The 57671-nt window shown below is 67.2% G+C and carries 47 protein-coding genes (1 of these 47 running past the window's edge); 19 read left to right on the top strand and 28 right to left on the bottom strand.

Annotation, left to right across the window (positions count from 1 at the left end; genetic code table 11):
* On the top strand, positions 1 to 135 hold the 3' portion of the coding sequence (locus BLU17_RS22470; RefSeq protein WP_092001489.1) for an HP1242/YdcH family protein. The gene continues 84 nt to the left of window position 1, outside the view; 135 of the gene's 219 nt are visible here — the last part of the coding sequence; its start codon lies beyond the left edge, outside the window; its stop codon occupies positions 133 to 135.
* A 198-nt stretch (positions 136 to 333) separates the two neighbouring features.
* Positions 334 to 1419, top strand: coding sequence for a polyphosphate kinase 2 (gene ppk2, locus BLU17_RS22465; protein WP_092001486.1), 1086 nt, complete (start codon positions 334 to 336; stop codon positions 1417 to 1419).
* Between the two features lie 33 nt (positions 1420 to 1452).
* Here ppk2 and BLU17_RS22460 read toward each other — a convergent pair whose 3' ends face one another.
* The gene (locus tag BLU17_RS22460; RefSeq protein ID WP_092001483.1) at positions 1453 to 1836 is read right to left on the bottom strand and encodes a tautomerase family protein; all 384 of its coding nucleotides are present in this window, start codon (positions 1834 to 1836) and stop codon (positions 1453 to 1455) included.
* Between the two features lie 95 nt (positions 1837 to 1931).
* On the opposite strand from BLU17_RS22460, the gene BLU17_RS22455 reads away from it, so the two are divergent.
* The 3 genes from BLU17_RS22455 to BLU17_RS22445 all read left to right on the top strand — a co-directional run bounded on the left by BLU17_RS22455 (position 1932) and on the right by BLU17_RS22445 (position 4073).
* Positions 1932 to 2783 carry a LysR family transcriptional regulator gene (locus tag BLU17_RS22455; protein WP_092001480.1) on the top strand — a complete coding sequence of 284 codons (852 nt, stop codon included), beginning with the start codon at positions 1932 to 1934 and terminating at the stop codon, positions 2781 to 2783.
* A gap of 163 nt (positions 2784 to 2946) precedes the next feature.
* Positions 2947 to 3375: an MbcA/ParS/Xre antitoxin family protein gene (locus BLU17_RS22450; RefSeq protein ID WP_176929170.1), complete on the top strand. Its 429-nt coding sequence runs from the start codon at positions 2947 to 2949 to the stop codon at positions 3373 to 3375.
* A complete protein-coding gene (locus BLU17_RS22445; RefSeq protein WP_092001474.1) occupies positions 3372 to 4073 on the top strand; it encodes an RES family NAD+ phosphorylase in 702 nt (233 codons plus the stop codon). Before BLU17_RS22450 ends, BLU17_RS22445 begins: the two co-directional genes overlap by 4 nt.
* 28 nt (positions 4074 to 4101) lie before the next feature.
* Here BLU17_RS22445 and BLU17_RS22440 read toward each other — a convergent pair whose 3' ends face one another.
* The 3 genes from BLU17_RS22440 to BLU17_RS22430 all read right to left on the bottom strand — a co-directional run bounded on the left by BLU17_RS22440 (position 4102) and on the right by BLU17_RS22430 (position 6734).
* Entirely contained in the window at positions 4102 to 4842 is a 741-nt protein-coding gene (locus BLU17_RS22440; protein ID WP_092001472.1) for a metallophosphoesterase, read from the bottom strand.
* A 165-nt stretch (positions 4843 to 5007) separates the two neighbouring features.
* Positions 5008 to 6366, bottom strand: a complete 1359-nt coding sequence (locus BLU17_RS22435; protein WP_092001469.1) for a c-type cytochrome — start codon at positions 6364 to 6366, stop codon at positions 5008 to 5010.
* Positions 6367 to 6389: 23 nt separating this feature from the next.
* Positions 6390 to 6734 carry a GMC oxidoreductase gene (locus BLU17_RS22430; RefSeq protein ID WP_092001466.1) on the bottom strand — a complete coding sequence of 115 codons (345 nt, stop codon included), beginning with the start codon at positions 6732 to 6734 and terminating at the stop codon, positions 6390 to 6392.
* Positions 6735 to 7071: 337 nt separating this feature from the next.
* Here BLU17_RS22430 and BLU17_RS22425 point away from each other — a divergent pair, with 337 nt between their 5' ends.
* From BLU17_RS22425 to treY, 8 genes are all read left to right on the top strand, one after another.
* Complete coding sequence (locus BLU17_RS22425; RefSeq protein ID WP_092001464.1) at positions 7072 to 7728, top strand: DUF1345 domain-containing protein; 657 nt, start codon at positions 7072 to 7074, stop codon at positions 7726 to 7728.
* 308 nt (positions 7729 to 8036) lie between these two features.
* Entirely contained in the window at positions 8037 to 11540 is a 3504-nt protein-coding gene (locus BLU17_RS22420) for a maltotransferase domain-containing protein (protein ID WP_092001462.1), read from the top strand.
* Positions 11537 to 14992, top strand: a complete 3456-nt coding sequence (treS, locus tag BLU17_RS22415) for a maltose alpha-D-glucosyltransferase (RefSeq protein ID WP_092001458.1) — start codon at positions 11537 to 11539, stop codon at positions 14990 to 14992. The genes BLU17_RS22420 and treS overlap by 4 nt, the downstream gene beginning before the upstream one ends.
* Positions 14985 to 17201 (top strand): 1,4-alpha-glucan branching protein GlgB, encoded by a 2217-nt coding sequence (glgB, locus tag BLU17_RS22410; protein ID WP_092001455.1) that lies wholly within the window; start codon positions 14985 to 14987, stop codon positions 17199 to 17201. Before treS ends, glgB begins: the two co-directional genes overlap by 8 nt.
* A 69-nt stretch (positions 17202 to 17270) precedes the next feature.
* Positions 17271 to 19502 (top strand): glycogen debranching protein GlgX, encoded by a 2232-nt coding sequence (gene glgX / locus BLU17_RS22405; protein WP_092001452.1) that lies wholly within the window; start codon positions 17271 to 17273, stop codon positions 19500 to 19502.
* Between the two features lie 15 nt (positions 19503 to 19517).
* A complete protein-coding gene (gene treZ / locus BLU17_RS22400; protein ID WP_092001449.1) occupies positions 19518 to 21419 on the top strand; it encodes a malto-oligosyltrehalose trehalohydrolase in 1902 nt (633 codons plus the stop codon).
* A complete protein-coding gene (gene malQ / locus BLU17_RS22395; RefSeq protein ID WP_092001447.1) occupies positions 21416 to 23650 on the top strand; it encodes a 4-alpha-glucanotransferase in 2235 nt (744 codons plus the stop codon). Before treZ ends, malQ begins: the two co-directional genes overlap by 4 nt.
* A complete protein-coding gene (gene treY / locus BLU17_RS22390) occupies positions 23647 to 26523 on the top strand; it encodes a malto-oligosyltrehalose synthase (protein ID WP_092001444.1) in 2877 nt (958 codons plus the stop codon). The genes malQ and treY overlap by 4 nt, the downstream gene beginning before the upstream one ends.
* Positions 26524 to 26542: 19 nt before the next feature.
* Here the strand turns inward: treY and BLU17_RS22385 are convergent, their stop codons facing one another.
* Both BLU17_RS22385 and BLU17_RS22380 read right to left on the bottom strand, forming a co-directional pair.
* Positions 26543 to 27943 carry a hemolysin family protein gene (locus BLU17_RS22385; RefSeq protein ID WP_092001441.1) on the bottom strand — a complete coding sequence of 467 codons (1401 nt, stop codon included), beginning with the start codon at positions 27941 to 27943 and terminating at the stop codon, positions 26543 to 26545.
* Between the two features lie 103 nt (positions 27944 to 28046).
* Entirely contained in the window at positions 28047 to 28811 is a 765-nt protein-coding gene (locus BLU17_RS22380; RefSeq protein WP_092001438.1) for a sensor histidine kinase, read from the bottom strand.
* A 155-nt stretch (positions 28812 to 28966) separates the two neighbouring features.
* On the opposite strand from BLU17_RS22380, the gene BLU17_RS22375 reads away from it, so the two are divergent.
* On the top strand, positions 28967 to 29308 hold the full coding sequence (locus tag BLU17_RS22375) for an FKBP-type peptidyl-prolyl cis-trans isomerase (RefSeq protein ID WP_092001435.1): 342 nt from the start codon (positions 28967 to 28969) through the stop codon (positions 29306 to 29308).
* Between the two features lie 43 nt (positions 29309 to 29351).
* The gene (locus BLU17_RS22370) at positions 29352 to 30155 is read left to right on the top strand and encodes an AraC family transcriptional regulator (RefSeq protein WP_092001432.1); all 804 of its coding nucleotides are present in this window, start codon (positions 29352 to 29354) and stop codon (positions 30153 to 30155) included.
* A 33-nt stretch (positions 30156 to 30188) separates the two neighbouring features.
* Here BLU17_RS22370 and BLU17_RS22365 read toward each other — a convergent pair whose 3' ends face one another.
* The 18 genes from BLU17_RS22365 to leuC form a co-directional block, all read right to left on the bottom strand.
* A complete protein-coding gene (locus BLU17_RS22365; RefSeq protein ID WP_092001429.1) occupies positions 30189 to 31064 on the bottom strand; it encodes an MOSC domain-containing protein in 876 nt (291 codons plus the stop codon).
* Positions 31065 to 31170: 106 nt separating this feature from the next.
* Positions 31171 to 32367, bottom strand: a complete 1197-nt coding sequence (locus tag BLU17_RS22360; protein ID WP_092001656.1) for an O-succinylhomoserine sulfhydrylase — start codon at positions 32365 to 32367, stop codon at positions 31171 to 31173.
* A 278-nt stretch (positions 32368 to 32645) separates the two neighbouring features.
* Positions 32646 to 34190: an amidophosphoribosyltransferase gene (gene purF / locus BLU17_RS22355; protein WP_092001426.1), complete on the bottom strand. Its 1545-nt coding sequence runs from the start codon at positions 34188 to 34190 to the stop codon at positions 32646 to 32648.
* Positions 34191 to 34315: 125 nt separating this feature from the next.
* A complete protein-coding gene (locus BLU17_RS22350; protein WP_092001423.1) occupies positions 34316 to 34810 on the bottom strand; it encodes a CvpA family protein in 495 nt (164 codons plus the stop codon).
* A gap of 7 nt (positions 34811 to 34817) precedes the next feature.
* Complete coding sequence (locus tag BLU17_RS22345) at positions 34818 to 35777, bottom strand: SPOR domain-containing protein (RefSeq protein WP_092001420.1); 960 nt, start codon at positions 35775 to 35777, stop codon at positions 34818 to 34820.
* A gap of 62 nt (positions 35778 to 35839) precedes the next feature.
* Positions 35840 to 37150, bottom strand: coding sequence for a bifunctional tetrahydrofolate synthase/dihydrofolate synthase (gene folC / locus BLU17_RS22340; protein ID WP_092001417.1), 1311 nt, complete (start codon positions 37148 to 37150; stop codon positions 35840 to 35842).
* A 200-nt stretch (positions 37151 to 37350) separates the two neighbouring features.
* On the bottom strand, positions 37351 to 38223 hold the full coding sequence (gene accD, locus BLU17_RS22335; RefSeq protein WP_092001414.1) for an acetyl-CoA carboxylase, carboxyltransferase subunit beta: 873 nt from the start codon (positions 38221 to 38223) through the stop codon (positions 37351 to 37353).
* A gap of 132 nt (positions 38224 to 38355) precedes the next feature.
* Entirely contained in the window at positions 38356 to 39171 is an 816-nt protein-coding gene (gene trpA / locus BLU17_RS22330; protein WP_092001411.1) for a tryptophan synthase subunit alpha, read from the bottom strand.
* Positions 39172 to 39225: 54 nt separating this feature from the next.
* Positions 39226 to 40110: a DNA-methyltransferase gene (locus tag BLU17_RS22325; protein ID WP_092001408.1), complete on the bottom strand. Its 885-nt coding sequence runs from the start codon at positions 40108 to 40110 to the stop codon at positions 39226 to 39228.
* 10 nt (positions 40111 to 40120) lie between these two features.
* A complete protein-coding gene (gene trpB, locus BLU17_RS22320) occupies positions 40121 to 41314 on the bottom strand; it encodes a tryptophan synthase subunit beta (RefSeq protein WP_092001405.1) in 1194 nt (397 codons plus the stop codon).
* Positions 41315 to 41377: 63 nt separating this feature from the next.
* Complete coding sequence (locus BLU17_RS22315; protein ID WP_092001403.1) at positions 41378 to 42058, bottom strand: phosphoribosylanthranilate isomerase; 681 nt, start codon at positions 42056 to 42058, stop codon at positions 41378 to 41380.
* A 50-nt stretch (positions 42059 to 42108) separates the two neighbouring features.
* Complete coding sequence (gene truA, locus BLU17_RS22310; protein ID WP_092001400.1) at positions 42109 to 42924, bottom strand: tRNA pseudouridine(38-40) synthase TruA; 816 nt, start codon at positions 42922 to 42924, stop codon at positions 42109 to 42111.
* Positions 42925 to 42943: 19 nt separating this feature from the next.
* Positions 42944 to 45220 carry a FimV/HubP family polar landmark protein gene (locus BLU17_RS22305; RefSeq protein WP_143189316.1) on the bottom strand — a complete coding sequence of 759 codons (2277 nt, stop codon included), beginning with the start codon at positions 45218 to 45220 and terminating at the stop codon, positions 42944 to 42946.
* A 237-nt stretch (positions 45221 to 45457) separates the two neighbouring features.
* A complete protein-coding gene (gene asd, locus BLU17_RS22300; protein ID WP_092001394.1) occupies positions 45458 to 46579 on the bottom strand; it encodes an aspartate-semialdehyde dehydrogenase in 1122 nt (373 codons plus the stop codon).
* 334 nt (positions 46580 to 46913) lie between these two features.
* Positions 46914 to 47981 (bottom strand): 3-isopropylmalate dehydrogenase, encoded by a 1068-nt coding sequence (gene leuB, locus BLU17_RS22295; RefSeq protein ID WP_092001393.1) that lies wholly within the window; start codon positions 47979 to 47981, stop codon positions 46914 to 46916.
* Positions 47982 to 48016: 35 nt separating this feature from the next.
* A complete protein-coding gene (leuD, locus tag BLU17_RS22290; protein ID WP_092001390.1) occupies positions 48017 to 48667 on the bottom strand; it encodes a 3-isopropylmalate dehydratase small subunit in 651 nt (216 codons plus the stop codon).
* A gap of 116 nt (positions 48668 to 48783) precedes the next feature.
* Positions 48784 to 48924: an entericidin A/B family lipoprotein gene (locus BLU17_RS22285; RefSeq protein WP_092001388.1), complete on the bottom strand. Its 141-nt coding sequence runs from the start codon at positions 48922 to 48924 to the stop codon at positions 48784 to 48786.
* A gap of 4 nt (positions 48925 to 48928) precedes the next feature.
* On the bottom strand, positions 48929 to 50338 hold the full coding sequence (gene leuC, locus BLU17_RS22280) for a 3-isopropylmalate dehydratase large subunit (RefSeq protein WP_092001386.1): 1410 nt from the start codon (positions 50336 to 50338) through the stop codon (positions 48929 to 48931).
* An 890-nt stretch (positions 50339 to 51228) separates the two neighbouring features.
* Here leuC and BLU17_RS22275 point away from each other — a divergent pair.
* The 3 genes from BLU17_RS22275 (at position 51229) to BLU17_RS22265 (ending at position 53002) form a co-directional block, all read left to right on the top strand.
* On the top strand, positions 51229 to 52104 hold the full coding sequence (locus BLU17_RS22275) for a MipA/OmpV family protein (protein WP_092001653.1): 876 nt from the start codon (positions 51229 to 51231) through the stop codon (positions 52102 to 52104).
* Between the two features lie 156 nt (positions 52105 to 52260).
* Complete coding sequence (locus BLU17_RS22270; protein ID WP_092001650.1) at positions 52261 to 52542, top strand: TFIIB-type zinc ribbon-containing protein; 282 nt, start codon at positions 52261 to 52263, stop codon at positions 52540 to 52542.
* 52 nt (positions 52543 to 52594) lie between these two features.
* Complete coding sequence (locus BLU17_RS22265) at positions 52595 to 53002, top strand: tellurite resistance TerB family protein (RefSeq protein ID WP_092001384.1); 408 nt, start codon at positions 52595 to 52597, stop codon at positions 53000 to 53002.
* Positions 53003 to 53099: 97 nt separating this feature from the next.
* Here the strand turns inward: BLU17_RS22265 and BLU17_RS22260 are convergent, their stop codons facing one another.
* The 4 genes from BLU17_RS22260 to BLU17_RS22245 all read right to left on the bottom strand — a co-directional run bounded on the left by BLU17_RS22260 (position 53100) and on the right by BLU17_RS22245 (position 56764).
* On the bottom strand, positions 53100 to 53756 hold the full coding sequence (locus tag BLU17_RS22260) for a response regulator transcription factor (protein ID WP_092001381.1): 657 nt from the start codon (positions 53754 to 53756) through the stop codon (positions 53100 to 53102).
* A gap of 62 nt (positions 53757 to 53818) precedes the next feature.
* Positions 53819 to 55135, bottom strand: coding sequence for a sensor histidine kinase (locus BLU17_RS22255; protein ID WP_092001378.1), 1317 nt, complete (start codon positions 55133 to 55135; stop codon positions 53819 to 53821).
* A 72-nt stretch (positions 55136 to 55207) separates the two neighbouring features.
* Positions 55208 to 55702 carry a hypothetical protein gene (locus BLU17_RS22250; protein ID WP_092001647.1) on the bottom strand — a complete coding sequence of 165 codons (495 nt, stop codon included), beginning with the start codon at positions 55700 to 55702 and terminating at the stop codon, positions 55208 to 55210.
* Positions 55703 to 55915: 213 nt separating this feature from the next.
* Positions 55916 to 56764, bottom strand: coding sequence for an alpha/beta fold hydrolase (locus tag BLU17_RS22245; RefSeq protein ID WP_092001375.1), 849 nt, complete (start codon positions 56762 to 56764; stop codon positions 55916 to 55918).
* A gap of 228 nt (positions 56765 to 56992) precedes the next feature.
* Between BLU17_RS22245 and BLU17_RS22240 the strand changes: the two genes are divergently transcribed.
* Positions 56993 to 57457 (top strand): VOC family protein, encoded by a 465-nt coding sequence (locus BLU17_RS22240; RefSeq protein WP_092001371.1) that lies wholly within the window; start codon positions 56993 to 56995, stop codon positions 57455 to 57457.
* Positions 57458 to 57671: the final 214 nt, after the last annotated feature.

The following is a 57671-nucleotide window of genomic DNA, read 5'->3' as shown; positions in this document are numbered from 1 at the left end:
CTCGATCAGCAAATCAAGAACCTGGAGGCCGGCGTCGTGGCTTCAAACGGCACGGAAATCGAGGAGCTCAAGAAAGAAAAGCTCCAGCTCAAGGATTCGCTTTATGCGATCCTGAGAAAAGCGGCGAGCGCCTGAACCGGGCAACGCCCAGCGCCAGGCCGTCCGCCGGCCGGCACGCGCCATCGGCAACCGGCATTTCCTTCACGCCGACCCGGCGAAAACCCGCGACGACTGCCCTGCGCTTCGTTGCCGTTCCCGGTTTCCCCTTTTCCCATTTCCGTCTGGGCGCCCCTTTGCTGCGCCCGTCCTCCGATCCCCGCATTCGCCCATATCATGCCTAAATCCATTCCCTATCCTGCGTCCGACGACGCCACGCCCGCCGCGCGACTGCCGCTCATCACGGCCCACAGCGCCGAGCTGCACACCGTCGAAGGCGCCGTCGAATCCGCGAGCCAGGCCATTGCGGGCGCCGTTCACGACCTCGTCACGCGCACGCCGCAGACGCCGCCCGCGGCGTTGCTCGAGTCGATTGCGGCATTGATGCGGGGCATGTCGCCCGACGAAGCCGCCCAGTTGCGCAGCCTGATCCTCGAAGGCAACCCGGCCGACTGGCGCAACTCGCGCACGCGCCATCCCGATGAGGAACTCGCCTCCGGCTGGCGCGAAGGCGCCTATCCGTATCGCAACCTGATGTCACGTCGCGCCTATGAGCGGCAGAAGTACCGGCTGCAGGTCGAGCTGCTCAAGCTTCAGGCCTGGGTGCGCGAAACGCGGCAGCGCGTGGTGATCCTATTCGAGGGCCGCGACGCGGCCGGCAAGGGCGGCACGATCAAGCGCTTCATGGAGCATCTGAACCCGCGCGGCGCACGCGTGGTGGCGCTCGAAAAGCCCACGGAAGTCGAGCAGAGCCAGTGGTATTTCCAGCGCTACGTGCAGCATCTGCCTTCGGCGGGCGAGATCGTGCTGTTCGATCGCTCATGGTACAACCGCGCAGGTGTCGAACATGTGATGGGGTTCTGCACGGCCGGGCAATATGCCGATTTCATGCAGCAGGTGCCCGAGTTCGAGCGCCAGCTGATTCGCAGCGGCATACACCTGATCAAGTTCTGGTTCTCAGTGAGCCGGGCCGAGCAGCGCCGCCGCTTCAAGGAGCGCAAGGTGCATCCGCTCAAGCAATGGAAGCTGAGCCCGGTCGATCTCGCCTCGCTCGACAAGTGGGATGAGTACACCCAGGCCAAGGAGGCGATGTTCTCCCAAACGGATACGGCCGATGCGCCCTGGACCGTCATCCGCTCCGATTGCAAGAAGCGCGCGCGGTTGAACGCCATGCGGTTCGTGCTGCACAAGCTGCCTTATGCGAGCCGCGACACGGAGGTTGTTGGCGTGGTGGATCCGCTGCTGGTGAGTCGGGCTTTGTAGGCGCGGAGCGCGGTTACCGCGCTCGCGCGCCCGTCAGGTCGCGTATTGCGCCACCCCATTCCCGAACGACCAGTTCTCGCGCGCGACATCCACGAGATTGATGAACACGTCTTCGCGCCTGACGCCCGGGTCGCGCGCAAGGTTCTCCGCGATCTGCGCGAACAGCGCCGTCTTCTGATCCTGGCCGCGCGTATTGCTCACCGCGATCTGAATCATGACCAGATCGTCACTACGCTCGATGCCCAGGTAATGCCGGCCGAACGCGAAGTTATCGGCCTCATGCTCGGTGACGATCATGAACAGATCGTCCTCGGGCACCTTGAACACTTCCCTCAGCGCCAGATGAACGCCTCGCATGAGCGCCTTGCGATACGGGGCGGGCTTGCCCGCGCGAACGGCGATGCGGCTGAATGGCATGTCGTGCTCCTGGGTTGGTTGACATGACATCAGCTTAAGCGCGGCCTATCATGATAAAAAGACATCAATAGATATTTCATCTATTTTCATTTGAAATGAAACTCCTGGATCTCGATGCCATTCGCGCCTTCGTACTCGTCGCCGAGTTGCGCAGTTTCACGCGCGCCGCCGAAGCGCTCGATACCACGCAATCGGCCGTGAGCCTCAAGCTCAAGCGTCTCGAAGCCCATCTGGGGAGGCCACTGCTCGAACGCACGCCGCGCGTGGTGCGGCTCTCCTCCGACGGCCTCATGTTCCTCGGCGCGGCTCGCGATCTGCTCGGCGCCCACGAGCGGGCGCTCGTCGCGCTTTCAGGCGACGAGAGGCGCATCGCGCTCGGCCTGAGCGAGCACGTCGCCGACTCGAACCTGGCCCGCCAGCTCGCCCAGCTTCGCATGCACGATCCGGGGCTCGTAGTCGAGCTGCATCTGGGCCTTTCGGCGCGTCTGCTCGCGCAGTTCGACGAGCGGCGGCTCGATGCGGTCATCGTCCGTCAGGAGGAAGGGGAAGCGCCGCGCGGCGATGCCAGGCGGCTTTTCGCGGAGCCGCTCGTCTGGCTCGCCGCGCCGCAATGGCAGTGGCAACCCGGCACGCCGCTGCCGCTCGCGTTGCTCGCCGCGCCCTGCGCGGTGCGCGCGGCGGCGATCCGCTCGCTCGACGCGGCGGGCATTGCGTGGACGGAAGTGTTCGTGGGCGGCGGCGTCGCCGCCGTGGGCGCGGCGCTGGCCGCAGGTCTCGCAGTTTCGCCGCTGGCGCGGCGAGTCGCGCCGCGCGAACTCGTCGACGTCGGCGTGCGGCTCGGCCTGCCCGCGCTGCCGGTTTCGCAGGTCATGCTCCATTCGCGGGTGCGGGAACCCCGAACGGCCGCAACGTTGCAATTGCTCGCATCGGGGCTGGGTGCGAACTGACGGAACGAGGCGCGGCCGGCCCCGTGCCTGCGCATAGCTCGCGTCTTTTCGTATGCGGTCCTGCCCGGACATGACCTGGAAAGGATAAACACCGGGTCAGAACTTGAATTAATCCATAAATGGACTAATATCAACTAAAAGTTCAATTCGGGACTCGACCACCATGTCACCTGCCACCGCCTCCGTCACCCCTTCGCGACGCCCTGGCGCCGAGCCTTCGTTGACCGAAATGTCGGCGGCGGGGCTGAGGGCGTTCTTCAACATCGCACGCGACTGGGACCTGAACATCGACGAGCAGATCGTCTTGCTCGGCTCGCCGGGCCGATCCACGTTCTTCAAATGGAAGCAGTCGCCGCAAACCGCCCGCCTCGGCCGCGACACGCTCGAAAGGCTTTCGCTGCTGCTCGGCATCTACAAGGCCCTGCAGATTCTCCTGCCCCAACCCACTGCCGCGGATACCTGGATCAAACGCCCCAACAGCGCCCCGCCGTTCGGCGGCCGGCGCGCGCTCGACCGCATGCTGGCCGGCAATATCAGCGACCTCGTGGCGGTGCGCCAGTATCTCGATGCAATGCGGGGCGGCTGGGCGTGACGCAAACGAACTGGCAAGACCGCTGGCGCAGCGCGCCGCTCACCTGGTCGCCGGCTTTCCGGGTGATTCCCACCCGCTTCCCCGCCGTGAACCTGTTCGACCGCGTGGCGTCGGCCGACGACTTCGAAGCGCTCTACGCACTCGAAGCGCTCACCAACGACCGTCTGCGCACCGAAACCGGCGACCTCGACCTCGTGCCGCGCGAGGAACGCCGCTTCGGCCCCGGCTACGGGCCGATCATGGCGGCGTTTACGCATCTGAATCCGCAGGGAAGCCGCTTTTCCGACGGCACCTACGGCGTGTTCTACTGCGCGCGCTCGCGCGCCACCGCCGTCGCCGAAACGCGCTACCACTCGGGGCTTTTTCTCGCGGCCACGAACGAACCGCCGATACGCCAGCAAATGCGGCTCTACACGGTGATCGCGCATGGCGAGGTCATCGACCTGCGCGACGACCCCGCGCTCGATCCAGGCGTGCTTTCGCCCGACGACTACACGGCGGGCCAGGCGCTCGGCGGCGCCGCCCGCGAGGCGCGGGCTCCGGGCATTGCCTATCCGTCGGTGCGCGACGACGGCGGCGAATGCCTCGCCGCGCTCAGCACGACGCTCTTGCGCGCCTGCCATCACGCGGCGTATCTGGAATACAACTGGAACGGGCACGCCGTCGACATGGTGTTCGAGTTGAACCGCATCGTATAGCCCCGCGCTGCCGTGCGGGCGCGGACCCTCAGGGCAACACGATCGCCGCCGCGCCGTGCGCGAGCGCTTCGACGGTCGAAACCGACCAGATGCGCGACGTCAGCGCCTCGACCATGGTGAGACGTCCTTCGGTGATGAAGGCGCCCGTGTCGATGAACACCTGAGAGCCGATCTGCCGCACTTCGCGCACCGGCGTATGGCCGCAAAACGTGAGCGAGAGTGCGTGGCGCGTCGCGTCCCCGGTGCCGAGCACGAGATCGCGCCCCCATAGCAGGCGCTCGCGCACGTCGGGGGCGAACTGGCCGCTGTCGAGGGTGGCGTCGTCGCCGAAAAACTCCGCGTGGATCACGTTAAAGCGCTTCTCGCCCTCGCCCACCACGCGCGCGAGCGGCAATTGCCGCAGCCGTTGCGCATAACGCACGAGCACGCCGTCAGGCACGGTCTGCGCCCAGCCACCGCCGATGCCATACCAGCGGTTGCGCGGCATCCGACCTTCGGCGACGGCGCATAGCGCGTCTTCATGATTGCCGAGCACCGCGTAGAACCACGGCTTGTCCAGCAGCGCGAGCGCTTGCTCGCACTGCTCGCGTTCGCCGCGATCGACAAGATCGCCCACCGAAAAAAGACGGTCGCGCGCCGTATCGAAGTCGACCTCGCGCAGCAGATAGCGCAAGGCATCCACGCAACCGTGCAAGTCGCCTACGACAAAATCGCGGCCGGCAAGGTTGGCGGCATGGTGCTGCACGAGGGCGTCGGGTGTATGGGTCATCACTTCATCATAGTGCTGTGTGGGTGGACCGTATGCGCGCCAAACATCGTTCCGGCGACGATTCCGAGGGGCGCTTCACGAGACGATCGACGCACGCAAGCCGCGTGCCTGATGCCGCCCGAGCCGGCGCGCGCAATCGCGCCACGCCCCACTTGAGCGGCGCCGCTATCGAGGCTCGGCGCGCAGCGCCGCGACCGGGTCGGCCGTGATGGTCGCCTGCGGATTGCCGAACCGCTTCGTCACGTAGTTCGAAATCGCCGCGACCTGGCCGTTGCCCAGTTCGTCGCGGCATGCCGGCATCAGCACGTCGGCGTCTTTCGTTTTGCGCGCCACGCCGTGCAGGATCACCCTCGCGAGATCGTTCGCGCCCGGCGCGTTCGTGCCCATGCCCGCGCCCGTCCACTGGCAGCAGCTCGCGCAGTTCGCCGCGAAAAGCTGCAGGCCGTTCACGGTCGTGACCGGCGCGCCGCGCAGCGCGGTGATTCCGTCGGCGGCGCGCTTGCCCCATGCGTCGCGCGGCCGGGTCTTGCCGCCCGAAACCGGCGGCAGCGCGCGCAGGTAGGCAACGACCGAACGCAAGTCCTCACGCGTGAAATATTGCGTGGAGTTCTGCACCACGTCGGCCATCGGGCCCGCCGCGTTTGCGTGGCCTGCGGCGACGCCAGTCGACAGATACGCGATGAGCGCGTCGTCGCTCCAGTCGCCGATGCCGCCCGCGCGATCCGGCGTGATGTTGTAAGCCTGCCAGCCCGCCTGCGTCGCGCCCGAAAATCGTTCCGTTGTCCGGAGACCCTGCATGAAGTTGCGCGGCGTGTGGCACTCCTCGCAATGCGCGAGACCTTCGACGAGGTAGGCGCCACGATTGAATTCGGCGCTTTGCTTCGGGTCCGGCACGAAGCGGCTTTCGTCGAAGTTGAAGAGATTCCACAGGATCATCAGCCAGCGCTGGTTGAATGGAAAGCGCAACGCGTTTGCAGGCGCCGTGTAATGCACGGGCGCGACCGTGTTCAGATATGCGCGAATCGCGAGTACGTCCCGCCCGGCCACGCGCGTGAACTCCACGTAAGGGAAGGCCGGATAGAGCCGCTCGCCGCCTTTGCCGATGCCTTCGTGCATCGCGCGCACGAAGTCGGTATCGCTCCACTGGCCGATGCCGGTGTCGCGATCGGGCGTGATGTTGGGCGTGTAGATCCGGCCAAACGGCGTGTCGATCGCCAGGCCGCCCGCGAACGGCCGGCTCGGGTCGGCGGTGTGGCACGCGGCGCAGTCGCCCACGCGCGCGAGGTATTCGCCGCGCCTGACGAGCTCGGGCTTGTCCGCGTCCGCGGCGGACGCCGGGGAGTCGTCGCCGCGCGCGCTTGACATGGGCAGCTCGTCGACGGGACGCGTTTGCGATTCGTGCGAGGCATGCCACGCGATATAGAGCGAGAACGCACAGAAGAGCGTGGCCGACAGCGCAGCGCCCGCGCGCTTCTGTCGCGCGCGGTTCGCGGTTCGCGCGGCGGGGGACTTCGTTGCTTTCATCGTCGGTCTCCGGCGCGGTCGCATCAAAGCTCGCGGCGCAGCTTGCCGGCCGGCTTCAGCGACAGCGCGGCGATCGTCAGCGTGCAGTTCACCGAACCGGCCGCCGGCATCACGGCGCTGCCGGCGACGAACAGGTTCGAATGATCGTGGGCGAGACAATCGGCGTCGAGACAATCGGCGTCGACGACCGAACCGACCGCGTGCGCGCCCATGATGTGATTGCTGGGCGCGAAGGTATCGTCGAACGTGATCTCCGTGCCGCCGAAGAACTGCGTGATCTGCGCATGGCGTCCATGCGTATTCGCGGCGCTTTTCTTCACCTGGTCGTTGATCGGGTAGTGGATCCCGGGCTGCGGAATGCCGGACACGAGAACGTGCTCGCCTCGCTCAGGGGGCGAAACACGCTTGCCGCCGTCGCGAGCGGCGCTTCGTACACGACGTACGCGGGACGTTTGCTATCGTCGCCGGCCGCGCGGCACCGCCTTTGCGCTATCGTCGCGCTTGCGTCGGAACGGCATGCCGCGTTGCGCAAGCAATATAGCCCGTTATGGTCCGGCAAGACAAACCGAAAGCTGCGATGCCGGGCATGACGGCGCGTCATGACGCCGGCCGCGCACGGTAGAATCGCCGCAACCCGCGGCAATCCGCGACGGTTCGCACCGCCCGCTGGCACAACCCATAAGCGCATCGCGCGATAGATACGCCATGAACCCCATTCCGCAGGTGCTACGCAACCGGCCTCACATGATGATCGCCATCGCCGTGGGCATCGTGCTCGGTGCGCTCGCACCTTCCGCGATCCGTCCGTCGGCGCGCATCCTGCTCGGCTGGGACGCCACGGTGTGGACCTACCTCGTGCTGATCTGGCTGCACATGGCGTTCGCAAACGAAGAGAGCGTGCGCGCGAACGCCCGTCGCGAAGACGAAAACGCCGGCACGGTCCTCTTCCTCATCTGTACGGCGACGGTCGCGAGCATTGTCGCCATCGTGCTGGAACTGGGATCGACGAAAGACCTCGGCATGGCGTCGAAAGTGCTGCATTCGATGCTCACGGGCCTCACGCTGATCGGCGCGTGGTTCCTCATTCCCACCATCTTCACGCTGCACTACGCGCGCCTCTATTACGGCTCCGATCCCAACGAACCCGCACTCCTGTTCCCGGACGAGAAACTCAAGCCGAATTACTGGGATTTCCTGTACTTCTCGTTCACCATCGCCTGCGCCTCGCAAACCGCCGATATCGGCCTGCGCGGGCGCAGCGCGCGGCGCGGCGTGCTTGCGCAATCGATTCTGTCGTTCTATTTCAACGTTTCCGTGCTAGGCCTGTGCGTGAACATCGCCGCGAGCATGGTCGGCAACTGATCGCCCCTTTTCGTCGCTGCAACGGATGCCGGCAGTCGACGCCGGTCCGCCTCCCCTCCTCTTCGCGCGCCGGCACCCTCGCGCCGCGCCCGCGCACCACGTCCAGGCATGTGCCTTGCTGACCTCCCCGCAAGTCGCCACGCGGCGCATGCGGTTTGGTTCCGGCCTGCTCTTGCACTACTCTGAACAGCACGTGCCTGCCCACCACGCGCAGCGCGGCACGTCCGGCAGCCCCCGGGCGGCGTGATCGCATTTCGGCCAACCCCCGTCCTGCATCCCCGTCGCCTGACGTACCTGGAATACGACCGATGGAACCTCCCCACGCCTATGCGCCGCGGATCTATTTCGTCCATTCCGTCCTTGTCGGACCACTCGACGCGTGGCCGGCGCACTTCGCCCGCGCGGCCTCGCTCGGCTTCGATCACGTCCTGATCGGCGCGCCGTTCGCGCCGGGCGCCTCGGGCGATGACCGGATCGTCGCAGATCATGCGCGACCGAATCCCGCTTTCGGCACCACGCTTGCCGCAGACGAAGTCCTGCGCGAGCTCGCCCTCGCGGCGCAAACGCGCGGCCTCACGCTGCTCGCGGACCTCGTGCTCGACCGCGCGGCCGCCGACGGCGCGCTCTATGCCGAACACCCCGAGTGGTTTCATCCCTTCGAGCCCGAAGACGCGCGGCTCGATCCGCGCCACGGCCACCGCGAGGCCAACGTGGCCTACGCCGATTTCGACCGCGCAGGCGCGCCGCTCATCGCCTGGTGGACGGCGCGCGCGATGGCGCTCGCCGAAGCCGGCATCGGCGGCTTTCGCATCGACTCGCCGCACCGCACGCCGCCGCACGCGCTGCGCGCGATCTTCGACGCCGTGCGCGCCCGCTTTGCACAAACACGCTGGCTCGCCGCGACGCCCGGCCTGCCGCGCGAAGCGATCACGCAGCTCGAAGGCGCGGGCTTCGACGCCGCGTTCTCGTCGCTGCGCTGGTGGGACTTCTCGTCGAGCTGGCTGGTCGAGGAGCACGCCGCGCTGCGACGCGTCGGCTCGCCCGTCACGTTTCCCGAAGCGCCCTACGGCGCGCGCTACGCGCACGACCAGGAGGGCGCCGCCGACGCGCGCGCCGTCGAGCGCGCCTACCGCCGCATGCTGCGCGCGGCTGCCGCGCTCGGCACCGGCTGGCTCATGCCGATGGGCTTCGAATACGGCGTGGACGAAGCGACCTCGCACAGCGGCAACAGCGCTCGGGGGTGGGAAGCGGCGAAGGCGCGCGCGCCATTCGACTTGAGCGCCGACGTCGCTCATGCGAACGCGCTGCAACGCGAAACGTGGGTGCTGCAAACCCACGGCGAGCTGCGCGCGCTCAGCGGCCCGGGCGCCAGCGTCGCGGCGCTCCTGCGCGGCGACCGTCCCGATTTGCGCGATGCGAGCGACGCCGTGCTCACGCTCGTCAATCCCGCGCTCGCCGCGCCGGTGCGCGTGGATCTCTCGCGCCTGCTGAACGGGGTGCCGGGGAGCCTCACGCGCTTCGCGCCGCTCGACGCCGAGACGCTGCGCGGCGCGCGCATGCCCACGCCGCGCGAGGCAAGCGCGATACCCGACACGTTCACGCTGCCCGCAGGCGCGTGCTGGATGTTCCGCGCGCTCGCGAGCCCGCCCGTCGTGCTCGCGCCGCCCGAAGATCGCGGCAAGACGAACACGAGCGGACACAAGAGCGTGATGGAGGCGATCGCCGCGCCGCGCATCGCCATCGAAAGCGCGACGCCCTCGGTCGATCACGGCCGTTTCGTGGCGAAACGCACCGTGGGCGAGCGCTGCGAAGTGCGCGCGGCGATCTTTGCCGAAGGCCACGATCGCATCGACGCCGCCGTGCTCTGGCGCGCCGCCGACGAAACCGCCTGGCACGAATCGCCGATGACGCCGGTGCCGCCCGCCGGCACCGACCTGTGGGCGGGCCGCTTCCCGCTTGATCGCGTGGGGCGTTACGAGTATGTCGTGATCGCGTGGCGCGACGATTTCGCCTCGCTCGCCGATCATCTGCAAAAAAAGCGCGCCGCGAACCAGCCCGTCGATCTCGAACTGGAGGAAGCGAGCCGCCTGCTCGCGCTCGTGCTCGCGACCGCGGAAACGTCGGATGCGGACGGCGAAGCGCACAAGCGTACCTGCGACGCGCTAGACAGTATCGTCAAGCACTTCATCGGTTCGGATACCGAAACACGTTGCGCGCTGCTCGCCGCGCCCGCCACGGCAGCCGCCGTGCGCGCCGCCCGGCACCGGCCGTTCCTCTCGCGCGACACCATCGTCAATCGCGTGGATGCGGAGCGCAGCGCGGCGCGCTTTGCGAGCTGGTACGAGATCTTCCCGCGCTCGATGAGCGACGACGAATCGCGCCACGGCACCTTCGACGACGTGATCGCGAAGATGCCGCGCATTCGCGAAATGGGCTTCGACGTGCTCTACTTCCCGCCGATCCACCCCATCGGCCTCTCGAACCGCAAGGGGCGCAACAACGCGCTCACGGCGCAGCCCGGCGACGTGGGCAGCCCCTATGCGATCGGCGCGGCCGAAGGCGGCCATACCGCCGTGCATCCGCAACTGGGCACGCTCGAAGACTTCTGCCGCATGCTCGCCGCCGCGCACGAGCAAGGCCTCGAAATCGCGCTCGACTTCGCGATTCAATGCTCGCCCGACCATCCGTGGCTCAAGACGCACCCGCACTGGTTCGCGTGGCGGCCCGACGGCACGCTGCGCTACGCCGAGAATCCGCCGAAGAAGTACCAGGACATCGTGAACCCCGAGTTCTACGCGCACGACGCCAAACCCGATTTATGGCTCGCGCTGCGCGACGCGATCCTGTTCTGGGTCGACACGGGCGTGCGCATTTTCCGCGTGGACAACCCGCACACGAAGCCGCTGCCGTTCTGGGAATGGATGATCGCCGACGTGCGCGCGCGCCATCCCGACGTGATCTTTCTCTCCGAAGCGTTCACGCGGCCGCGCCTCATGTACCGGCTCGCGAAGCTCGGCTTCTCGCAGTCCTATACGTATTTCACGTGGCGCGAATCGAAGCGCGACTTCACCGAATACCTCACCGAACTCACGCAAACCGAGGTGCGCGACTTCTACCGGCCCAACTTCTTCGTCAACACGCCCGATATCAATCCGCGCCATCTGCAGACCGGCGCGCGCTCGAGCTTCCTGATCCGCGCGGCGCTGGCCGCGACGCTTTCCGGGCTCTGGGGCGTGTATTGCGGATTCGAGCTGTGCGAGGGGCGCGCCCTGCCCGATTCGGAGGAATATCTGGATTCCGAAAAATATCAACTGCGCGCCTGGGACTGGCATCGCCCCGGCAACATCGTCGGGGAAATCGCCGCGCTCAACCGCATACGCCGCGCCAATCCCGCGCTGCACACGCATCTGGGCATCACGTTCCTCGACGCGCGCAACGATTCCCTGCTGTGCTTCGAAAAGGCCACGCCCGCGCGCGACAACGTGATCGTGGTGGCAATCAGTCTCGACGCATTCAACGAACAGGGCGCCGACTTCGAACTGCCGTGGGCGACGTTTCAGCGCTGGCACCTCGACGACCACGCCACGCTCAATGTCGTCGACGAAATGACGGGCGAGCGTTTCGAGTGGCACGGGCGCTGGCAGCACGTGCGTCTCGACCCGCATGCGCGCCCCTTCGCGATCTGGCGCATCGAGCCCGTGAAGGGGTTGCCGCGCGACGAACCGCTGCCCGAACACGACGAACCCGCCGACGAACACATCGAGGGCCATCCCGAACTCGATGCGGACTTCCCGCCCGGAGGAGCGACATGAAACGCGACCCCGCTACGCACGAGCCCGTGGCAACCAATGTGCAGACCGTGACGCGCGACTCGACCGTGCGCGACGCGCAGCGCGAGGACCGTGCCGCGCAACGGCGCGGCAAGCCGTCCACGCTTTCCGACGACCCGCTCTGGTACAAGGACGCCGTGATCTACCAGGTCCACGTGAAATCGTTCTTCGATTCGAACAACGACGGCGTGGGCGACTTTCCGGGCCTGCTCGCGAAGCTCGACTACATCGCGGGCCTCGGCGTGACGGCGATCTGGCTGCTGCCGTTCTATCCTTCGCCGCGCCGCGACGACGGCTACGACATCGCCGACTATCGCAACGTGCATCCCGACTACGGACAGCTCGCCGACGTGCGCCGCTTCATCCAGGAAGCCCATGCGCGCGGCATCCGCGTGATTACCGAACTCGTCATCAACCACACCTCCGACCAGCACCCGTGGTTCCAGCGCGCGCGCCGCGCGAAACCCGGCTCGAACCATCGCAACTACTATGTCTGGTCCGATACCGACCAGAAGTACCAGGGCACGCGCATCATCTTCATCGACACGGAGCCGTCCAACTGGACGCACGACCCCGTCGCGGGCGCGTACTACTGGCACCGCTTCTACGCGCACCAGCCCGACCTGAACTTCGACAACCCCGCCGTGCTGCGCGAAGTGCTGCAGGTCATGCGTTTCTGGCTCGACATGGGCATCGACGGGCTGCGTCTCGACGCCGTGCCCTATCTCGTGGAGCGCGAAGGCACGAACAACGAGAACCTGCCCGAGACCCATTCGATCCTCAAGCGGATTCGCGCGGCCATCGACGAGCACTACCCGAACCGCATGCTGCTCGCCGAAGCGAACCAGTGGCCCGAAGACGTGCAGGAGTACTTCGGCAACGAGGACGAATGCCACATGGCGTTCCACTTTCCGCTCATGCCGCGCCTCTACATGGCGATTGCGAGCGAGGACCGCTTCCCGATCCTCGACATCATGAAGCAGACACCCGACTTGCTGCCGAGCTGCCAGTGGGCGATCTTCCTGCGCAATCACGACGAACTCACGCTCGAAATGGTCACGGACTCCGAGCGCGATTACCTCTGGAACACCTATGCAAGCGACCGGCGCGCACGCCTGAACCTCGGCATTCGCCGGCGTCTCGCTCCGCTCATGGAGCGAGACCGCCGCCGCATCGAACTGATCAACTCGCTGCTGCTCTCCATGCCCGGCACGCCCGTCATCTATTACGGCGACGAACTCGGCATGGGCGACAACATCCACCTCGGCGACCGCGACGGCGTGCGCACGCCGATGCAGTGGTCGTCGGACCGCAACGGCGGCTTCTCGCGCGCCGACCCCGAGCAGCTCGTGCTGCCGCCGCTCATGGGCTCGCTCTACGGCTACGACGCGATCAACGTGGAGGCGCAAAGCCGCGACCCGCACTCGCTGCTCAACTGGACGCGGCGCATGCTCGCCACGCGCCGCGCGAAGCAGGCGTTCGGGCGCGGCGCGATCCGCTTTCTGCGGCCCGCGAATCGCAAGATACTCGCGTATCTGCGCGAAATGCCGGGCGAAGCGCCGATCTTGTGCGTGGCGAACCTGTCGCGCGCGCCGCAGGCCGTGGAACTCGATCTTTCCGAATTCGCGGGCGCGGCGCCCGTCGAAATGACAGCCGACTCCGTGTTTCCTCCCATCGGGCAACTGCCCTATCTGCTGACGTTCCCGCCCTACGGCTTCCTGTGGTTCCTTCTGTGCTCGGGCAATCAACGGCCTTCGTGGAGCCAGCCGGCCTCGGAGCAGTTGCCCGAATTCGTGACCGTGGTGATCCGCGAAGGACAAACCGGCGCGACGCCCGAGAACGTGCGGCTGCTCGAATCGGAAGTGCTGCCTTCATGGCTCTCGCGGCGGCGCTGGTTCGCCTCGAAGGACAAGCCGCTGCGCTCGGTGCGCCTCGCGGCGCTCACGACGATCCACGGCGCAGGCTTCGCGTTCACGGAGATCGAAGCCGAGCTCGCCGACGGGACGAGCGAGCGCTACGTGCTGCCGATCGCGATTACGTGGGGCACCGAGATCACCACGCCGCTGCACATCCAGCTCGCGCTCTCGCGCGTGCGGCGCGGCCGCACGGTGGGCTACCTCACCGACGCGTTCTCGCTGCCGTGGTTCGCCTACGGCGTGCTGCGCAAGCTGCGCGAGCGCGCGGCCGTGCCCACGGTGCAGCAGAGCACGATACGCTTCGATCCGACCGATCGTCTCGCCGGGCTCGACCTCGGCGAAGCGCCGGAAGTGCGCTGGCTCGCGGCCGAGCAGAGCAACAGCTCGCTCGTGATCGCGGAAACGCTCGTGCTCAAGATCGTGCGCCGGCTGATGGCGGGCGTGCACCCCGAAGCGGAAATGAGCCGCTACCTCACGAAGCTGGGCTACGCGAACACCGCGCCGCTCTATGGCGAAGTGGTGCGCGTGGACCCCGCGGGCGTGCCGCACACGCTCATCATCGTGCAGGGTTATATCGACAATCAGGGCAACGCGTGGGACTGGGCGCTCGATTACCTGCGCCGCACGATCGACGAGCTCGCGCTAGCCGTGGACGACGACACGAACGTCGATCACGCGCATGAGGAAGAAGCCGTGCAGGGCTACTGCGCGGTGATAGGCGCGATCGGCAAACGGCTGGGCGAGCTGCACGCGGTGCTCGCCTCGCCGAGCGACGACGAGGCCTTCGCACCCGTCGCCGCCACGCCCGACGACGTGCGCGCCTGGGTCGCCGACACGAAAGCCATGCTCAACGAAGCGCTCGACATCGTCGCGCGGCACACGGGCGAAAACGAGCAGACGCTCGACGAAGACGCGCGCGATCTCGCGCGCAGCCTGATCGATCGCCGCAAAGCGCTCCTCGCGAAACTCGACGCGCTCGCGCCGCTCGACACGAAGGCCGTGCGCATTCGCATACATGGCGATTTCCATCTGGGCCAGGTGCTGATTTCGCAAGGCGACGCATACCTGATCGACTTCGAAGGCGAACCCGCGCGCGCGCTCGACTACCGGCGCGCGAAGACCTCGCCGCTGCGCGACGTGGCGGGCCTGCTGCGCTCGCTCTCGTATGCGGGGGCCGCCGCGCAATCGACCATCGAGAACGCGCCGCAGCCGGTCGTCGATCGCAAGCGCACGCTGTTCGAGCGCTTTCGCGGCTACGCGGCCGAAGCGTTCCTGAGCCAGTACCGCGCGGCCGTGGCCGAAGCGCCGCTCACGCTCGTGAGCGCTTCGCACGAGCAGGCGCTGCTCGACCTGTTCCTGATCGAAAAGGCCGCCTACGAGATCCGCTACGAAGCGGCCAATCGCCCCACGTGGCTCGCGCTGCCGGTACGCGGTCTCGCGGCGCTCGCGGCGCGCGTGCTCGGACTCACGCCCACGCAGTCCACGCAGCCGCATTCCGGCGGAGGTGGACATGGCTGAACGCGCGCCCCAGGCCGGCCTGAATCCGCACGACGCCGACGCACTGGCCGGCGCGTACCACTCCGATCCGTTCGCCGTGCTCGGGCTGCACTGGGTGGACGGCGCGCCCTACGTGCGCGCATGGCTGCCGAACGCGGCCGGTGCGAGCGTCGTGGCGCGCGACCGCGCTCACACGCTCGGCGAACTCGCGCTCGTGCATCCGGCGGGACTCTACGCCGGCCCTCTCGCCGAAGCCGTGCCGTACCGCCTCGTGATCGACTGGCATGGCGTGAGCCAGGAAATCGAGGATACCTATTCATTCGGTCCGCAGCTCTCGCACGAGGCGCTCGTGCGTCTCGCCGACGGCGACCCGTATGCGGTGCTCGAATGCCTCGGCGCGCGGCCGCTCACCTGCGACGGCGTGCCGGGCGTGCGCTTCGCCGTCTGGGCGCCGAATGCGAAGCGCGTTTCGGTGGTCGGCGACTTCAACGCATGGGACGGGCGGCGTCATCCCATGCGTTTGCGCCACGAGGCCGGCGTATGGGAGCTCTTCATTCCGCGCGTGGCGCCGGGCGCGCGCTACAAGTACGAGATACTCAGCGCGCGCGGGGCGGTGCTGCCGCTCAAGGCCGACCCGTGCGCGCTGCAGACCGAATGCCCGCCGGGCACCGCTTCGATCGTCGCGCCCGCCGAGGCGATCGACCACTACGCGTGGCGCGATCAGGCGTGGCTGCAAACGCGCGCGGAACGGCAAAACGCGCGCGCCCCGATGTCGGTCTACGAAGTTCATGCGCCCTCGTGGCTGCCGACGCAAGGCGCCGACGCGCCCGCGCCCGATTGGGGCGCGCTCGCCGAGCGCCTGATTCCCTACGCGCAAGGCATGGGCTTCACGCATATCGAATTGCTGCCCGTGGCCGAGCATCCTTTCGGCGGCTCGTGGGGGTATCAACCGCTTTCGCAGTTCGCGCCCACCGCGCGACTCGGCTCGCCGGTGGACTTCGCGGCGTTCGTGGACCGCGCGCACGAGGCCGGCCTCGGCGTGATCCTCGACTGGGTGCCCGCGCACTTTCCAAACGACGCGCACGGCCTCATCGATTTCGACGGCACCGCGCTTTACGAACATGCCGATCCGCGCGAAGGCTATCACCCCGACTGGAATACGATGATCTACAACCTCGGACGCCGGGAGGTGAGCGCATTCCTCATCGCATCGGGCCTTGCCTGGCTCATGCGCTACCACGTGGATGGCCTGCGCGTGGACGCCGTCGCCTCGATGCTCTACCGCGACTATTCGCGCGCGCAAGGCGAGTGGGTGCCCAACATGTACGGCGGCCGCGAAAACCTCGAATCGATCGCGTTTCTCAAGCGCCTCAATCACGAAACGCAATACGTGCCGCAACGACCCGGCGTCATCTCGGTAGCCGAGGAATCCACCGCGTGGCCCGGCGTCACGGCGCGTCCCGAAGACGGCGGACTCGGCTTCCAGTTCAAGTGGAACATGGGGTGGATGCACGACACGCTGCACTACATGCACGAAGACCCGGTTTACCGCCGCTATCACCATCATCTGATGACGTTTGCGATGGTCTACGCGTGGTCCGAACGCTTCGTGCTCCCGCTTTCGCACGACGAAGTGGTGCACGGCAAGGGGTCGCTGCTCGGCAAGATGCCCGGCGACCGCTGGCAGAAGTTCGCGAACCTGCGCGCGTATTTCGGCTTCATGTGGGCGCATCCCGGCAAGAAGCTGCTTTTCATGGGCGGCGAGTTCGGGCAGATGGCCGAATTCGACCACGACGGCACGCCGCACTGGAACCTGCTCGACGATCCGCTGCACCGCGGCGTGCAAACGCTCGTGCGCGACCTGAACCGCCTTTATGGGAGCGAGCCCGCGCTCCATACGCTCGACTCGGAGCCCGGCGGCTTCGAGTGGCTCGTCCCCGACGACAGCGAGAACAGCGTGCTCGCGTGGCGCCGCGTGGACGGCTCGGGCCGCGAGATCGTGGTCGTCTGCAACTTCACGCCGGTGCCGCGCCACGGCTACCGCATCGGCATGCCGCAGCCGGGCCAGTGGGAAGAGGTGCTGAACACCGACGCCGAAGTCTATGGCGGCTCGAACATCGGCAACGGGGGTCTCGTCAATACCGAAAGCGTTGCGAGCCACGGCAAGCCGCAGTCGGCCGCGCTCGTCCTGCCGCGGCTCGGCACGCTGATCCTGCGCCTGCGCCGCTAGCCATGCGCACCCTTGCGCCATTAATCAGGATACCGATGCAAAACGAAGAACAACACATGGAGCATCGCTATGGCAAATGGTGCGCCTGATCGCCTGCTGCCCGGCTCGCCGTGGCCGCTCGGCGCGACATGGGACGGGCTCGGCACCAATTTCGCCGTGTTCTCGGCCCACGCATGGGATATCGAGCTGTGTCTCTTCGACCCCACCGGCCGCAAGGAGCGCGTGCGTTACGCCTTGCCCGAATGCACCGACGAGGTGTGGCACGGCTATCTGCCGGGCGCGCATCCCGGCACGGTTTATGGCCTGCGCGCGCACGGCCCCTATCAACCGCACCTGGGGCACCGTTTCAATCCGCACAAGCTGCTGGTCGATCCGTACGCGCGCGAGCTCATCGGCCAGTTTCGCTGGTCGGACACGCTGTACGGCTATCGCGCGCACTCGAACCGCGTGGACCTCTCGATCGACCGGCGCGACTCGGCGCCGGCCATGCCCAAGTGCGTGGTCGTCAACGACAACTTCGACTGGTCGCGCGACCGGCGGCCCGCTACGCCGTGGAGCGAGACCGTGATCTACGAAGCGCATCTGCGCGGCCTCTCGATGCAGCGTCAGGATTTGCGCACGCACATGCGCGGTACGTTCGCCGGACTCGCCGCGCCGCGCTTCATCGAGCATCTGCACAAGCTCGGCGTGACCGCGATCGAGCTGTTGCCCGTGCACGCGTTTCTCACCGAACGCTTTCTCCTCGATCGCGGACTGCGCAATTACTGGGGCTACAATCCCGCCGCGTTCTTCGCGCCGGAGCCGAGCTATCTCGTCGGCTACGACACCGACGAAATGCGCATCGCCGTGCGGCAGTTCCATGCGGCCGGCATCGAAGTCTTTCTCGACGTGGTCTACAACCACACCTGCGAAGGCGGCGAACTGGGGCCCACGGTATCGTGGCGCGGCCTCGACAACGCCAGCTATTACCGCTGCGTGCCCGGCGACGAGCGCCACTTCATCAACGACACGGGCTGTGGCAACACGCTCAACCTTTCGCACCCGCGCGTGCTGCAGATGGTCGCCGATTCGTTGCGCCACTGGACCACGTCATACGGCATCGACGGCTTTCGTTTCGACCTCGGCGTGACGCTCGGGCGCGAACACTCGGGCTTCGACCCGAACGCCGGATTCTTCGACGTGCTGCGCCAGGACCCCGTGCTCTCCCAATGCAAGCTGATTTCCGAACCGTGGGACGTCGGTCCCGGCGGCTATCAGCTCGGCAACCATCCGCCCGGCTTTTCCGAATGGAACGACCGCTTTCGCGACAGCGTGCGGCGCTATTGGCGCGGTGCGCCGGGTCAGCGCGCCGATCTCGCCGCGCGTCTGACGGGCAGCGCCGATCTGTTCGACAAGCGCAAGCGCAGGCCGTGGGCGTCGATCAACTTCGTCACGTCGCACGACGGCTTCACGCTCGCCGACCTCGTTTCGTACGAACGCAAGCACAACGAAGCGAATGGCGAAGAAAACCGCGACGGTCACAACGAGAACTGGAGCGCGAACTGGGGCATGGAGGGCCCGACCGACGACCCGGCCATTCTCGCCACGCGCGCACGCGTGGCGCGCTCGATGCTCGCCACGCTCTTCGTCGCGCTCGGCACGCCCATGCTGCTCGCCGGCGACGAAGCGAGCCGCACGCAGCGCGGCAACAACAATGCGTACTGCCAGGATAGCGACATCTCGTGGTTCGACTGGACGCTCGCCGAAACGCCGCAAGGCAAGGCGATGACGCGCTTCGCCGCGCGCGTGATCGCACTGCGCCGCGAACACCCGTTGCTGCGCGAAACGCGTTTCCTGTTCGGCGAACGCGAATTGCTGCCCGGCGTGCACGACATCGACTGGTTCGACGAACGCGGCGAGCCGCTCACGCCCGAAGCGTGGCACGACCCCGAAGCGAGCGCTTTCACCATGCGCCGCGCAGGCGCGGGACTCCACGGCGAAATGGAAGTATTGTTGATGATGCTGAATGCTTCGCAGGGCGCCGTGACGTTCGCCGCGCCGGCGCCGCGCATGGCATGGGAGGTGCTGCTCGATACGGCGCGCCCGGACGCGGCGCCCTACGCGCTGCCCGACACGACGTACGAACTGGCGGCGCGCGCGCTCGCCGTGCTTTGCGCGCGGCCGGCGCGTCACGACGCACCCCGGCCGCCGGACACGCGCAAGGACACGCCCGCGCCGGACCCGCGCCGCGCGCCGGGCACGGCCGGCGCGCCCGGACCGGGTTCCCCCACGGCGGGCCCGGACGAAGCCGCTGCTGGATAGCCACAGGAAGCCACCATGTCCCTGCTTTCGCAAGATTCGCGCGCCCGCCACTACATGCATTGCCTGCCGTTCGGCGCGCAACTGATCGGCGCGGCGCACGCGCAGCCGCATACGCGCTTTCGCTTCTGGGCCCCATCGTGCCAGGCAGTGCAGATCGTGTTCGAAAACGTCCGGGACGCGCCGCCGCTCGACATGACATCGAGCGGCAACGGCTGGTTCGAAGCCGATGCGCCGTGCGGGCCGGGCACGCTCTACCGCTATTGCGTCGACGGCCAGCAACGCGTACCCGACCCCGCTTCGCGCTTCCAGCCGCAAGGCGTGCACGGACCCAGCGAAGTGCTCGACCCGCGCGCCTACGCCTGGCAACACACGGACTGGCAAGGCAGGCCATGGGAAGAGACCGTGCTCTACGAACTGCACGTGGGCGCGCTGGGCGGCTACCGGGGCGTGATGAAGCGTCTGCCGGGCCTCGCGGAACTGGGCGTGACCGCAGTCGAACTCATGCCGCTCAACGATTATCCGGGCGAGCGGGGCTGGGGCTACGACGTCGTGCTGCCATATGCCCCGCATGCGGCATACGGAACTCCGGAAGAACTGAAAGCGCTCGTGGACGCCGCGCACGGCCTGGGGCTGCAGGTATTCATCGACGTCGTGTACAACCACTTCGGCCCCGACGGCAACTGGCTCGGCCTCTATGCCAAGCCCTTCTTCCGCCAGGACATCAAGACGCCATGGGGCGATGCGCTCGACTTCGACCGTTTCGAAGTGCGCGACTTCTACTGCGACAATGCGCTTTACTGGCTCACCGAATATCGCTTCGACGGGTTGCGCATCGATGCCGCGCATGCGATCGGCAACACCAACTGGCTGCGCGAACTGGCCGATCACGTGAAGGCGCGCGCCGAGCCGGGGCGGCACGTGCATCTCGTGCTGGAAAACGAGCACAACGAAGCCAATCTGCTCGAATCGCACTTCAATGCGCAATGGAACGACGACGCGCACCATTGCTTTCACGTGTTGCTGACCGGCGAATCGGAAGGCTACTATCGCGCGTTCAGCGAGTCGCCTATCCGGAAGCTGGCGCGCGTGCTCGGCGAGGGCTTCGCATATCAGGGCGATCCGTCGCCGGTCCATGCGGGCAAGCCGCGCGGCGAGCCGAGCGCGCACCTGCCGCCCACCGCGTTCGTGATGTTTCTGCAGAACCACGACCAGATCGGCAACCGCGCGTTCGGCGAGCGCCTGCGCGCGCTGGCCGACGACGACGCCTTGCGCGCGGCCACCGCGATGCTGCTGCTCTCGCCGCAAATCCCCCTCATCTTCATGGAGGAGGAATACGGCTCGACGCAGCCGTTCCAGTTCTTCACGGCTTTCACCGGGCCGCTCGCCGACGCGGTGCGCGAAGGCCGCCGCCGCGAATTCAAGGCATTCAGCGCGTTCAGCGACGAAGCGAGCCGCGCGCGCATTCCCGATCCGAACGATCCGCAGACCTTCGTGAATTCGTCGCCGCCCGCCGATGCGCCGCTCGACGGCGAACGGCTCGAATGGATGCACTTCTACAAGTCGGCGCTGTGCGTGCGCGCGCATTTGCTGATGCCGCGTCTGCGCCATGCACGCGCGCTCGGCGCCACTGTTCTCGCCGACGACGCCGCGAACGGCCTTGCCGCGCTCCTCGCGCGCTGGCGGCTCGACGACGGCGAAACGCTCACGATCGCGCTCAATCTGGGCCGCGACGGCGTGCGCCTCGACCCGCGGCCCGAAGGCATGGTGATCTTCGAAACGCCGCCGCGCGCGCGCGATCATGCCGACAACGGCGTGTTGCCCGAAGGCGCGTGCATCGCGTGGCTCACCGGCGACGTGCCCGAATTTTCGAGCGAGCACGACGCGCGCGTCGTGCGCCGCGAGGAGCCGCGCGCATGAGCACGGCGCGCCGCGGCGAAGCGCTCGCGACCCTGGCCGCCAGAGCGGGCTTCGAGGTCGAATGGACCGACGCGCACGGCGCGGTGCAGCGCGTTCCCGACAGCACGCTCGCCACGCTGCTCGAATGCGCCGGCCTGCCCTGCGCGAACGCCACGCAGATCCGGCAGAGCACCGCCGCGCTCAACGCCGAACAGTCGGCGCGACGCCTGCCGCCGCTCATCACCGCCGCATACGAAAGCGCGATCGAGCTACCGCCTTCGGCCGTGCGCGCGGGCAGTCACTATCGCATCGACCTCGAGAGCGGCGAGCATATCGAAGGCCGCTTCACCACGCCGCGCGGCGAAAGCGCATTGCTCGCGCCGCTGAGCGAACCCGGCTATCACACGCTCACCGTCAACGATCATCGTTTGACGATCGCCGTCGCGCCGCCGCATTGCCATACCGTCTCCGACGCGTGGCGAGCGCGCCATGGCGACAGCGGCGCCGTGCCGCCACTATGGGGGCTCGCCGCCCAATTGTACGGACTCCGACGCAATGGCGATGGCGGCATCGGCGACTACACCGCGCTCGCCACGCTCGCCGCCGAAGGCGCGCGGCGCGGCGCGCAGGCGCTCGCCGTCAGCCCGACGCATGCGATGTTCAGCGCCGATGCCGGTCATTTCAGCCCTTATGCGCCGTCGTCGCGTCTCTGGCTCAACGTCGCGCACATCGATCCCGCCGCCGTATTCGGCGCACAGGCCGCGCACGACGCGAGCATGGCCGCCCACGCCGGCGACGCCTGGCGCGAACTCGAAGCCGCCCCGCTCATCGACTGGCAACGTGCGTTGCCGCTCAAGCTCAAGGTGCTGCGCGCGCTCTTCGAGCGCTTCGACACCGAGGAGCGCGCGAGCGGCTCGCCGCGCGCCGCGGCTTTCCATGCGTTCCGCGCCCAGGGCGGCGAAGCGCTCGAAGACCATGCGCGCTTCGAAGCGCTCCAGGAAGCGATGCTGGGCGGACCCGGCGGCCCGCGCCACTGGCGTGACTGGCCCGCGCCGCTGCGCGACCCGCGCAGCCCCGACGTGGCGACGTTCGCGCAGGAGCACCGGCACGAAGTCGACTTTCATTGCTTCCTGCAATGGCTCGCGGCGCAGGGGCTGTCGAGCGCGCAGCGCGGCGCGCGCGAGGCAGGCATGGCGATCGGCCTCGTCGCCGACCTCGCCGTGGGTTGCGACGGCGCCGGCTCGCACGCGTGGTCGCTGCCGCAAGACATGCTGCAACGCGTTTCGGTGGGGGCACCGCCCGACATCTTCAACCAGGCCGGACAAAGCTGGGGCCTCACCACGTTCTCGCCGCGCGCCATGCACAACAACGGCTTTCGCGCGTTCATCGACATGCTGCGCGCCGCGTTCGCCCATGCGGGCGGCGTGCGCATCGACCATATCCTCGGGCTGCGGCGCCTGTGGCTCGTGCCCGAAGGCGAAAGCGCGCGGCACGGCGCGTATCTGCGCTATCCGTTCGACGACCTCGTGCGGCTCATCGCGCTCGAGTCGTGGCGTCATCATGCGATCGTGATCGGCGAAGACCTCGGCACCGTGCCGCCCGGCTTGCGCGAACGGCTCGCCGCACAGGGTCTCTACGGCATTCGCGTGCTGTGGTTCGAGCACGACGGCGAGCGATTTCTCGCACCTTCGCACTGGGACCCGCACGGCGTGGCGACCACCACGACGCACGATCTGCCGACCGTCGCGGGCTGGTGGCGCGGCGCCGACATCGACTGGCGCAACCGCATCGGCCAGACGCTGCCGCGCGCCGACGGCCGCGACCCGGTCGCGCTCGAACACGCGCGCCGCGCGGACGATCGCGCGGCGCTCTGGCGCGCGCTGCAGCAAAGCGGCTTCGCGCCGCGCGACGCCAATCCGCCGCCGCCCGACGATCCGCCGGTCAACGGCGCGCTCGGCTACGTGGCGGCGACCCGCAGCCCGCTCGTCACCTGTCCGCTCGAAGACCTGCTCGCCTTGTCCGACCAGCCCAATTTGCCGGGCTCGATCGACGAGCATCCGAACTGGCGCCGCCGCCTGCCGCTGCCCGTCGAGTCGCTGTTCGCCGATCCGGCCGTCGCCGCGCGCATCGACATGATCGCGCGCGCGCGCGAAGCCGTGGCACGCACGGGCGCCGAACCGGACCCGGCGGCGGGCGCCAATCCAACCGCCAGCGGCGCGTCCAACGCGCCCGAAACGAAGCCGACGCCATGACACACCCTCGCGCGACGCTGCGCCTGCAACTCCATCACGGCTTCACATTCGACAACGCGCTCACGCAGCTCGACTACTTCGCCGCGCTCGGCGTGAGCCATCTCTACCTCTCGCCCGTGACGACCGCGCAGCCCGGATCGATGCATGGGTACGACACCGTCGACTACGGCACGGTGAGCGCGGAACTGGGCGGCGAAAGCGCGCTGCGCCGCTTCGCCGCGAAGGTGCACGAGCGCGGCATGAGCATCATCGCCGACTTCGTGCCGAATCACATGGGAGTGGGCGGCGCGCACAACGCCTGGTGGCTCGACATCCTCGAATGGGGCCGCCACAGCGCCTATGCGCGCCACTTCGACGTGGACTGGCATTCGCCCGACCCGGCGCTGCGCGGCAAGGTGCTGATGCCCTTCCTCGGCGCGCAGTATGGCGACGAGCTTGCGGCAGGCCGCATCGAACTGAAATTCGATCCCGTGGCCGCGCGCTTCTACGTGCAGTACGGGCCGCACATGTGCCCGATCTGTCCGACCGACTACGCGGCGCTGCTGCAGTCCGCGAACCGCGCCGACCTCAACACGCTCGCCGGGCCGTTCCAGGGCCTCACGACGCAGCCCGACGATCAGGCGCGCGCCGCCGCCGGGCGCGACGCGCTGCGCGCGTTCGTCGAGCGCGCGGGCACCGACCCGATCGACTTCGTTCTGGAATCCTTTTCAAGTGCCGACCCGGTGCCGCGCGACCGGCTGCACAGGCTGCTGGAGCGCCAGCATTTTCGGCTTGCCTGGTGGCGCACCGCCACCGACGAAGTGAACTGGCGGCGCTTCTTCGACATCACCGCGCTCGCGGGGGTGCGCGTGGAGCGCCACGACGTGTTCGAGGCCGTGCACAAGCTCGTGTTTCGCCTCTACGCAGACGGGGTGATCGACGGCTTGCGCATCGATCACATCGACGGGCTTGCGGACCCGCGCGAATACTGCGAACGACTGCGGCAACGGCTCGCCTCGCTGCGCGCCACGCAGCCTTTCGTCGTGGTCGAAAAGATCCTCGCGCGCGGCGAAGCGCTGCGCGAGGACTGGCCCGTGCAGGGCACGACGGGCTACGACTTCATGAACGACGTCGGGGCGTTGCTGCACGATCCCGCAGGCGCGGCGCCGCTCGCCGAAGCGTGGGCCGCCATCGCCGGCGACGACCGGCCGTTCGCGGGCTACGCGCTCGACGCGCGCCGCGAAATGCTGGCCGCCTACCTCGCCGCCGAGCTCGACCACGTCACGCGCGCCCTGCACCGCATCGCACGCGAGCTGCCGGGCACGCGCGACACCACGTATGCATCGGTGCATCGCGTGGTCGCACACCTGGCCACGCGATTCCCGATTTACCGGATCTATCCGGCAAACGGCCTGCGCAGCGCGCTCGACGATCGCTATTTCGGGGTCGCGCTCGAAGCCGCGCGGCAAGCGTTGCCGCGCGCGAGCCTCGCGGCGCTCGACCTCGTCGACGGCTGGCTCGGCGGGCGCGCGCCCGAACCGGCAGCGGGCAACGGCAATGGCGGCAATGGCGGCGGCGTTAGCGGCAAGGCGGCTCGCGCCGCGCAGGCGAGTGCCCATGCGAGCGCGGGCAACAATCCGGCGAATACCCCGCTCAGCCACGCGCTCATTGCACAACGCACGGCGCTCGCGCTGTTCTCGCAGCTCACGGCGCCGCTCGCCGCGAAGGCCACCGAAGACACCGCGCTCTATCGCTACGGCCGCCTGCTCTCGCGCAACGAAGTGGGCGCGGACCCCGACGATTTCGCGCGCACGCCACACGACTTTCATGCGGCGAACCGGTTGCGCCGGCAACGTCCTTTCGGCCTGCTCGCAACGGCCACGCACGACCACAAGCGCGGCGAGGACGTGCGCGCGCGACTCGCCGTGCTGAGCGAAATAGCGGGCGAATGGAGCGCCACGCTGCGCGCCTGGTCGACGTTGAACCAGACGCATCGCCGCAACGGCGCCGCCGCAGGCGCGGCGTGGTCGCCGGGGCCGGCCGCCGAGGCCATGCTCTACCAAACGCTGGTCGGCTGCTGGCCGCCCGAACTCGACCCCGGCGACGAAGCCGGCGTGCACGCGCTTGCCGTGCGCGTCGCGCAGTGGCAGTTGAAGGCGCTGCGCGAAGCGAAGCTGCGCACGAGCTGGCTCTCGCCCGACGAGGCCTATGAGTCGGAGTGCCAGGCATTTCTCTTCGACATCCTGGCTCCGCAGCGACGCGACGGCTTCCTCCAGGCGCTCGCCGGGTTCGTTGCGCGAATCGCGCCGGCGGGCGCACTCAACACGTTGCTGCAAACCGTCTTGCGGCTCACGTCGCCGGGCGTGCCCGATCTCTATCAGGGTACCGAACTATGGGATTTCAGCCTCGTCGATCCGGACAACCGGCGACCGGTCGATTACGCCGCGCGCGCGGCGGCGCTCGATGACGAAGCGCCTGCCGCGAAGCTGCCGCACTGGCGCAACGCGCATGTGAAGCTCGCCACGGTGCGCCGCTTGCTCTCGCTACGCGGGCGCGCACCGGAACTGTTGCGCGAAGGCGAGTATCTGCCGCTCGACGTGCGCGGCGCGCAAGCCGCGCACGTGATCGCGTTCGCGCGCCATCACGGCCGTGCGTGGGCCGTCGTCATCGGCACGCGGCTCGCGGCTGGACTGCTCGACGGCGACGCCCCGCTCGTCGCGCCCGAACGCTGGGAGGATACGGCGGTCGAGTTGCCCCAAGGCTGCGCGCAAGCCACGCTCCACGACTGGCTCAGCGACACGGGGCACACGGTGCGCGAAGGCAACGTGCTCGCACTGCGCGACGTCCTGAAGGCAATGCCGACGGCCGTGCTCGCCACGCTCGCGCGCAATTAAGGCGTCAACCAGCGCGTGACTAGCCGCCCTCGTCCTCGTGGTCTTTCGGATACACGCGCACGAGCACGATGCGCGGCCCCTTCATTTTCTTCACGACGATGTCGAAGCGATCGAACGCCACGCGCTGCCCTTCGGTGGGCAGATCGTTGAGCGCGTGGATCACGAGGCCGCCCACCGATTCCGCGCGCCCTTCGTCGATGTCGATGCCGAGCGCCTGCTCGAGCGACACCACCGGCAGGCTGCCGCGGCCCATCAGCGTGCCGTCGTCCATGCGGGTCCAGTCGGTGTCGGCCTGGTGAAACTCGTCGTGAATCTGGCCCACGAGCGCACCGAGCAGGTTGTCGAGCGTGAGGAAGCCGATCGGGCGCGCACCCTTGTGCCCCACCAGCGCGAAATGCGGCGCGCCCTTGCGAAAGCGCCGGAACAGCGCGAGCGCCGGCAGATCGGGCCGCACGTACTGCACGGGACGCACGAACTTGCCGAGATCGTCGAGCGCATTGCCGGCCTCGCGCGCGAGCAACAGGTCCTTCAGGTGGATGAGGCCCGCCACGCGCTCGCCCCTGGCGTCCTCGAACAGCGGATAGCGGCTGAAGCGGTGGCGCGCCACGATCTGCATGTTCTCGTGCAGCGAGAGGTCGCGGCGCAGGCCGACCATCTCGTGCGTGGGACGCATCAGGTCGGAAATGGTGAGGCGCGAAAAGTCGAGCGAGTGGGCGAGCGTGTTCCACTCGTCGGCGTTGTAGGCATTCGCGGCGGCGGCGCGCTGCGGGGCGCCGCCGCGCGCATCGTTCATCTCGTTTGCGCCGCGCTGTTCGTGTGCGGCGCCCTGCGCGGCGGCGCGCCGGCTGCGCAGGATCAGCTTCAGTTCCTCAGTCGAATAGTGCGACTCGTGGCCATGCTCCGAAGAAAGGCCCGCCAGACGCAGCACCGCGGTCGCGCTCGAATTGAGCACCCAGATCGCGGGATACATCGTCCAGTAGAAACCATAGAGCGGCGCGGCCGCCCATAGCGAAATCTTTTCGGCCTGGCGAATCGCCAGCGACTTCGGCGCGAGCTCGCCCACCACGATGTGCAGGAACGAGATCACCGTGAACGCGAACACCAGCGAAATGCCGTGCACGAGCGCCGCGGACTGCACGCCGGCCAGCTCGAACACCGGCCCCAGCAACCGGGCAAAAGCCGGTTCGCCGATCCAGCCAAGGCCGAGCGAGGCGAGCGTGATGCCGAGCTGGCAGGCCGACAGATAGGCATCGAGTTCGCTGTGAACCTTGGCGAGCAGCCGGCCGCGCACGCCGTGCTGCTGCGCGAGGCTTTGCACGCGCGTGGCGCGCAACTTGACGAGGCCGAATTCGGCCGCGACGAAGAAACCGTTGAGGGCAACGAGCAGGAACGCCCCGACAAGGGCGAGAAGCTGGATCAAGACACAAGGCTCCGAAGGACGAAGCGCTCAGTATAAAGGGTGCAAGGTCGATGAAAGGCGCGAGCGGACAGCGACGCGCGACCCGTACGCGGTCTGCGCCCGCTCACGCGCCGTTGAGCGGCACGTTCAGCGCAAGCGTGACGTCTTCCCCCTCGCCCACGAAGGCCGGCGCCGCGAAGCGCCCGCCATGCGCCTCGGCCACGCGCTGGCACAGCGCGAGCACCCAGGCGTGACGCCCCGCCTCCTGCTGCTCGACCGCCTGCGCGCGCGCGAAGGCTTCCAGCACGTGCGCCAGCGTGTCGTCGGTGAGCGCCTGCGGCGTTGCCTGCCATTTCACCTGCAATTGGGCCGCAGCGGCAGTCGTGCTCGCCGCGAGCACCACGGTCGCCCCCTGGGCGCTCGTCTCCGCGGCGAATACCAGCATCAGCCAAAGCGCTTGCGCAATGCGCTCGCGATCGCCGTCGAGCATCGCCGCCGCGGTCGTGTCCTGCACCGCGAAGCTCACGCCGCGCGCCTCGCCGAGCGCGCCGCGCGCCTCGTCCACCGTCTCGCCGATCAGCGCCGCAAGCGCGAACGGCGCGCGTTCGATCCGCAGCTTGCGCGTTTCGGCGCGCGTGGTATCGACGAGCGTCTCGAGCAGTTGAACCTGCTGCTCCACGCCCGTGCGAATGCCGCCCAGCGCGCGCTGCGCGGCCGGGTCGGCGGTGTCGATCTTGCGTTCGAGCACGTAGGCCCAGCTATGGATTGCATTGAGCGGACTGCGCAGATCGTGCGAGACGCGCGAGAGCACATGGTCGCGCATGAAAAGCGCTACCTCGGCGCACAGGTGCGCCGTGCGCTCGGTACGGGTTTGCGAAGTCGACGCCATCAGATTCCTCGTATTTCGCCTCGATCCGGGCGAGCGGTCCGACATTATAGGCAGCGGGTAGCGAGCAACCGGCGTGCCTGGGCACGGACCCGCGCGCCGCGCCCTGCAAAGCGCCTACAATAGCGGGTTCACCCCATCCGAATCAGGAGTTTTTCATGTCTATCGTGACCACCGCATCGGGCCTCAAGTACGAGGACCTGACCGAGGGAACCGGCGCCGAAGCGAACGCCGGCCAGACCGTCAGCGTGCACTACACCGGCTGGCTGACGGACGGCCAGAAGTTCGATTCGAGCAAGGACCGTAACGACCCGTTCGCCTTCGTGCTGGGCGGCGGCATGGTCATCAAGGGCTGGGACGAAGGCGTGCAGGGCATGAAAGTGGGCGGCGTGCGCCGTCTCACGATTCCGCCGCAACTGGGCTATGGGGTGCGCGGCGCAGGCGGCGTGATTCCGCCGAACGCGACGCTCGTGTTCGAAGTCGAGCTGCTGGACGTTTGAGGCCCCGGCGCACTCGTCTTGTTTGCAATCGCGACCGGTCATCATGAACCCGCATCACCACGCTCCCGTCACCGCGCCCGGCGTTGAACTGCGCCGCTACGGCGCGATCGAGGAAACCGATCTGCACGATTTTCATCAGATCGTGCTCGGTCTCGACGGCGAGATGGAGATGACCGTCGACGGCCAGGGCGAGCGCATCGACAACTGCTCGGCATGGCTCATTCCGGCGGGCGCCCGGCATGACTACATGGGCATCGGCGATAACCGCCAGCTCGTGCTCGACTTGCCCGCCGCCACCCTTGCGGTGCCCGAGCGGCTTTTCGACACGGCGCGCGCCGTGCGCCTCGACCCTGCCCTCACGCAGCTCGTGCGCCAGATCGCACGGCGCGCCGCCGTGGCCGCGCCGCCTCATGAGAGCGCCGATCCGCGCGCGCGCCGCTTTCACTGGGACGCCTCAGCGCGCCTGTGCGCGGCGTTTGTCGCGCAATCGGGCATTGTCGCGGGCAATGAATTCGCAGCGGCTGCGGGGCTGGACTTCGCGCGCATCGACCGGTGGCTGCGCGCGCATCTCGCGGAGCCGCTGCGCATGGCCGATCTGGCCGCGCATTGCGGCTTCGGCATGCGGCGCTTTCATCAGCTCTTTATCGAGGCATTCGGCGAGACGCCGCATCGTTATCTGCAGCGGCTGCGTCTCGATACCGCGCTCACGCTGCTCGCCGACCCGCGCGCTTCGCTCACCGGCATTGCGCTCGAAGTGGGCTTCGGCGACCAGAGCGCGTTCACGCACGCGTTCACGCGGCGCTTCGGGCTCGCGCCGGGGCAGTGGCGCGCACTGCCTTCGCACTAGGCGCTTTCCGCGCGCATCGAACGCGCCGGCGCCTCACTCGTCGAAGCGGTATTCCCACTGCGCGTGCGCGCCGACCGCCAGGCGTTCGCCCGCACCCGCCACCACCATCGCGTTCTGCCCGAACGTCAGACCGCCATCCACGCGCGGATCGGCGCGAAACACTGCGAGCGTGTCGAGCGGTTCGGCGGGCCATTGCGCGTCGCGCTCGCCTGTCTTCTGATCGATCGTCGTAATCGGGCAGCGCGAGCAGGGCTTCACGAAGCGCAACACGATCTCCGCGCCGCCCGAAGCGGATTCGATAGCGAGCGTATCGATGAAATCTTCCTCGAACGCCTCGCCAACGTCGCCGACGACGATGTTCGGCCGAAAACGCGTCATCGGCACGGGCGGCGCGCCTTTCGCCACGAGACGCGCGTTGAGCTCCGCCAGCGAGGCCTCGCTGGTCACGAGAATCGGAAAGCCGTCGGCGAATTGCGTGGGCGCGTCCTCGCCATTCGTCCACTTCCTGCTCGCGAAACGCGTGACGTCGTGCGCAAATCGCAAAAGGCGCACCGGAACGCCGATCGCCTGCGTGAACCACTGCGCCGCGCGATCGCCCTCGTCGAGCGCCTCGAAGTTGTCGTCCCACACCGAGGCCGGCACGCGCGCCTCGCCGCCGCGCGGCGCGAACGGCAGATGGAGCGCTTCGCTCATGCCTTCCATGGTGAGGCGCACGCCGTCGTCGACGAACGCGGGCACGATGCGCGCCATCGCCGCGTATTGACGCTGCGTAACGAAGCGGCCGGCCTCGTCAGCCACCATCCAGTGCCGGTCCCACTCGAAACCTTCGAGGCCGATCTGGGCGCGATCGAGCGCAATCGCGCCGCATGACTTCACGGGATAGACGTACAACGCACGGACAGTGGCCATGGAGAACTCGCTAGCGGGAGACACGGAAACGAGCCGCGCGCCGGGCGGTTTTTGCAGCCACCCACGGCGCGCGACCCACGATCATACAACCATGACTTCACGCACCTCACCGCGCCGCATCGAGTCCGCGCGCGAGATCGTTGCGCACGTCCTGCGCGTTTTCGAGACCCACCGCCAGGCGGATCAACCCTTCGGTGATGCCTGCCGCCGCGCGCGCTTCGGGCGTGATGCGGCCGTGCGTCGTCGTTGCGGGGTGCGTGATGGTCGTGCGCGTATCGCCGAGATTGCCCGTGATCGAGCAGACCTTGGTGTTGTCGATCACGCGCCAGGCGTTCGCGCGCTGCGCCTCGGGCGTGTCGCCCTTCACCTCGAAAGAGACGATCGCGCCACCCAGCTTCTGCTGGCGCATGGCGAGCGCGTGCTGCGGATGAGACTCGAGGCCCGGATAGTAAACGCGCTTGATGGCAGGATGCGTTTCGAGCCAGCGCGCGATTTGGAGCGCATTGTCCGACTGCTTCTCGACGCGCAGCGACAGCGTTTCCATGCCCTTGAGCAGCACCCAGGCGTTGAACGCGGAAAGCGTCGGACCCGCGCTGCGCACGAACGGAAACACTTTTTCCATGATGAACTGCTTCGAGCCCACCAGCGCGCCGCCCAGCACGCGGCCCTGGCCGTCGAGGAACTTGGTGGCCGAATGCATCACGACGTCCGCGCCGAACTTGAGCGGCTGCTGCAGCGCGGGGCTGCAGAAGCAGTTGTCGACCACGAAGAGCGCGCCCGACGCCTTCGCGATCTTGCCCACGGCTTCGATGTCCGCGACTTCGGTAAGCGGGTTCGACGGCGTTTCGAGGAAGAACATCTTCGTTTCGGGCCGCACGGCGTTCTTCCACGCGTCGAGATCGGTCGGATCGACGAACGTGGTCGTGATGCCGAACCTCGTGAAGATCTGCGAGAACATGCCGAGCGTCGAGCCGAAAATGCTCTGCGAGCTGACGATGTGGTCGCCCGACTGCAGCGCCGACATCACCACCGACAGGATCGCGGCCATGCCCGAAGCCGTCGCCATGCACGCCTCACCGCCTTCGAGCGCGGCGAGCCGGTCCTGGAACATGGTGACGGTCGGATTCGTGAAACGCGCATACGTGTAGCCGGTTTCGGAGTTCCTGAAACGCTCGGCGGCTTCGGCGGCGCTGCCGAAACAGAAGCTCGACGTGAGGTAGAGCGCCTCCGAATGTTCGTTGAACTGGCTGCGCAGCGTGCCCGAGCGAACGGCCAGCGTGTCGAAGTTGAGGGTGTCGTCCATGTTCGTGTTTTCCGTATCCAGAACCGTCATGCTTCATTCCTGCGTGCGCGGCAAGCGCGGCGCGCAGGCGCAAAAAAGCCCGCTTTTGCGTCGGCAGAAAGCGGGCTTTCGTGGAATTCGGGGGCGCTGCAGCGAATGAGCGGCGGGTACAGATTGCACCGTTCGCTTTAGCTGTTTTGGGTTGCCCCGCGTCCGCAAGCTGAGATCAAATCGACGCAAGCCCGTATGCTAACACGGGAAGCGCGAGCCCTGCGCTCGCGTTTCCCGCCGCGCCTGCATCACTCGACCGAGAGTTGCAGATGCAACTGCGAGCGTGCGCCGCCGTCCATCGCGTCGCTCGCGGCGTCGCGATCCGACTGGGCCTGCGGCGCGAGACGCGCGGTCTCGATGCGGTCGAGATACGCGCTCGTGACGTCGCCGGTGATGTAGTCGCCGTCGAAGCACGACGACTCGAACTCCTTCAACTCGGGGTTGATGTCGCGCACGGCCTGCTTGAGCGATTCCACGTCCTGATACACGAGGTGATCCGCGCCGATGATGCGCGCCACTTCTTCGTCCGTGCGGCCGTGCGCCACGAGTTCGCCGCGCGTGGGCATGTCGATGCCGTAGACGTTCGGGTACTTCACGGGCGGCGCCGCCGAAGCGAAGATCACCTTGGTCGCGCCGGCGTCGCGCGCCATCTGCACGATTTCCTGCGAGGTGGTGCCGCGCACGATCGAGTCGTCGATGATGAGCACGTTCTTGCCCTTGAACTCGATGCCCATGGCGTTGAGCTTCTGGCGCACCGACTTCTTGCGCATGGCCTGGCCCGGCATGATGAAGGTGCGGCCCACGTAGCGGTTCTTGAAGAAGCCTTCGCGGTATTCCACGCCTAGCTTCGCCGCCACCTGCATCGCGGCGGGGCGCGACGAATCGGGAATCGGCATCACGACGTCGATCTTCACGTCGGGCAGCTCGCGCCGGATCTTCTCGGCGAGGTAGTCGCCCATGCGCAGGCGCGCGTTGTAGACGGGCACGCCGTCGAGCACCGAATCCGGACGCGCGAGATACACGAGTTCGAAGATGCAGGGGTTCAGGCTCGGGCTCGCCGAGCACTGCTGCGCGTAGAACTTGCCTTCGAAGTCGATGAACACCGCTTCGCCCGGACGCACGTCGCGCACGAATTCGAAGCCGATGCCTTCGAGCGCGACCGACTCCGAGGCCACCATCCACTCGGTGCCTTCCGGCGTCTCGATCTTGCCGATGCACAGCGGGCGAATGCCGAACGGATCGCGGAACGCGAGCAGCCCGTAGCCGGCGATCAGCGAAACGATGGCGTACGAGCCGCGCACGCGGCGGTGCACGCCCGAAACGGCCTTGAAGAGCGCGGACGGATCGAGTTCGAGGCCCGAGCTGGCCGTCTGCAGTTCGTGCGCGAGCACGTTGAGCAGGACTTCGGTGTCGGAATTGGTGTTCACGTGGCGGCGGTCCACGCGGAACATCTCGTCCTTCAACTGTTGCCAGTTCGTGAGATTGCCGTTGTGGGCGAGGATGAGGCCGAACGGCGCGTTCACGTAGAACGGCTGGGCCTCCTCTTCGCTCGACGCCGAGCCGGCCGTCGGGTAGCGCACCTGGCCGATGCCGCTGGTGCCGGGGAGGCTGCGCATGTTGCGCGTGCGGAACACGTCGCGCACCATGCCGTTGGCCTTGTGCATATGGAACGTGCTGCCGTTCGCGGTGGCAATGCCGGCCGCGTCCTGACCGCGGTGCTGAAGCAGCAGCAGCGCGTCATAGAGGAGCTGGTTGACGGGAGAGCGGGAAACTACGCCTACGATGCCGCACATGGCAGGTCCTTCAAAAAAGCGAAATCGGTAGCGGGCCGGTCGGGTTCGCGAACACCGGCCGAGCGCCGCAAATGGGCAGCGTTGCCGGAAAGCCCCGCCTCTCGTCGCTGCCGATCAGTTTCTGATCAGACGTGAACGTAGGCCGCGAGCGCCTCGGGCAACAGCGGTTTCAGTTCGAGCACGCCCTGCACGGCATACGGCCGCAGCAGCGCGTGGCGCCAGAAGTCCTGCTGGGGCAGCTCGGTCAGCCCGCCAAGGATGACGAGGATCAGCACCAGCACGACGCCTCGCACGACGCCGAACATCAACCCGAGCGAACGGTCTACGCCGGACAATCCGCTCACCTGCACCAGACGGCCGATCAATGCGTTGCCCACGCCGGCCACGAGCACCACGGCAATGACGATCAGCGCGAAGGCGATCAGCCACTGGGTGAGCGCCCCGCCCGGCCAGTTCGCCGGAATCCAGGGCACCACGCGGTCCACGTAGCGGCAGGCCACGAGCAACGCCGCGATCCAGCCGATCAATCCAAAAATCTCGCCGATGAGGCCCCGCCACGCGCCACGCAGCGCCGACAGGCCTATCACCGCCATTACAGCGTAGTCGAATGCCGTGAACATCGGCGGCTTATTCCGCGTTGCCGTTCGAGCCCGCCATCAGGCCGGCGCCGCGCACCTTGGCGATTGCCGCCGCGGCCGAGGCGCGGTCCGGGAACGGACCCGCGCGCAGCAACGTGCGCGTCGTGCCATCGGCTTCCTTACGCTGTTCGGTATATGCAGGTACGCCCGCCGCTTTCAACTTCGCGACCCAGTTGCGCGCCGTCGTGTCGTTCGAGAAAGCGCCGAGCTGCACCGCGTAGCGCGCGCCCGGCGGCGCGGCTGGCGTGCCCGAGTCGCCGCCGTTTGCACCGTGGTCGCTGCTCGTGTCGGCGTTATCCGCCACTGCGGCCGCGCCTTCCTGCGACTTGCTGCGCGAAGCGGTAGCCGCGCCAGCCGAAGCGGCCTGCTGCGCGGCCGGTTTGGCGGCGTATGCGGGCGCCGGGGTTTGGGCAGCCTGCGTCGACTGTGCCGCCGCGGTTGTCGCTTGCGCGGGCTTTTTGACGGGCGTTGCCGTCGCTTTATCGGTGTTCTGGGTGGTCTGGGCGTTCTGCGTGGTCGCGACGCCCGAGGCGGCCGCGAGGCCCGAAGCGCCCGGCGCGGCTTCGGCAGACGCGGGACTGTCGGGGGCGACGCCCGCTTGCGTGTCTTCGGCATCCCGGCGCGCGGCGGCCTTGTCGGCCGGGCGACTGGGAATATCGATGGCGATATCGTCGGTGACGGGCTTCGGGTGCGAGTCGAGCACCATCGGCAGGATCACGATGGCCGCCAGCACCAGCGCGATCGCACCAACGAGGCGGCGGCGCGCGCGCTGCTTTTCGGGAAGCGTGGGGTCGAGCAGCATTGCCTCGGCGTCGCCGGAACGGTCCGGCCGGCGGCTGCGCCGCTCCACGCGCGCGCCTTGATTGCTGCGCCGGCTAGAGGCGGCTTCCGCGCCGCGCCGGCGGGGCGCGTCAGCGTCATCTTTTTTGCCGAACGAGAAAATTCCCATGTATGGCTTGCTGTTGGCCTACCTGGCCTGTCTTGCGTGGGCGGCGTGCGGGTGCCGGGCGGTCAGTGCTGCTGCGACTTTCGCCAGGCCATGACCCCGGCGACGGTCAGGAAACTTCCGAAAACGATAATTCTATCATTTTCAGTAGCACGTTTTAGCGCATCTTGAAACGCCGCGGCGGGGCTTTCGTAGCGCGTCACGCTGCTATCGGGGCCGTTCGTCACGCCCGCATCGCGCAGCACCTCTTCGAGTTGTTCCGCCGTGGCCGCGCGCGGCAGCGGCAGGTCGGTCACGCACCAGTGGTCGATCTCGCCCTTCAGGTGCTGGACCACGCCCGCGACATCCTTGTCGCGCATCGCGCCGAACACGGCGTAGGTGTACGGAAAGTAGCCCATGCTGCCGAGGTTCTGCGCCAGCACGGCCGCCGCGTGCGGGTTGTGGCCGACGTCGAGGATGATCGACGGCTTGCCCGGCAGCACCTGGAAGCGGCCCGGAAGTTCCACGTTGGCGAGCCCGAGACGGATGTCCTGCGCGGAAACCGGCAGGCGGTCGCGCAGCGCCTCGAGGCCCGCGAGCGCCGCCGACGTGTTGATGAGCTGGTTCGCGCCCCGCAGCGCGGGGTACGCGAGCGCTGAGCGCCGCATCGTCGGGCCTACGTAGCTCCATTGCTGGCGCTCGCTGCCCGGCTGGCCTTCATAGCGGAAATCGCGGCCGAAGAGCCACAGTTCCGCGCCGATCGCCTCGGCATGGTCGATGAGCGCCTGCGGCGCCATCGGGTCGGCGCAGATCGCCGGCTTGCCCGGACGGAAGATGCCGGCTTTTTCGAAGGCGATCTTCTCGCGCGTGTCGCCGAGGTATTCCGTGTGATCGAGATCGATGCTCGTGATGATCGCGCAGTCGGTGTCGAGCACGTTGACGGCGTCGAGCCGCCCGCCGAGACCCACCTCGAAGATCACCGCGTCGAGTCCGCGCGAGGCGAACAGATGCATGATCGCGAGCGTCGTGAATTCGAAGTACGTCAGCGTGACGGGCTTCGCGAGCGAATTGCGCGCGGCTTCCACGGCCTCGAAGTGCGGCAGCAGTTCGGCGTCGCTGGCCTGCTGGCCGTCGACGCACGCGCGTTCGTTGAACGCGAGCAGATGCGGCGACGTGTGGCAACCCACGTGATAGCCCGCCTTGAGCAGGATCGTTTCCAGGATCGCGCAGGTCGAACCCTTCCCGTTCGTGCCGCCGACCGTGAAGATCGGGCAATCGAACCGGAGGTCCAGCGCCTCCTTCACCTGGCGGATGCGCTCTAGCCCCATGTCTATGCCGACGGGATGCGCAGTTTCGAGATGCGTGAGCCACGCGTCGAGGGTGGGAAAGGTACTCATCGGGATAAAAATGCCTGGTGCTGCGCATGAGACGCCCGCAGCGGGCGTTCGGTTCACGCGGGTTTATACGATCGATCCGCTTCGAAAGAACGGCATTATCGCGGAAATGACAACGCGCCGCTTGCTCTCGCTCGCGGCGCGCGGTGTGAAGCGTTGCGCATGACAGCCGGGGATGGCCGCTTGTCGCCTCGGACGTACCGTCAGGCGACGGCGTCGGCGGGCTGGCGTTGCAGCAGCGCCAGCATTTGCGCGATTTCGTCGCGCAGCTTGCGGCGGTCGACGATCATGTCGATCGCACCCTTTTGCAGCAGGAACTCGGCGCGCTGGAAGCCTTCCGGCAGTTTCTCGCGCACGGTCTGCTCGATCACGCGCGGGCCGGCGAAGCCGATCAGCGCCTTCGGCTCGGCGATCACGACGTCGCCAAGAAACGCGAAACTCGCCGAAACGCCGCCCATGGTCGGGTCGGTCAGCACGGAGATGAAAGGCAGCCTGGCGTCGGCCAGCTTGGTCAGCATGGCCGTGGTCTTGGCCATCTGCATGAGCGAAAGCAGGCTCTCCTGCATGCGCGCGCCGCCCGAAGCCGTGAAGCAGATGAACGGCACTTGCTGCTCCAGCGCGTTTTGCGCGCCGCGCGCGAAGCGCTCGCCGACCACCGAGCCCATCGAGCCGCCCATGAACGAGAACTCGAAGCAGGCCACCACCACGGGCAACGTGCGGATCGCCCCCCCCATCACCACCATGGCGTCGGTTTCGCCGGTTTCTTCCATCGCCTCTTTCAGGCGGTCCGGGTACTTGCGGCTGTCCTTGAACTTGAGCGCGTCGACGGGGATGATTTCCTGGCCGATCTCATAGCGGCCTTCCGGGTCGAGCAGGCCGTCCAGACGCTCGCGCGCGCCGATGCGCATGTGGTGATCGCACTTAGGGCAGACGTGGAGATTGGCCTCGACGTCGTTGCGGTATAGGACCGCTTCGCACGACGGGCATTTGATCCACAACCCTTCCGGAATGCTCTTACGGCTTTTCGGATCGGTTTGCTTGATCTTGGGCGGCAGCAGTTTGTCGAGCCAGCTCATTGATGTTCCTTCCTTGACCTTCGTGATGCGCGGGCGCGGCGGATCGATCCTCTCCAGAACGAGCCGATCAATGAGAACCGATCGGGTTCCGACCCCGACCGCGCATGGCGAAAAGTGGATTTTACAGCAGTCTCAGTGCGAGCCGGCCGAGACTTCGTCCAGCGCCGCGCGAACGCCCGTGACGAACGCCGTGAGCGCGTCGGCGGCCGTTTCCGGCGCCGTCTGTTCGAGCAACTGCACGATGCGGCTGCCGATCACGACGGCGTCGGCGACCTGCGCAACCGCGGCGGCCGTTTGCGCGTCGCGAATGCCGAAGCCGACGCCCACTGGCAGCGAGACATGCTTCTTGATCGCCGGGATTTTACCCGCGATGCTCGTCACGTCCAGATTTGCCGCGCCCGTCACGCCCTTGAGCGAGACGTAATAGACGTAGCCGCTCGCGGCGCGCCCCACTTCGGCAATGCGTTCGTCGGTGGAGGTAGGCGCGAGCAGGAAGATCGGATCGATCCCGGCGGCCTTCATCTTCGCGGTGAAATCCACCGACTCTTCGGGCGGATAGTCCACGACGAGCACGCCGTCCACGCCCGCCTCACTGGCGGCTTGCGCGAATGCGTCGGCGCCCATGCGCTCGATGGGGTTCGCGTAGCCCATCAGCACGACGGGCGTCTTGTCGTCGGTGTCGCGAAAACGCTTCACGTCGGCGAGCACGCTCCTGAGCGTCACGCCCTTCGCGAGCGCGCGCTCGGAGGACTGCTGGATCACGGGGCCGTCGGCCATCGGGTCCGAGAACGGCACGCCGAGTTCGATGACGTCGGCGCCGCCGGCGGCCAGCGCGTGCATGAATTCGACGGTGCGCGCGGGATCGGGGTCGCCGGCCGTCATGAACGGGATCAGGCCTTTGCGGCCTTGGGCGGCGAGCGCCTCGAACGTAGTCTTGATACGGGACATTTCAGGGGCCTCAGCTTTTCAGGCGTTATCTGCACGAAGTCGGGCGGCGACGCATCACGCGCCGGCCGCGACGGACGTTGCGGCGGCCGCGCTCACGCGTTCGCGCGCAATCGCGCAGTAACTTTCGTTGATTTCATAGCCGACGAATTCGCGCTGCTGGCGTGCGCAAGCCACTGCCGTGGTGCCGCTGCCCATGAACGGGTCCAGCACGCGGCCGCCCGGCGGGCAACTCGCGAGCACCATGCGCTCGACGATCTCAAGGGGCTTCTGGGTGGGATGGTCCACACGCTCGGCATGCTGACGGTGCAGCCGCGAGACGGACCAGACGTCCTTGGGGTTGTAGCCGAGCTCCAGCCACTTGCTGCCTTCGAACAACTTGCGCGAACGCGCCTTCTTCGTGGCGGCATCGTACGGGATGCGGACGGGATCGAGATCGAAATAGTAGTCCCTGGAGACCGCGAAAAAACCGATGTTGTCGTGCACCGACGTGAAGCGGCGCGTCGTGCCGCCCATGCTGGGCACGCGACGATCCCAGACGATCTCGTTGATCATCGTGAGTTTCGACTTGAGATAGACGAAGATCTCGGGCGCGTACTGCCACGTGCAGAACACGTAGAGCGAGCCCGTGGGCTTGAGCTTCGGAATCGCCAGGCCGAGCCATTCGTACGTCCAGGCGAGGAAATCCTCGCCCGAACGCATGTCGGAGTCGTTGCCGTAGTCCTTGCCGAGTCCGTAAGGCGGATCGGCGACGATCAGGTCGATCGAGGCGTCAGGCAGGTTCGCCGCATCGGTCAGAAAATCGCGGTTCAGGAGCCGGATGGTGCCGGGCACCGCAGGTAGCGCGGATACGCTTGCGCGCGCTTCGGCGGCTTCTATCGCAACCGCCCCGGCGCTCACCTCGGCCTCGGGCACCGGGGGCTCGTCGAACTCGTCACGCATCGCGCGGCGCTCAGAACTGGATGCCCGATCGCTCTGCGACCGTGTGCATGTCCTTGTCGCCGCGGCCCGACAGGTTCACCAGCAGGATTTTCTCCTTCGGCAACGTGGGCGCGAGCTTCGCCGCATACGCGAGCGCATGGCTCGATTCGAGCGCGGGAATGATGCCTTCGATACGGCAGCAATCGTGGAACGCCTTGAGCGCTTCCTCGTCGTCGATGGTCACGTACCGGGCGCGCCCGCTGTCCTTGAGCCATGCGTGCTCCGGGCCGACGCCCGGGTAGTCGAGGCCCGCCGACACCGAATGCGTCTCGAGGATCTGACCGTTCTCGTCCTGCAGCAGGTAGGTGCGGTTGCCGTGCAGCACGCCCGGCGTGCCGGCCGCGAGCGAGGCGGCGTGGCGGCCCGTTTCCATGCCGTCGCCGGCCGGCTCGACGCCGATCAACTGCACGGAACTATCGTCGATATACGGGTAAAAGATGCCCATCGCGTTCGAACCGCCGCCAACGCAGGCGATCACCGCATCCGGCTGGCGGCCCGTCATTTCGGGCATCTGCACGCGGCATTCGTCGCCGATCACGCGCTGAAAGTCGCGCACCATCATCGGGTAGGGGTGCGGGCCCGCCACGGTGCCGATGATGTAGAAGGTGTTTTCGACGTTGGTGACCCAGTCGCGCATGGCTTCGTTGAGCGCGTCCTTGAGCGTACGCGAACCCGATTCCACCGGGACCACGGTCGCGCCCAGCAGCTTCATGCGGTAGACGTTCGCGGCCTGACGGCGCACGTCCTCGGCACCCATGTAAACCACGCACTCCATGCCGAAGCGCGCCGCGATCGTCGCGGTCGCCACGCCATGCTGGCCCGCGCCGGTTTCGGCGATCACGCGCGGCTTGCCCATGCGCCGCGCAAGCAGCGCCTGGCCGATCACGTTGTTCACCTTGTGCGCGCCGGTGTGGTTCAGGTCTTCGCGCTTGAGATAGATCTGCGCGCCGCCCAGCAGTTCGCTCCACCGCTGCGCGTGATAGATCGGCGAAGGACGGCCGACGAAATGCTTCAGTTCGCGCTCGTATTCGGCGACGAAGTCGGGGTCTTCCTTGTATTTCGCGTAGGCGTCGCGCAGTTCGTCGATCGCCTGCATGAGGGTTTCAGCGGCGAACACGCCGCCATATGGGCCAAAATGGCCGCGTTCATCTGGTAAATTGTACATAAGTCACTCGCTCGGCCGGATTTGCGCAAGCCCACGTTGCGTGAGCCATACCGGCCAAAGAATTCATCCCGCGTCCGCTTCGCGCACTGCGCGCACGAACGCCGCCATGCGGGCGTGATCTTTCACGCCCTTCGCGCCCGGAACCTCGATGCCACTGGAGACATCGACGGCAAACGGACGCACCTGGCGAATCGCATCACCGACGTTTTGCGCGTTCAAGCCACCACTCAAAACGGCCCGACGCGCGAGCCCTGCGGGAATAAGTGACCAATCGAAGACCTTTCCGCCGCCGCCGTAACCTTCGACATGGGTGTCGAACAGGAGGCCGCTGGCTGATGAATAACGATTAGCCGATTCTATCAAATCGGCCTCCCGAGTATCGGCCGCTACCCGCAATGCCCGCAACCAGGGCAAACCGGCAACAGAGGCGAGCGACTCGCACTGCTCGGGCGTTTCGTCGCCATGGAACTGGAGCAGGTTCAGCGAAACGTTGCTCGCCACTTCGCCCATCCACTGCGGCGTGGCATTCACGAAAAGGCCCACAACCGAAACGAACGGCGGAATGTCGTGCGTGAGTTCGACCGCCTGCGCCACGCTCACCGAGCGCGGGCTGGGCGGATAAAACACGAGGCCGATGGCGTCGGCGCCGAGGTCGATGGCGTGCGCGACCGCTTCGGGCGTCGAAAGCCCGCACAGCTTGATGCGTGTGCGGTGCGCGGTGGCGGGTGGCTCGGCTGGCGTCATGGTTCGATATGCGGGGTGGGTCTCGATGATTCAAGCAGGCACGCCGCGCCTCAGGCCTTGCCCTCGGGCGCGTCGCTCCAGATCGCGCTCCACGGCACGCTGGCCGTGTGCGGCGCGGGTACCGCGAACTCGTCAGGATAGCCTACCTGGGCGAGGTATAGGCCATCCGGCATGAATGTCGGCGCAGCCTGGGTGCGGTCGCGGCCCGCCAGCACCCCGGCCATCCACGCGGCCGGATAGCGCCCGCGCCCCACAGCCACGAGGCAGCCCATCAGGTTGCGTACCATGTGGTGCAGGAACGCGTTGGCGCGAAAGCGGAAGTGGATGAAGTCGCCCTGCGGCCGGATGTCGATCTGGTACAGGTGCTTTACCGGTGTTTTCGCCTGGCACTCGGACGAGCGAAAAGCCGAGAAGTCATGCTCGCCGATGAGATGCGCCGCCGCTTCGCGCATGGCGTCGACGTCGAGCGGCGTGTGGATCCAGCCCGCGCGGCCGGCCAGCATCGGCGAGCGCACGGCGTTCACATAGAGCACGTAGTAGTACGTGCGCTCGAACGCCGCAAAGCGTGCGTGAAACGCCTCGGGCATGGGCTTGGCCCACTGCACGGCGACCGTGGACGGCAGGAACGCGTTGGTGCCGCGCACCCATGAGAACGCCGTGCGGTCGAGGTCGGTGTCGAAGTGAATCACCTGGCCCAGGCCGTGCACGCCCGTGTCGGTGCGGCCTGCGACGATCGTGGGCAGCGGCACGGTGGCGAACTCGCGCAGCGCGCGCTCGAGCGCGTCCTGCACGGTCTTGCCATGCGGCTGTGACTGCCAGCCGCAGAACGCGGCTCCGTCGTACTGGATTCCTAGCGCGATACGCATACGGTTTGCGGCAACGGCGTCAGGAAAGCGGCGCGAGCGTCGACAGCAGCGCCTGGGCGTCGCTGCGCGTGGCATGGTCGTTCGACTCGATCACCTCGTTGATGAGCGAGCGGGCGCCGGCCACGTCCCCGAGCGCGATGTACTCGTGCGCGAGGTCGAGCTTGTTGCGCGCAATGCGCGAGAGCTGCTCGGGCGTGAAGACCGGCAGCGGCTCGGCCGAGTCGGGTGGCAGGTTCAGATCGAAGTCGAGCGTGAGCGTGCCGAAGCGCGGTGCGCCGAGACCCGCGAGCGCGCCCGCCATGCCCGCTTCGATTGCCTCGCCGGCCATGGGCGCGGGCGGCTCTTCGAGCGGCGTCGAAAGGTGTGCCGAAGCCTCGGGCGTGGCGACCGGCCCCGTCGAGAGCGGCTCGGCCGGCATGACCGGCTCCCCGATTCGCGGCGGCAACGGCAAGCCAATGCCGCTCAGCGCTTCGACTGCATCATGCGGGAATTCGATCGGTACTTCGGCGTACTTCATGTCTTCTGCGGGGACTGCCGGAACTTCGGGCTCGACAGGCGACGTTTCGAGCGGCTGCCCGGATGCCGCGGCTTCATGCGGCGGATGAGCGATGGGCGGCTCGGCCTGCGACACCTGCGTGGCGGCGTTCCCGGAGTCCGGCTCCACGTCGGGCGTGGCGGGCTCGTGGGCGCGCGGCAGCTCTTCGAGCGTGTGCGCCGATGCCTCGGCGTCTTCGGCTGCGCGCGGCGCAGCGAGGCTTTCGGGCGGCAGCGCCTCGGCGCCCAGCTCCGCGGCTTCGGCGAGACTTGCGGCTTCGGTCGCGTCGGCAAGCGTCTGCGGCGCCTCCGGTTCGACATCGTGCGGACGCCCTTCCAGCGACGCAGCGTGTTCCGCGGCGGGCGGCTCTTGCGGCGCGGCCGGTTGCAGCGGCTCGGTGAGCAGGGGCGGCAAGGCGTCCGCTCCAAGCCCGGCGGTAGCCTCGACGCTCGCGGTCTCGGCGTGACCAAGCGTTGCGTCGCGTTCCAGCGGCTCCGACGAAATCTCCGGCGTGGGAACCGGCGTGACCGTTACTTCATTCGACCCGGACTCGGCAGGCGCTGCGGGAGCCGCTTCGTTCACGCGAGGTTGCGCCTCCGCAGGCGCTGCCGGCTCGTGAGATTCGTGAGATTCGTGAGAGACCGGCGGTTGCCCGGCCGCGGCGGGCGTCGGCTCAGGCGTTGCCGGGGCCTCGTGCGCCTGTTCGGCGGCTTTCCCGCGCTTGCGCGTGAGCAGGCGCACAAACAGCGCGAGCACCACGACGACGATCGCCGCGAGGACGCCGAGTGCGACCGGCGTGAGTTCGAGCTGCCCGCCCGCCGCGCCGGTATTCGTCGCGCCGCCGGCCTGCGCGGGCATGCGGCCTTGCGCGGCAGATGCGCCAGCCGACGTGCCTTTCGAGCCGCCAGCCACCTGGGTCTGCTTCGCGATGCCGTGCTGCTGCAAGGCCATCAATACGCGATTCTTCAATGCCAGGAGCTGTTGCAGGCTGGAGACGGTGACGGGCGTTGCCGCCTTCGCCGCACCGGATGCGCCAGAGGCGAACGCCACGCCGCTCGCGGACGGCGCCGACTGAATCGCTCCGCTCCATACATGCGAGTCGCTGGCCGATGAAGCCGCCGACGCGCCAGAAACGGCTTGCGCGACCGCTTCGGAACCGCTTGCGGCGACGGCAGGCGCAGAAGTCGCGTTAGCCGAAGCTGCGCTGGCCGCGTTCGCACCGGTCGCCGCGGCTGAGGCAGCCGAAGAAGCCGCCGATACCGCCTGCGCCGTCGCGCTCGAAGCGCCGGCAGGCGCGCCGACGGAGGCAGCGGACGCAGCAGACGCAGATGGAGGGACAGCGGGAGCGGGAGCTGGCGCACGAGGCGCGCTGGCAGCAGGTGCCGTCGTCGCGGCCGAAGCGCCCGCCGCAGCGGTACTCGCATTCGCACTCGAAACCGCAGTCATGCCTGCGGCCGCGCTGGAAACGTCCGGCGTGGCAGGCACGCTCAGCACTGCCCCCGCTCGCATGCGGCTGGCGTCGTGCTTGATGAACGCATTCGGATTCGCGTCGAACAGCGCCTGGCTCATTCGCGCGAGCGTCGCCTTGTCATGCGACTGCGTGAGATCGACGGCCACGTCGTGCAACGACTGGCCGGGATGAACGGTGTATCGCCCGGCGTTGCTCGCTGAGCCAGCGGCAACGGCGCCAGGCGCAGCGGCGCCTGACGCCCCACTCGCGCCGCCCTGTGCCGCGGCAACGCCGCAGAGCAGCAAACTCACCGCAGCCGCCGTGGCGCGGATGGCGCGCCGCCCCTGGACGCGCTTCGCGCGCGGCGCGGCGGAAACAGAATCAAATCGAACGATCATCAGATGCCCTGGCATACCGCTCTTGCGGCAGTCGATCAAAATAGGAATGTGCTTCGGGTCGATTGCATCGGCTGCAATAAAAAAAGCGCCGCGACTGGCGCGGCGCTTTTCACCCTGTCTACGCGTCATTAGCCGCGTAGTTTAATTCATTCACTTGTCGAGCAGAATGCGCAACATGCGGCGCAGCGGCTCGGCCGCGCCCCACAGCAGTTGATCGCCCACCGTGAACGCGGACAGATATTCGCCGCCCATCGCCAGCTTGCGCAGACGACCGACCGGCACCGACAGCGTGCCCGTGACCACCGCCGGCGACAGATCGCGCATCGACGCTTCGCGCTGGTTTGGCACGACCTTGACCCAGTCGTTGGCCGAAGCGAGGATGCCGTCGATCTCGTCGAGCGGCACGTCCTTCTTCAGCTTGATCGTGAGCGCCTGCGAGTGACAGCGCATCGCGCCGATCCGCACGCACAGGCCGTCTACGGGAATCGAGCCCGGCTCGCCCATGGCCGGCTTGCCGAGAATCTTGTTGGTTTCTGCGCCGCCCTTCCACTCTTCCCTCGACATGCCGTTGCCGAGATCCTTGTCGATCCACGGGATCAGCGAGCCCGCGAGCGGCACGCCGAAGTGGTCGGTGGGCATGGCGTCGCTGTTCATCGTGGCGAGCACCTTGCGGTCGATGTCGAGGATCGCCGACGACGGATTCGCCAGATCGTCCTTCACCGACGCGTGGAGCGCGCCCATTTGCGAAAGCAGTTCGCGCATGTTCTGCGCGCCGGCGCCCGAAGCGGCCTGATAGGTCATGGCCGTCATCCAGTCGACGAGGTTCTCGCGGAACAGGCCGCCCAGCGCCATGAGCATGAGGCTGACCGTGCAGTTGCCGCCGATGAAGTCCTTCTGACCCTTGATGAGCGCGTCCTTGACGACGTCGAGGTTGACCGGATCGAGAACGATGACGGCGTCGTCCTTCATGCGCAGCGACGAGGCCGCGTCGATCCAGTAGCCCTTCCAGCCCGCCGCGCGCAGCTTCGGATACACCTCGTTGGTGTAGTCGCCGCCCTGGCAGGTGATGATGATGTCGCACTTCTTGAGCTCGTCGACGCTGTTCGCGTCCTTGAGCTTCGTCTCGTTTCTGGCGAACGACGGAGCCGCGCCGCCTGCGTTGCTGGTGCTGAAAAACACCGGTTCGATCAGGTCGAAATCACGTTCTTCCTGCATGCGCTGCATCAGCACGCTGCCGACCATGCCGCGCCAACCTACGAGACCTACGTTCATGACTAACCTTTGAGATGGACACTTCCCCGCTTCGCTCGCCCGGCGTGGCCGCGCGGGGAAGATGAGCGGGCACGACGAGCGATCAACGAATGGTGATCGTTTTCGTAATCGTTTTCGTCGTAATCGAGGTGATGGCGAGCGAAATCGCACGGGCTTTCATGCCGTGGATGTTCGAAAGAACCGTGATCGGGGAGATCTTCGCCATCAGGAGAATATACACGAAACCGTCATTTTGCGCGGGGAAAAACCCAACTTTCCGCTATTACGGCACGCGTTGGCCGCGCGACATAAAAAGGGCGCGCCCAACGGCGCCATGCCCTTTTTCCCGACCTTGTTACAGCGCCGCGACCACCGCGTCGCCCATTGCCGCCGTGCCGACCTGCCTGCAGTCCGGCGTGACGATGTCGGCCGTGCGGTAGCCTTGCTCGAGCACCTTCTTCACCGCGTTTTCGATGCGGTCCGCCTGCTCCACGCGGCCGAGCGAGTAGCGCAGCATCATGGCAGCCGAAAGAATCGTGGCGAGCGGGTTGGCGATGCCCTTGCCCGCGATGTCCGGCGCGGAACCGTGCGACGGCTCGTAAAGACCCTTGTTGTTCTTGTCGAGCGAGGCCGACGGCAGCATGCCGATCGAACCCGTGAGCATCGCGGCTTCGTCCGAGAGAATGTCGCCGAACATGTTGCCGGTCACGACCACGTCGAACGCCTTGGGCGCCTTCACGAGCTGCATGGCGGCATTGTCGACGTACATGTGCGAAAGCTCGACGTCCGGATATTCCTTCGCAACGTCGATCATGATGTCCTTCCAGAACTGCGACGTTTCGAGCACATTGGCCTTGTCGACCGAAGTGAGCTTCTTCTGCCGCTTTTGCGCCGCCTGGAACGCGACGTGGGCGATGCGGCGCACTTCGGGCTCGGCGTAGCGCATCGTGTCGAAACCTTCGCGCGCGCCCTTGAAATTGCCGTCCGGCGCTTCGCGCGTGCCGCGCGGCTGGCCGAAGTAGATGTCGCCGTTCAATTCGCGCACGATCAGGATGTCGAGGCCCGAAACGATTTCCGGCTTCAGCGAGGATGCGCCCGTGAGCTGCGGATAGCAGATCGCCGGGCGAAAGTTCGCGAACAGTTCCAGATGCTTGCGCAGGCCGAGAATGGCCTGCTCGGGACGCAGCGCGCGCTCGAGCTTGTCGTACTTCCAGTCGCCCACGGCGCCGAACAGGATCGCGTCAGCCGACTTCGCCAGCGCGAGCGTGGCTTCCGGCAGCGGATGGCCGCTCGCCTCGTAGCCCGCGCCGCCCACGGGCGCTTCTTCCAGTTCGAACTTCTCGCCGAGTGCGTTGAGCACCTTCACGGCTTCCTTGACGATCTCGGGACCGATGCCGTCTCCCGGCAACACTGCAATCTTCATCCTGTGATTCCTCGCTCAGTTGTTCAGTGTGCGTATCAGAGCACGCGGTTGTTCAGCCACGGCTGGCGCGCGATGCGCTCGGCTTCGTACTGGCGGATCTTGTCGGCGTGACGCAGCGTGAGGCCGATGTCGTCGAAGCCGTTCAAGAGGCAGTAGCGGCGGAACGCGGCGACTTCGAACGGATACTCCTTCGAGCCGTCGGTCGTGCGCACGACCTGCTTGTCCAGATCGATCGTGAGCTGGAAACCGTTGAACGCATACGTTTCGTTGAACAGGTGATCCACGTCCGATTCGGCAAGCACGATCGGCAGCAGGCCGTTCTTGAAGCAGTTGTTATAGAAGATGTCCGCGAAGCTCGGCGCGATGATCGCGCGGAAACCGTACTGCTGCAGCGCCCACGGTGCGTGCTCGCGCGAGCTGCCGCAGCCGAAGTTCTTGCGCGCGAGCAGCACCGAAGCGCCCTGATAGCGCGGCTGGTTCAGCACGAAGTCCGGATTGAGCGGACGCTTCGAGTTGTCCTGACCCGGCTCGCCGTGATCGAGGTAGCGCCATTCGTCGAAGGCGTTCGGCCCGAAGCCGGTGCGCTTGATCGACTTGAGAAACTGCTTCGGAATGATCGCGTCGGTGTCCACGTTCTCGCGATCGAGCGGCGCCACGACGCCGGTGTGTACGATGAATTTTTCCATGATCCGTGATCCTGATGGATGCTGATCGGGCCGGAGCGTTTCGATACGTTCGCTACGTTCGACTCGCCCCGGCCGCATGCAAGCTGCGTTGACCGTGTGAGGCGTTAAGACATGCGTCAGAGCTTGCGCTGAACGGCGCGCGCGGAGTCGCTAATGTCCTCGCCCACGCCGGCCACGGTATTGCAGCCCGCGAGCGCGAGGAGCCAGCCCGCCATGACGAAGAGCGCCACGCGGCGCGTAACCGCATTGACCGTCATGTCCTCACCCCAGCTTGCGAATGTCGACGAAATGGCCTTCGATCGCCGCGGCGGCAGCCATGGCCGGGCTCACGAGGTGCGTGCGCCCGCCCGCGCCCTGGCGGCCCTCGAAGTTGCGGTTCGAGGTCGATGCGCAACGCTCGCCCGGTTCGAGGCGGTCGGCGTTCATCGCGAGGCACATCGAGCAGCCCGGCTCGCGCCATTCGAAGCCCGCGTCGACAAACACCTTGTCGAGACCTTCGCGCTCTGCCTGTGCCTTCACGAGGCCCGAACCCGGCACCACCATCGCGAGGCGAATGTTCGGCGCCACGCGGCGGCCGAGCTTCTTGACGACCCAGGCGGCCGAGCGCAGGTCTTCGATGCGCGCGTTCGTGCACGAACCGATGAAGATCTTGTCCGGCTTGATCGACTCGATCGGCGTGTTCGGTTCGAGCGCCATGTATTGGAGCGCGCGTTCCATCGCGTCGCGCTTGACCGGGTCCTTTTCGCGTTCGGGGTCGGGCACGCGGCTGCCCACGGCCGTGACCATTTCCGGCGACGTGCCCCACGTGACCTGCGGCACGATGTCGGCGGCGCCGAGTTCGACCACGCGGTCGAAGTGCGCGCCTTCGTCGGTGCGGAAGGTTTTCCAGTATTCGACGGCCTGGTTCCATTCCGCGCCTTGCGGCGAGAACGGACGGCCCTTGAGGTATTCGATCGTGGTGTCGTCCACGGCGACCATGCCCGCGCGCGCGCCGGCTTCGATCGCCATGTTGCAGACGGTCATGCGGCCTTCCATCGTGAGGCCGCGGATCATCGAGCCGCCGAACTCCACGGCGTAGCCCGTGCCGCCCGCCGTGCCGATCTTGCCGATGATGGCGAGCACGATGTCTTTGGCGGTGCAGCCGCGCGGCAGCGTGCCTTCAACCTTCACGAGCATGTTCTTGCTCTTCTTTTGCAGGAGCGTTTGCGTGGCCAGCACGTGCTCGACTTCCGAGGTGCCGATGCCGTGCGCGAGCGCACCGAACGCGCCATGCGTGGACGTGTGCGAGTCGCCGCAGACGATGGTCATGCCCGGCAGCGTCGCGCCCTGTTCCGGACCGACGATGTGCACGATGCCCTGGCGCTGGTCGGTCATCTTGAACTGCGTGATGCCATAGGAATCGCAGTTCGAGTCGAGCGTGTCGACCTGCAGCTTCGAGACCGGATCGGCGATACCGTGGCTGCGGTCGGTGGTGGGCACGTTGTGGTCCGAAACGGCCAGGTTCGCGCTGATGCGCCACACCGGGCGCTCGTGCATTTTCAGCCCTTCGAAAGCCTGCGGACTGGTGACTTCGTGCAGCAGATGACGATCGATATAAAGGAGCGTCGTGCCGTCGTCTTCCGTGTGGACCACATGCGAGTCCCACAATTTGTCGTAGAGCGTCTTTGCCATGATATGCGGGGGAATGTTTGTCTGCGGGCAATACAGTGTGAGTCGATTATGCCACGCGAAGCCCGTCCGATGCAGGGCGGCCCGCGAAAAAAGCGATAAAAAACAGTGAGTTGGGTGGTAGTCGCGATACCTGTATCAGCATTACCCGGCCGGAGACGGACGCTGCGACACAGCGGATTCGCATGACGCAGCCCGTCGCCGCGCCGTGCCCCGAAGGTCGGCGGACAAGCCCGGTTGGCCAAAAAAGTCTACGAGGAGGGCGTTCAGCGCAAAGCGCGCGGACAGGAAAGATGCGCCGGCCCGACCGCGGCCGGCGCGAGTTGGTTACCGCTGTGAGGACGGTAAAACATGGACTTCGGTTCCGGCGACACAGGGGAGAGCCGCTTCGCCGATGTCCATACCTGTCTAACGGCAAATTGGCGCGATGGTTTAGTCCGGGCAAACGCGGCTTTCCGCGCCGTCACCTCCGCGCGTGGAACAAACCCGGGCCGCGGGGGAAATTTGCCGCTCGGACGCCTGCACGAAACGGGCCGGGTGCCACCACCGGAATCAGATAGCCCTACTGAGTATCCAGGCAAATTCCCCTCCTGACGCCCGATCCGCCGGCGCAGCAAGCCTTCAGGCAAGACCGCGCGCACCGGCGACGGCTCGGCGGCGCAACGTCGCAGCCGGAACGGTGCGCGCGGGCAGCGACTGCCGCGAACCGGCCCTCGGCACCACGGGCAGCCCGTTCGGGTACGAAGTTTGCGGAACCGACCTGGCTGCACGGTCTTCCGCTTTGTGGTTCCATCGAACAAAACGGAGAACACCGCGGCCGATCAGGCAAACACGGAGGCTTCATGCCACTCGCCATGCGCACTGTGCACAAGAAAACAAGCGGAACGATCGCAATGGCATCGCGCCACCCGCAGGCCTCGCTCGTCACCACACGGCACGCGTCGCTCGCCATTGCAGCGTGCGCCCTCGCCGCGCTCGCTCCCCGCGCGCAGGCGCAGACACCTTCGCCGCTCGGCGAGTGGCAATACTCCGCGGGCATCCCGCTCGAAAAGCTCTTTCAGCCGAACCGGCCCGACCTCGAGGCGCGGCTCGGCGTCGGCGCGACCTTCGAGCCGCGCTACGACGGCTCGGACCGTTATCGCATGCTGGTCGGGCCAAGCATCGACATCCGCTACAAGGACATCCTGTTCGGCTCGACGGGCGAAGGCTTCGGCGTGAACGTCCTGCAGGGACAGAACTGGCGCATGAGCATTGCCGCGGCTTACGACCTCGGTCGCCGCGGCCACGATGATCCGACGAGACTGAATGGCCTGGGCAACATCAATCCGGCGCCCGAAATGAAGATTGCCGGCGAGTACGTGATCTCGAAGGACTTCCCGCTCGTGTTCCGCGCGGCCTTCACGCGCAGCTTCGGCGGCTCGAATGGCTGGACCGCCGATCTCGGCGCCTATATGCCGATGCCGGGCAGCAACGAGTCGTTCTACTGGTTCGCCGGCCCCTCGGTCACGTTCGCCGACTCGAACTACATGCAGAGCTGGTTCGGCGTGACGCCGCAGCAGTCGGCCGCTTCGGGCTACCGGCCGTACGATGCGAGCGCGGGCCTCAAGTCGGCGGGCTTCGGCATCACGATGGTCTACTTCGTCAACAAGCACTGGTTCGTGAGCGCCGACGGCGCCATCAAGCGACTGCTGGGCAGCGCCGCGCACAGCCCGATCGTCCAGACGAAGACGGGCGGCGTGTGCGACGTTTCGATCAACTATCAGTTCTAGCTCGTCAGGACACGCCGGGCACCTCCTGAGCGCATTCGGGCACTTCTCATTCTTCGCTCATTTTGCTCTGCCAGGATGGCTTCCATCGAGACCGCACCGCCCTCCACGCAAGGCGGCGCGGCTGCCGATGACTTGCCACCCATCACGGAGCGCATCATGAAATGCCCGAACTGTTCCGACGTCACCCTCTCGCTCTCCGAGCGCCGGGGCGTCGAAGTCGACTACTGCCCGCAGTGTCGCGGCGTCTGGCTCGATCGCGGCGAGCTCGACACGCTGATCGAACGCAGCCGCAACGCGCGCGACCTCGACGATAGCGAGGCGCAGGCAGCCCGCCGTCACGACGCACGGCACGGCGCCCATGCCCCGCGCCGCGCCCATGATCGCCACGGCGGCGATGAGCGCCGCCGCAAGTCGTGGCTCGGCGATCTCTTCGACTAATCCGCGCGTACGCCCACCGTTCCATCGCCATCACGTTTGAGGATTCCTGACCATGCGCACCTATACCTGCAACAGCCCCCAGGCCGCGGGCCGAATCGTCGCCATCGCCCTGCTCGCGGACGGCCACCTGAGCAGCGACGAACTTGCCGCCGTGCATCGCGCGCGCATTGCCGACCGGCTCGGCCTTGCACCCGGCGAATTCGGCGCCATCCTGCAGGGTCTGTGCGAAGACCTGCTGACCAGCTCGCACCTGAACTGGAACGACGCGTGCAAGCTCGACTCCGACGTGATGCAGCAGGTCATGCGCGAACTCGAAGACCCCGAGCTGCGCGCCGAAGTGCTCAACCTGTGCCACGTGGCGGTGTACGCCGACCGGCACGTCGCCGAAAGCGAAGTCGCGCTGCTCGCCTCGCTTGGCCGCGCGTGGCAGAACGAGCCCGGACCGCGCCTGCCGGCCTGACTTCGCACGCGATGCGCGCCTTCCCCCGCACATCGCGCCACGCGGCAAACCGCGCGTTCGCCGCGCCTTTGCCTTTGTTTGCGGCTGGCCGATGCGCTCACGCGCACACGGCCCAACCAAGCCCGCGCACGTTGCGGATCACAGCGTGGCCGAACTTGCGGCGCACGCTGTAGATCACGGCGTCCACCGCGTTGCTTTCCACTTCCTCGCCCCACCCATAGAGCCGCTCCTCGAGTTGCTGACGCGAAAGGATCGCGCCCGGCCGCTCGAGCAGCGCGAGCATGAGCGCGTACTCGCGCGCGGAGAGATCGTCGGACCGTTCGTCGAACGTGAGGCGGCGCGCGTTCATGTCGAGCGCGACGCGGCCGCTGCCCATCGTCGGCGAAGCGAAGCCCGACCTGCGCCGCACGACCGCGCGTATGCGCGCGAGCAGCTCCTTGCTATCGAAGGGCTTCACGAGATAATCGTCGGCGCCGAGATCGAGGCCTTCCACGCGCGTGTCCACGTCGTCGCGCGCCGTGATGATGAGCACGGGCGTGGCCTCCTGCGCCGCGCGCAGGCCGCGCAGCACGTCGAGCCCGCTCATGTCGGCAAGGCCCAGATCGAGCAGGATTGCCGTGTACGAGCCGTTGCGGATCGCGTCACGCCCGCTCTCGCCCGTACGCACCCAGTCGACGCTGTACGACGCGTCCTTCAACGCGCGCAGCAGCGCGGGCCCGATCAGCAGATCGTCTTCGATCAGCAGAATCCGCATCGTGTCCGTCCTTTCTTTCGCTTGCTCTTTCCGGAGTTTGCCTCACGGCATCGGCGCGCCGCTCACGCGCGCGGCAATTCTATGCGCGCGACGATGCCCGTTTGCCCATCGCGGCGGTTGGCGAGCGTCACGCGCCCGCGATAACTCTGCGCCAGCGCCTGCGCGATCGCGAGCCCCAGTCCGCTGCCCTGCGTATCGTGGGCGGCCGCGCGAAAGAAACGGTCGAACACGCGCGGCAAATCGGCCTCGGCGATGCCCGGCCCGTTGTCGGTCACCTCGATCACGGCATCCTTGCCTTCGCGCCGCGCCGCCACGTCCACGCGCGCGCCTTCGTGGCCATAGCGGATCGCGTTGTCGACGAGATTGCGCACGAGAATGCGCACGTCGCCTTCCGTCGCGCGCACCGTCACGTCGTCGAGGCGCTCCACGCCCAGATCGACGCCGCGCGCGTCGGCAAGCGGCAGCAGGTCGGCCAGCACGTCGGTGACGAGTTGCGGCAGCGGCACATCGCTCAGCACGCGCTGGACGCTACCGATTTCGGCGCGCGCGAGACCGAGCAGTTGAGAGACGAGCGAGCCGGTGCGCACGATGCCGCGCCGCAGTTCCTCGAAGCGTTCCGGATATTGCTCGGGCGGCGCATTGCGCAGGTTGTCGACCTGCAACTGCATGGCGGAGATCGGCGAGCGCAATTCGTGCGCGGCGTCGGCGATGAACTTTCGCTCGGCGTTCACGAGCACCGAAAGGCGCTCGATCATGCGGTTGATCGACTCGACGAAAGGCCGCAGTTCGACAGGCGCCTGCGCGACTTCGAGCGGCTTCAGATCGTGCAGATCGACTTTCGCCGCGCGCCGCCCGATGCGTTCGAGCGGCCGCAGCGAAACGCGCACCGTCACGGCAATCGTGAGCGCGAGCAGCGGCAGCAGCGCGAGCACGGGCATGAGGCTCCAGAACGCCACGCGCATGGCGTTGCGGTTGCGCATGCTGCGCGATTCGGCTACCTGAATGTATTCGTCGCCGGCCGCGAGCGCGAACACGTCCCATGCCTCGCCATCGTATGCGATCGACGAGAAGCCGCTTTGCGCGCGCGGCAGCGCCAGCGTCGCGTTGCTTGTGCGGCTGGGCGCGGCGCCGTCGCCGGCGGACCAGATCTGCACCACGAAGTCATCGGAGGGCAGACGTGCGCCGCGCGCCCCGGATGCACGGTGAGGCACGCCGGTCTGCACGTGCGCGGCGGCGTCGCGCAGGCTCGCGTTGAACTCGGCGGCGAGGCTGCGCACAACAAGGAAGGTGCCGAGCGATCCGAGCACGCCGACAAATATCGCGAGCGTGCCGATCGCAAGGCTCAGGCGGCGATGCAGGGAATGCGCGGCGAAGAACATGAAGCGTCTCGGGCTGGGAGGCGCGCTCCATCATAAAGGATTCGGGGTTCGCATTCGGCTGCGCGGCGCGCGTCAGCGATGGGCGCCGCCACCCATGCCGCCCATGCCGCCGCCCGCGTGCCCCATGCCGCCCCAGACGCCGCCGTGCCCGCCGTGAAAGCCGCCATGCATGCCAGATACCGGATGCATATGAGGTCCGCCCGATGAAACGTGATTCATGTGATGAAAATGGTGAAAGCGGTCGACGAACACGAACGAGCCGCCCACGAATACCGGCGGCCACCAGCCGTACCATGGTCCGGCGTAGTAAGCCGCCGCATCGGGCCAGGCGACTGGATAGACCAGCGCGTCGCTGTCGCCCTGGACGATCTGCCAGGTGCCGTCGGGCTGCAGACACGCGAGGCCGCCGATCTGCTGCGGCGCGCCGTCGATTTCGGCAGTGCCCGTGACGGCGCGGCATGTGGGCGGCGGCGGGGAATACGCGTCCGCTGCCTGCTGCGATACGACCGGCGCCGAGCAGGCGCCCAGCAAACAGGCCAGCAGATCGAAGGCGAAAAGTTTGCGCATCATGTCGCCCCTCGCGATGGGCCGGCCGCGCGGCGCGCGGACTGCGCGACGGCGCCGTGAAGACTCCATCGGTACGCCTCGCACGCGCCGCGCGGATCGGGCGGCGCGGTACGTGTCATCTGCAAAACGAAGCGTATGGACGCGCTATTCCCCGGCGCGAACCCCGCGCGGCCGCGCCCTGTTTACCGCCTGTTTCCGCCGCCCAGGCGTGGATCATGCCTGCCATCGCGCGACGAACGCGCGGATGTCCTCGTTCACGCGTGCCGCGTGGTTGAAGTACATGCCGTGCGTGCCGCCTTCGTACACGTTTAGCGTCGCGCGCGCGAGCGCGGCCGCCGTGGGACGCCCCGTGATCTCCAGCGGAGCCGAAGCGTCGCAGTCGCCGTGCAGCACGAGCGCGGGCACGTCGATAGCGGCAAGCTCGCGGCGGAAGTCGGTGACCATCTGCGCGCGGGACAGTTGGACTGCGGCATGGAACGATGTGCCCAGCATCATGTCGGCCGTCCACTGAATCGTCGCGCGCGAGGTACCGGGGCTGAAGTACGCTTGCGCGCGCCGCTCGATCCAGTCGGGAAACGAGGCGAGCATTTCGTCAAACGAAGCTTCGAAGAGGCTCGCATCGAGGCCGCCTGGATTATCGGCAGTCTTGAGCAAGCAAGGCGTCGAAGCCGGCGAAAGCAGCACGATGCCCGCCACGCGGCGTGCGCCGTGCCGGCTCAGATAGCGCACGATTTCGCCGCTCGCAAACGAATGGCCAACCAGCGTCACGCGGGCGAGGCCCCGTGCGTCGAGCACCGCTTCGAGGTCGTCGGCGAGCGTGTCGTAGTCGTAGCCGTGGCCCGGATCGCTCGAGCGCCCATGCCCGCGGCGGTCGAAGGCCACGCAGCGATAGCCCGCCGCGGCGAGCGGCGCGCACTGGTAGTTCCACATGTCGGCGTTGAGCGTCCAGCCCGAGAGAAAAGCGAGCGGCACGCCATCGCCCCAGTCGCGATAGTGCAGCGCCGTATCGTCGTCGATGCGGATGTAGCCGGGTTGGCGGGCATTGCAGGGGTCGCGTGCCATGGTCGTCGCTCCTTGCGGTTGAGTAGGCCGATGGCCGACATGGTCGGCGATGGCGTGCGCGCTGGCGATTACGTCAGAGGTAATGGCTGGAGTGCGCGACGAGCAAACATGCACGTGCTCCGCGCAACCGCACCAAGCCGGTGCTAGATTCTTCACACGTACTGTCTGCTTCCAGGCAACGATCAATGTCGTTGGGGACCCGCACCAACGCTTCGACAGGAGACAACGATGAGCAACACCTCGCCGCGCCCCGCCTTCGGCTCCGCCATCTACTACCGCGACCCGTGGGCTGCACTGGAATGGCTCGAAAAAGCGTTCGGCTTCGGGCGCCAGTTCGTCGTGACCACGCCGGACGGCAAGCTCGCGCACTCGGAAATGCGCTTCGGCGACGGCTACGTGATGATTTGCGGCGGCTGGCCCGGCATGCCCTATACGAGCCCCGCCGCGCTCGAGGGCAAGAACACGCAGTCGGTTCACGTGCAGTTGAAGAGCGGCCTCGACGCGCACTGCGAACGCGCACGCAAGGCAGGCGCGACGATCGTGCGCGAACCCGCCGACCAGTTCTACGGCGACCGGATCTATGCGGCTTGCGACCCCGAAGGCCACGTATGGAGCTTCGGCGAGACCATACGCGAGGTCACGCGTGAAGAGGCTGAAAAGGAGAGCGGTTTGAAAATAGACGGTTGGATTTGAGCGCGGCGACAAGCCTCGCGCACAAAAGAAAACGCCCCGACGGGCAACCCGTCGGGGCGTTTGTCACATCGCTTCGCACGCAGCGCACCGAAACGCGCGCTGCATGCCGAACCGCTTAGCGTTGCGCGATCGGCTTGGCTTCGCGCGGCGTTTCGCCGATGAACAGCTGACGCGGACGGCCGATCTTCTGTTCGGGGTCGGCGATCATTTCGTT

Origin of the sequence: Paraburkholderia lycopersici, assembly GCF_900096975.1 — a bacterium.
GTDB classification, from domain to species: Bacteria; Pseudomonadota; Gammaproteobacteria; order Burkholderiales; family Burkholderiaceae; genus Paraburkholderia; species Paraburkholderia lycopersici.
The sequence above is the reverse complement of the archived record's forward strand: the minus strand, read 5'-3'. Positions and strand labels throughout refer to the sequence as shown.

What these genes read in the sequence shown, in the direction of transcription:
- BLU17_RS22350 (WP_092001423.1), bottom strand. Translation starts at nt 34,810, where the DNA reads ATGTTCACGGCATTCGACTACGCTGTAATGGCGGTGATAGGCCTGTCG.
- malQ (WP_092001447.1), top strand. Translation starts at nt 21,416, where the DNA reads ATGAGCACGGCGCGCCGCGGCGAAGCGCTCGCGACCCTGGCCGCCAGA.
- BLU17_RS22450 (WP_176929170.1), top strand. Translation starts at nt 2,947, where the DNA reads ATGTCACCTGCCACCGCCTCCGTCACCCCTTCGCGACGCCCTGGCGCC.
- BLU17_RS22345 (WP_092001420.1), bottom strand. Translation starts at nt 35,777, where the DNA reads ATGGGAATTTTCTCGTTCGGCAAAAAAGATGACGCTGACGCGCCCCGC.
- leuD (WP_092001390.1), bottom strand. Translation starts at nt 48,667, where the DNA reads ATGGAAAAATTCATCGTACACACCGGCGTCGTGGCGCCGCTCGATCGC.
- truA (WP_092001400.1), bottom strand. Translation starts at nt 42,924, where the DNA reads ATGCGTATCGCGCTAGGAATCCAGTACGACGGAGCCGCGTTCTGCGGC.
- BLU17_RS22285 (WP_092001388.1), bottom strand. Translation starts at nt 48,924, where the DNA reads ATGACGGTCAATGCGGTTACGCGCCGCGTGGCGCTCTTCGTCATGGCG.
- BLU17_RS22425 (WP_092001464.1), top strand. Translation starts at nt 7,072, where the DNA reads ATGAACCCCATTCCGCAGGTGCTACGCAACCGGCCTCACATGATGATC.
- BLU17_RS22245 (WP_092001375.1), bottom strand. Translation starts at nt 56,764, where the DNA reads ATGGCACGCGACCCCTGCAATGCCCGCCAACCCGGCTACATCCGCATC.
- BLU17_RS22375 (WP_092001435.1), top strand. Translation starts at nt 28,967, where the DNA reads ATGTCTATCGTGACCACCGCATCGGGCCTCAAGTACGAGGACCTGACC.
- trpA (WP_092001411.1), bottom strand. Translation starts at nt 39,171, where the DNA reads ATGTCCCGTATCAAGACTACGTTCGAGGCGCTCGCCGCCCAAGGCCGC.
- treZ (WP_092001449.1), top strand. Translation starts at nt 19,518, where the DNA reads ATGTCCCTGCTTTCGCAAGATTCGCGCGCCCGCCACTACATGCATTGC.
- ppk2 (WP_092001486.1), top strand. Translation starts at nt 334, where the DNA reads ATGCCTAAATCCATTCCCTATCCTGCGTCCGACGACGCCACGCCCGCC.
- BLU17_RS22370 (WP_092001432.1), top strand. Translation starts at nt 29,352, where the DNA reads ATGAACCCGCATCACCACGCTCCCGTCACCGCGCCCGGCGTTGAACTG.
- BLU17_RS22240 (WP_092001371.1), top strand. Translation starts at nt 56,993, where the DNA reads ATGAGCAACACCTCGCCGCGCCCCGCCTTCGGCTCCGCCATCTACTAC.
- BLU17_RS22460 (WP_092001483.1), bottom strand. Translation starts at nt 1,836, where the DNA reads ATGCCATTCAGCCGCATCGCCGTTCGCGCGGGCAAGCCCGCCCCGTAT.
- BLU17_RS22420 (WP_092001462.1), top strand. Translation starts at nt 8,037, where the DNA reads ATGGAACCTCCCCACGCCTATGCGCCGCGGATCTATTTCGTCCATTCC.
- BLU17_RS22435 (WP_092001469.1), bottom strand. Translation starts at nt 6,366, where the DNA reads ATGAAAGCAACGAAGTCCCCCGCCGCGCGAACCGCGAACCGCGCGCGA.
- BLU17_RS22455 (WP_092001480.1), top strand. Translation starts at nt 1,932, where the DNA reads ATGAAACTCCTGGATCTCGATGCCATTCGCGCCTTCGTACTCGTCGCC.
- leuB (WP_092001393.1), bottom strand. Translation starts at nt 47,981, where the DNA reads ATGAAGATTGCAGTGTTGCCGGGAGACGGCATCGGTCCCGAGATCGTC.
- asd (WP_092001394.1), bottom strand. Translation starts at nt 46,579, where the DNA reads ATGAACGTAGGTCTCGTAGGTTGGCGCGGCATGGTCGGCAGCGTGCTG.
- folC (WP_092001417.1), bottom strand. Translation starts at nt 37,150, where the DNA reads ATGAGTACCTTTCCCACCCTCGACGCGTGGCTCACGCATCTCGAAACT.
- BLU17_RS22270 (WP_092001650.1), top strand. Translation starts at nt 52,261, where the DNA reads ATGAAATGCCCGAACTGTTCCGACGTCACCCTCTCGCTCTCCGAGCGC.
- BLU17_RS22275 (WP_092001653.1), top strand. Translation starts at nt 51,229, where the DNA reads ATGGCATCGCGCCACCCGCAGGCCTCGCTCGTCACCACACGGCACGCG.
- BLU17_RS22250 (WP_092001647.1), bottom strand. Translation starts at nt 55,702, where the DNA reads ATGCGCAAACTTTTCGCCTTCGATCTGCTGGCCTGTTTGCTGGGCGCC.
- BLU17_RS22260 (WP_092001381.1), bottom strand. Translation starts at nt 53,756, where the DNA reads ATGCGGATTCTGCTGATCGAAGACGATCTGCTGATCGGGCCCGCGCTG.
- BLU17_RS22360 (WP_092001656.1), bottom strand. Translation starts at nt 32,367, where the DNA reads ATGGACGACACCCTCAACTTCGACACGCTGGCCGTTCGCTCGGGCACG.
- BLU17_RS22325 (WP_092001408.1), bottom strand. Translation starts at nt 40,110, where the DNA reads ATGCGTGACGAGTTCGACGAGCCCCCGGTGCCCGAGGCCGAGGTGAGC.
- BLU17_RS22380 (WP_092001438.1), bottom strand. Translation starts at nt 28,811, where the DNA reads ATGGCGTCGACTTCGCAAACCCGTACCGAGCGCACGGCGCACCTGTGC.
- BLU17_RS22265 (WP_092001384.1), top strand. Translation starts at nt 52,595, where the DNA reads ATGCGCACCTATACCTGCAACAGCCCCCAGGCCGCGGGCCGAATCGTC.
- trpB (WP_092001405.1), bottom strand. Translation starts at nt 41,314, where the DNA reads ATGTACAATTTACCAGATGAACGCGGCCATTTTGGCCCATATGGCGGC.
- glgX (WP_092001452.1), top strand. Translation starts at nt 17,271, where the DNA reads ATGGCAAATGGTGCGCCTGATCGCCTGCTGCCCGGCTCGCCGTGGCCG.
- BLU17_RS22315 (WP_092001403.1), bottom strand. Translation starts at nt 42,058, where the DNA reads ATGACGCCAGCCGAGCCACCCGCCACCGCGCACCGCACACGCATCAAG.
- treY (WP_092001444.1), top strand. Translation starts at nt 23,647, where the DNA reads ATGACACACCCTCGCGCGACGCTGCGCCTGCAACTCCATCACGGCTTC.
- BLU17_RS22255 (WP_092001378.1), bottom strand. Translation starts at nt 55,135, where the DNA reads ATGTTCTTCGCCGCGCATTCCCTGCATCGCCGCCTGAGCCTTGCGATC.
- treS (WP_092001458.1), top strand. Translation starts at nt 11,537, where the DNA reads ATGAAACGCGACCCCGCTACGCACGAGCCCGTGGCAACCAATGTGCAG.
- purF (WP_092001426.1), bottom strand. Translation starts at nt 34,190, where the DNA reads ATGTGCGGCATCGTAGGCGTAGTTTCCCGCTCTCCCGTCAACCAGCTC.
- leuC (WP_092001386.1), bottom strand. Translation starts at nt 50,338, where the DNA reads ATGGCAAAGACGCTCTACGACAAATTGTGGGACTCGCATGTGGTCCAC.
- glgB (WP_092001455.1), top strand. Translation starts at nt 14,985, where the DNA reads ATGGCTGAACGCGCGCCCCAGGCCGGCCTGAATCCGCACGACGCCGAC.
- accD (WP_092001414.1), bottom strand. Translation starts at nt 38,223, where the DNA reads ATGAGCTGGCTCGACAAACTGCTGCCGCCCAAGATCAAGCAAACCGAT.
- BLU17_RS22365 (WP_092001429.1), bottom strand. Translation starts at nt 31,064, where the DNA reads ATGGCCACTGTCCGTGCGTTGTACGTCTATCCCGTGAAGTCATGCGGC.
- BLU17_RS22440 (WP_092001472.1), bottom strand. Translation starts at nt 4,842, where the DNA reads ATGACCCATACACCCGACGCCCTCGTGCAGCACCATGCCGCCAACCTT.